We start from the raw sequence: 57,671 nt of genomic DNA on the forward strand, positions 1-57,671 counted from the left end.
GCTTTTTTGATCGCTTGTTCTTTTGTGACGATTTATTTTTTCATCCATGAGAGAAAAATTCAAAAAGAGGCGAAGAAAAATACTCAAAAAGTGAAAGAAAACATAACCCTTATCATCGTTCTTTTTATCACTACTTTTGTGATACAATTTGGTACTTTTGGAGTGATGCCGATTTTAAGTATTTATGTTGAGCAAATTCATCAAGGTGGAAATTTGGCTCTTTGGGCGGGTATAGTAGTGGCTGCAAGTGGGATTAGTAATCTTTTTTTCGCGCCAAAACTTGGAAAAATCGCCGATAAGATAGGGCCTAGTAAGATTATTTTTGGAGCTTTGATATTTTGTGGAATTTGCTTTTACTTGCAGGCTGTAGCAAGTAATGTTTATACGCTTATTTTCGTGCGTTTGCTTATAGGTGTAGGACTTGGAGGGCTTTTGCCTTGTGTGAATGCCTTGCTTAAAAAAAGTGTGAGTACTAAAAATTTAAGTGTGATTTTTGGTTTTAATCAAACTTGTCAATTTTTGGGAAATTTTTGCGGTGCTTTTGGTGGAGGGTTTATGGCTTCTCATTTTAGCGTGGAATTTGTTTTTACTTTTGTGTGTTTGATTTTTATCATTAATGCTTTTATTTTCTTAGCGTTTGAGAAAAAATATATCTTTTCGAATCAAGGTTTATAAATTTAGAAAGGTTTAAAATGGAAATGATTTTATTTGTTTTAGTGATGATTTTACTTGTGCTTTTGTTTGTAGTGCTTTTTAGGCAGTATAAAAGCCCTAAAATAGAAGAAAAAAGCACGCAAAGTTTTAGCGATATCATGCAGCTTAAATCCATAGGAGAATTAAGTGTTTTTCAAGTTTTTAGTAAAGAGATTGTCACTAAAAAAGATAGCGCTTTTAATGGAATTTGGAAAAATCTTTTAGGATGGTCTTTGAGTGAAAGACAGATTGCTTTGATTTTTGAATTTGAGATCACTTTCTTGTATGATTTAAGGGATAAAAACTTTGATATTTTGCCTTTAGGGGACGATGCTTATAAGATCATCATGCCAGAGTGTAGATATAAACACAGCATCATAGATATGAAATTTTATGATGAAAAAAATGCTAAATTTTTACCTTTTTTGCTGCCTGATTCTATCAATAGCACAGGGATTAGTTTTAGCGAAAGTGATAAAAACAAACTCATAAAAGAGGCCAAAGATGAGGTTAAAGACTTGTCTTTAAATCTTATCCAAAATTTAGAAAGCAAAATTCATAAAAGTGCTAAGGATACTTTAGAAGCTATTGCTAAAGGTTTTGGAGCTAAGAGAGTGGAATTTGAATTTAAGGATAACACACAAAAGCTAGATGTAAACTAGCTTTTTTCTTTTCTTACTTGGGTAATGCTTTTTCCACCTAGTCCGTAATTATCCGTATCAATTTCATCGATAATTACCACAGTCGAGCTTTTATTTTTGTTTAAAACCTTAGCAAGCAAATCCGTTACTCCCGCGATAAGCTCTTGTTTTTGTTCTGTTGTAGGTTCTCCGTTTTCTTTGGTGATGCGTATATTTACAAAAGGCATTTTTAACTCCTTAAAATTTTATAATTATTCTAAAATCTAAAAAATTAAAATATTCTTTTATTTTGTAAATTTTTTGATTATTTCATAGTTTTGTAAAAGCTGTTCAAAAGAAAAATTTAAATTTGCAGGAGAAGTTGAGGGTAGAGCTATGGCTTCTAAGTGAGGGTGGAATTTAACAAAAAATCTATAAGCACTTTGTCCTGTAGTAAAAATGGCTTGGATTTTGGCTTGAGAAAGGATTAGGTTTAAATCATTGACTTTTGCATAACTTATTGTTTTATCATCTGAATTTTTTATCTTGCAACTTTGAAGTACATCCCAAAGAGCGATATATTTTTTTCTTAAAAAGGCTTGTTGTTCTGTGATATTTTCCAATTTTACATCAAAAAGTGTTTCTAGTATAGGCCAAAAACGATTTCTTGGGTGTTGATAATAAAAGCCGTCTTGTCTTGATTTAATAGAAGGAAAAGATCCTAAAATTAAGATTTTAGAATCTTTGTCAAAAAAAGGTTCAAAAGGATGAGTTAGAAATTCACTCACTCACACAAATCCACAGAAATTTTTCCGTTTTTAATTTCGCTAATTTTAACTTTTAAGCTTTGGTTTTCGCTTAAATTAAGATGCTTGCTTTTTGAACTATGCAATAAACCATCAACACCATTTTTAAGTTCCACAAAGGCTCCAAAAGGAGCGATTTTTTTAACAATACCTTGAAATTCTTGCCCAAGTTCAAAGCCTGATATATCTTTGTCTTTAGAGCCTTTTTTAGTTCCTTTTTGAGAGCTTGTGATGTTTATGATGTAGTCTTTTGCGGCTTTGATTTGCTCGTTTTGACTACCTGCTATTTTTACTTCACCTTTTTCGCGATCTAAGTCTATAGAAACGCCAAATTTTTCTATGATTTCTTTGATGGTTTTTCCAGCTTGTCCTATGATATCAACGATTTTTGAAGGATCAACGCTAAAAAGCTCAAGTTTAGGTAAAACTTCTTCATTGACTATGATTTCTTTCGCAGCTTCTTCCATAATATTTAGGATGTGAATTCTTCCTTCTTTGGCTTGGTATAAAGCTTGTTTTAGTGTTTCTTGATCGATTCCGCCTAGTTTTATATCCATTTGAAGAGCAGTAACGCCGTCTTTGCTACCGGCTACTTTAAAATCCATATCCCCATCATGATCTTCAAGTCCCATGATATCTGTTAAAACAGCATACTTGTTATCTTCAAAGATAAGCCCCATAGCTACTCCTGCAACAAGTTTTAAGCTTGGCACTCCTGCTGCTTTTAAGGCTAAAGATCCGCCACAAACCGTTGCCATAGAACTTGAGCCATTGCTTTCTAAAATTTCACTGACTAAGCGGATTACATAAGGATAGTTTTCATCCACACTTGGATAAAGTGCTCTTTTGGCTAAATTTCCATGTCCTAGCTCTCTTCTTCCTGGAGCTTTGATAGGACTTGCCTCGCCTACTGAAAAACCTGGAAAATTATAATTTACCATAAAGCGTTCGCTTATAGGATTTTTTTCTGTAAGCAAGTCTATCATTTGAGCATCGTTTTCTCCGCCTAAGGTTACAACAACTAGAGCTTGAGTTTGTCCACGAGTGAAAAGACAAGAGCCGTGAGCGTTTGGCAAGATATTGGTTTCTATACTGATAGGACGAACCTCGTTTAAACTTCTACCATCAGCTCTTTTGCCTTCATTTAAAATTTGCTCACGAATAAGTTTGCGTTTGACTTTAGCTAAGGTATTTAAGACACTTTCTTCGCTCCAGTCTTTAGCGATTTCAAGATTTAAAATTTCTTTAGCGATTTTATTTAATTCGCTCGCTCTTTCGCTTTTTGCCATTTGGTTGATGGCTTCTTTGATTTGTTTTTGGAAATTATTTTCTATAAAAGCTAAAATTTCAGGATGTTCAATCTCATTTTTTAGTTCGATTTGAGAATTTTTTTTGTGTTTGCTAAAGGCTTCTTCATAAGCATTTGAGCCATTTAATATAGCTTTTTGAGCTAAATTTAGAGCTTCTAAAATTTCATCTTCGCTAAGTTCATTCATATTTTGTGAAGTGGTTTGAGTTAAAACATCGGCATAAGGAGCTTCGATAAAGATTTCATTTTCTTTTTGATCAGGTAAGGCTCTCATTTCTATCATCAAAAGCTCATCTTTTACACCTGCTACATAGAGATCTAGGGTGCTATTTTGAAGTTCTTCATTGTTTGGATTGAGTATGAAATTTCCATCTATCTTTCCTATACGCACACCACATACTGGAGCTTTCATAGGTATATCACTAAGATAAAGTGCCACGCTTGCGGCATTTAAGCTCATTACTTGCAAATCTACTTTAGGATCAGCTGAGAGAACCATCACAACGATTTGAGTCGGATAAGCATAGCCTTTTGGAAAAAGAGGGCGTAAGCTTCTATCAATAATGCGTGCTGTTAAGGTTTCTGCATCGCTTGGTTTGGTTTCTCTTTTGACATAACCACCAGGGATTTTTCCTGCGGCATAAGCTTTTTCGATGTATTGGACGGTTAGAGGTAAAAAATCTTCTTCAACTTGTTTTTCTTCTCTTGCAACTGTAGCTAGAACAACGCTTTTGCCTTGTCTCATTAAAACAGCACCGGCAGCTTGTTTGGCGACTTTGTCTATATCAAATATTTCTGTATTTTTGTTAATTTCTATGCTGTATTGCATTATTTTTCCTTTTTTACCAGATAATAAATTCGTAAAATTTTTTAAAATATTTAGCAAATTTCATCCTTTTTAAATTTTGTTTTCACTTTCTGCTAAAGAGAAATCGTATTTTACTCCTCCTAAAGGATAGAAGTTGAAAATAAAATAAACTCCGCTTTGATTTTTAGCTGTGATGCCACCACTTGTGAGTTGTGGATCGATTCTTTCTCTATACATTAAAGAATAGTTCCAACATTTTCTTTGGTAGGTATAGCCAAGTTCCCACATGTTTGCATGAGCTCTTTGAGTATCAAACCAAATTCCACCAAATAAATTATAATTAGGCGTGGCAATATAATTTGCTCTTGTACCAATAAAGCTATATTTTCCATACTCATCGTTTTGATAAGCATGAGAAAACATCCAATTAAATTTTGAATTTGTATTGACTTCTATTTGGCTGATGACATTGGTAAAGCGACTTTGCTCATAAGAGTAAAGCACTTCGCTGTTGAGATTGATGTTTTCATTAAAATAATAAGTTAAAAGATTTTCAAGTTCATAGAATTCATTTTGTTTATTGAGATAGTCAAGTGAAATTCTGTGTTTGAGTTTTTTTTGTCCTTCGTTGTTATAGAAATATTGTACAGCATAAAGACTTGTATGCTCGTTTTCTTTGTCGTATTCTTCAAGATAATCTTGCGTGATTTTACCTGATTTTGCACCTGGTAAAATGTAATTCACCCCTAAATTTAAAGTATGAAAGAAATTTTCATAAGCTTTTGAAAGATCGGTGTAGAGATTAAAATCATGAGTGTTTCTGAAATAATGCTCATGGTTTCTTTCAGGATCGTTGCTATAATTTACAAAAGAAGTATAAAATCTTTCTGTAAAAGTAAAGTGTAAAAAGTCTCCAAAAAAAGCGTTGTGATACGAGATAGGCAAGTCTAAATTTAGCTCATTTGCATAAGAACCAGCAGGTCGGTAAAAATTATGAAATGAAGCATCAAATGAATAACGCAAGCGTTCATCAAAAAGGTTATTTAAAAATCTATGATATTGAAAGCTTGGATATTCTTGTAAGGTTGTATTGTTGCTAAGTTTAGATGTGTCGATATAATATCTTGCATAAGCTCCGTAAAAATTGTTTTCATCGGCTAAAAAATAATTGATTTTGGAGGTTACAAGCGAGTTAAGATCTCGATAATCCCTACTTCCTAAATTTAAATAATCCACATCGTTGAGATAGGTTGCATCTATCCATAGACCTTCTTGAAAATTATCACTGAGTAAAGATTTGATTAAATCATCTCTTGAATATTTTAGTTCTATTCCATAGTGGGTTTGATTTTTCAAATTTTCATCGTAAAAATAGGAGCTATTTTCCCTAAAAGCACCAAAATTTAATTCTCCTGTTGAATATGGAGAATCAAGAAATCTTAAAGTAGAATAAAGTCCAAAACCACGGTTTGTTCGAATTTGCGGATCAAGTTCTAAATCCCAATTTTCTTGAGTGGCTATATAAATAGGTTGTTCATAGTATAAGCCTTCGCTACTTTTTAAAACGATTTTTGGGATTAAAAGCCCGCTTTGTCTATGAGTATCAGCGCTAAATCCAAAATAAGGTAGATAAAAAACTGGGGTATTTTTAACATATAATCTTGCATTGTAAAGATGAACAAAATTGGTTTCCCGGTTAAGCCAGCCTTTTGAAAAACGAATTTCCCAATCAGGATCTTCAACATTGCAGCTTGAAACTGCTGAAATTTTGCTTTCAAAGACTTTATCATTTAGATGGCTTGTTTTGCTTTGAAACCATACTTCAAGATTGTTATTGGAAAAGAAAAAATTACTAAAATCGGCTTGATTGGAATTTAGGTTGATTTTAGCATAATCAGAATGCGATCTTTCGTTTTGACCTCTTAGAATATTAACATCGCCAAAAAGCTCAACATCTCCGGTTTTTTCATTGTAAATTGCTTTATTGGCAGTGATGAAATAAAAATCAGAAAAAATAATAACATCATTGTTTGCAGTAAGAATATCACCTTCTTTTTTTGCATCAAGAGCGTAAATATCAACTTGTGCTGCATTTAAAGCTATGCTAGTTCCTAGCAATAGGGAAAATTTACGCCACATCGACTACTATTGTCCTTGCTAGATAATCCTCCCAAGCTTTGCGTAAATCATTACTTAAAGCCCAAGCAAACCCAAGCATAAACGCCATAGCACTAACTTGTCTTATCGCAGATCTGATGCAACTTTGGATGAGATTGGGTTTGTCAAGAAGATTTTCATCCAAGATGATAATTTTACATAATATTTTTCCCAAACTTGCCCCATAAAGATAAGTAAAAATTACTTGATAACTAAAATGAAGCAAGATGAAGCCAAGATAAAAATTTCCTATAATTTGAGTCGTTTCAAATAAATCTTTTGCTTGGATTAGACGATCATAAAAAATGATAAACACAATCAAAGAAATAACCATATCATCGATTAAAAAAGCTAGAACTCTTTTTCCAAAACTTGCTATTTTTAGATTTTCACGCTCTAAGCGGTCTTGTAAATTTTCTTTCATTTAAGAACCTGATGAGCGATGTCTTTTCTGTATTGTTTTCCTTTGAAATTTACATTATCACAAAGTTTATAAGCATTTTTTTGCGCTTCTTCTATACTTTTTCCTGTGCCAACGCAAACTAAAACTCTTCCACCATCAGCCATTAATTTGCCATCTTCTAGGCTTACTCCAGCATAAGAAATATGAGAGTTTTCAGGAATGTTATTTACAGTAATTTCACTTTTTGGTGAACTTTTGTAAGGATAGTTTTCACTCGCGCATACAACCCCTACTGCAAATTCTTTTTTGATTTTGATTTTTGCGTGTCTTAAGCGTCTTTGAGTAGCAGCTAAAATAAGCTCTAAAGGATCTTCGATTAAAGGCATTAAAACTTCACATTCAGGATCGCCAAAGCGAACATTAAATTCTAATACATAAGGTTTATTTCCAACGATCATAGCGCCTATAAATAAAACGCCACAAAATTCCGCTCCTTCTTTTTTCATACCTGCTAAAGTCGGTAAAATAATATCTTTTTGAACTTTTCTAAGCAAACTTTCATTCGCCAAAGAGCTAGGAGCGTAAGCACCCATTCCGCCAGTATTTGGCCCTTGATCATTATCGAGTAATTTTTTGTGATCTTGTGCTACAGGAAGTAAAACAAAATCATTGCCATCACATACTGCAAAAATGCTTAATTCATAACCATCTAAAAATTCTTCAATTACAACGAGTTTTCCAGCATCTCCAAAGCTTTCTCCGCTCAGCATTTTAGCTGTTTCTTCTATGGCTTCTTCATGAGTCTTAGCTATGATAACACCTTTTCCTGCACAAAGTCCATCGGCTTTTACTACTATAGGAGGGGTTAAACTATATATAAAATTTTTTGCTTTTTCAATGTCATTTGTGTTTAAAAATTTGGCTGTTTTGATACGGTATTTTTTAAGAAAGCTTTTCATAAAAGATTTTGAGGTTTCAAGCATTGCAGCAGCTTTGCTTGGCCCAAAAATAGCAAGTCCTTGTTGTTTAAAAATATCTACAACCCCTTCAGCTAAAAAACTTTCACTTCCTACTATACAAAGATCAAAACCTTTTTCTTTTGCATAGGTTGCTAAAACTACTGGATCTTTTAGGTTTAAATTTGTTCCAAGACTTTCGGTAGCGCCATTTCCAGGAGCAAAATAAAACTCTAAATTTTTGTCTACTCTTCTTAAGGCTAAAGCAATAGAGTATTCTCTTGCACCACTACCCAAAATCATTATTTTCATTTATATCTCCTTTTAAACCCAAACAGCCGTTTAACAAAGATTGACCCCAAAAAGTCAAAGAAAACCGCTAGGTAATTTTTAAAGGCTGCAACTTCTCGCTTTTTTCAAAGCTCAAACGATGCCACAGAACACGGTAAATCACACAATCGCAGTTAATAAAAATGTGTTGGATCACTTTAAATACCACAAACTGTTTAGGCAAGGAAATTATAACTTAATTTAGCTTAAATTTCTATGTCTTAAATCAGTTTAAATTTGGTTTTTCCTGATTTGTCAAAATGCTTTCCTTGTAAAATAATATCGGCAACATTTTCCCAAACATGTTTTTCATCAATATAGACTATATCAAAGGTGTTATCACGCATTAAAGACTGATAATTCACTTTTTTAGGTGCGTATTTTACTAAATAATACGGATTTTGTGAAAAGTTTTCAATTTTTAATTTGCATAATAAATCTAAATCCGATGTGACAACTAAAAATTTTTTTCTTTGTTCTTTTGTGATTTTTTGAATATACACTAAAAGTTTTTGATCAAAAGGATTTAGAGCGGATTTATTTAAGCGGCTTAAGTAATGTTCTGCAAAAGAAAGAGAACAGAAAGAATTTTCTATATTACTCATAGTAAAATAAGAATTTTTAACCCCTGATGATTTTAAAGATAAGTGCCAAATTTTAACATCCATTATGGTTGCGCATAGATTTAAACCTGTGACAATTTTTTTAAAGAGCTTTTCTCGTGAAAGTTTAAAAGCATTTTCGAAAATATTGTAATTTTTCTTATAAAAATCTTCCCTTATAGCATCAAGTCTTTTTAGTGTTGTTCTGTAGTATTCTGCTTCTTTTTGTAGTTTAGCTAATCTTTCTTGCCTTGCTTTAAGTTTTTCAGGGTCTGCATTGGCCGCATTGCTTTTAAGATTTATTTCAGATTGTAAAGTTTTCATTTGTGCTTCAAGCGAGGCTAGACGATTTTTTCTTGTATCTATGGTGGCTACTAAAGCTTGATAATGACACTGCAAAGATAAAAAAGTTTCGTTAAAAATTTTAGTGATATTTGGTTTTTGATCAGCTATCATTTGCTTGTATGAATTCTCTAAATGCATCATGATGCTTTTTAATGCGCTAAATTGGGTTTGGTCTATGCTATTATCCATAAAAATTAAAGTATCATAAGCTTTAAATAAAAATCTTTTAAGTATAAGATAATCAAGTATGCAAGGAATTTCCTTTTCATCTTGTAGATTGGCTTGAAGCGTTTCTACGGATAAAATTTCATGAGCAAAATATTTTTGTATAGCTTGAGGTATAGTAAAAGAAAGAGGAATTTTTTCTATAGTGTCAAAGTCTGTCGTTCTATAAAGTTCTGTTATATAAGCACTTCTTCTTGAGTTTTGTAAGTCTTCTAATTCATCATCATTATCAGTTTTCCAAAAATCATGCTCAGTGATAAAATCCCCTTCTTTAAATTCTTGAAATTTTGAAGGTTTTATACCTGTTATGGTTTTGCTTGTTTGAACGGGCTTGCCGTCTTCTGCTTTTTTTTCGCTAGAAAGAGTTCTAAATTCCACAAGCATACCAACACTTGGCATACTTTTTTTATCATTCCAAATTTGGCGATTGAAGTCAAAAAAGGTATTTGCTGAGTTTGTAACGGTTCCACGTCCTGTAGAATCCATATAAATAGCTATTTTTCCATGCATATTTCTTCCTTGAAATTTCTTGAATAAATTCTAGCCTTATTTTTATAAAAATTTTATAATAAAAATAAGAGCTAGAAAAAATGGATCATTCCCATTCTATGGTTGCAGGTGGTTTGCTTGAGATATCATAAACAACGCGGTTTATACCTTCTACTTCATTGATGATACGGCGACTTATGTTTTCTAAAACTTCGTAAGGTAAATGTGAAAAGGTAGCCGTCATACCATCACTTGCATCTACAACGCGTATACAAACTGCATTATCATAAGTGCGGTTATCCCCCATAACCCCAACGCTTTTAACATTTAAAAGCACGCAAAATGCTTGCCAAGTTTTATCATACCAACCTGTACTTTTAAGTTCTTCGAGTAAAATTACATCAGCCTTGCGCAATAGTTCTAAGCTAGGGCGATTTACTTCTCCCATAATGCGTATAGCAAGCCCTGGCCCAGGGAAAGGATGGCGATAAACCACTTCTTTGCTAAGTCCAAGCTCAAGCCCTAAAGCACGCACTTCATCTTTAAAAATTTCTTTTAAAGGCTCTATGAGTTTAAGATTCATTTTTTCAGGTAAGCCCCCTACATTATGATGGCTTTTAATGGTTTTGCTTGCACCTACAACAGAACTTTCTATGATATCAGTATAAAGTGTGCCTTGAGCGAGATATTTTACATCTTTATGTTTTTTTGCTTCTTCTTCAAAAACTTCTATAAAGGTATTTCCTATGATTTTTCTTTTTTGCTCAGGATCTCTAACATTAGCCAAGCGACTTAGGAAAATTTCACTTGCATCAATGCTGATAAGATCGATACCTAAGGTATTTTTAAACATAAATTCAACTTGTTCTTTTTCTCCGCTTCTTAAAAGTCCATTATCTACAAAAACTACTATAACTTGTTCTTTTATAGCACTAGCTAAAAGTGCAGCAACTACACTACTATCTACTCCGCCACTTACTGCACAAAGCACTTTATCATTGCCTACTTCTTCACGGATTTTTTCTGCTTGAGTTTTTGCAAAAGAACCCATATTCCAAACGCTTTCACAATTACAAGCGTATTTAGCAAAATTTTTTAAGATATTTTTGCCAAATTCACTGTGTTGCACTTCTGGGTGAAATTGCAGAGCAAAAAATTTCTTATCTTCGTTGCCAAAAACACAAAAAGGGCTATTTTCACTTGTGGCTAAAACTTCAAAACCTTGAGGTAAATTTTCTACCTTATCAGAATGACTCATCCAAACAGTTTGTTTTTTTGGAAGATTTTTAAATAAAGCGCTATCTTTTTTAACTTCTATGTTTGCTTTGCCGTATTCTTTATGTCCTGCAGGTGCTACTGTAGCTTTGTAATGATGTGCCATAAGCTGCATACCATAACAAATTCCAAGAATAGGTAAACCTAAGTCAAATATACCTTTATCGCAAAAATACGCATCAGTTGCATATACGCTTGCTGGACCTCCGCTTAAAATAATACCTTTTGGTTCTTTCGCCTTAATATCAGCTAAGCTCACATTAAAAGGTAAAATTTCTGCATAAACCCCTTGTTCCCTTAAGCGTCTTGCTATAAGCTGAGTGTATTGAGAGCCAAAGTCCAAAACTAAAATATCTGCTTTTTTCATTATTTACCACCTATGTAATTGTTCGTATTTTTTAATGGTTTTTACCGAACCATTTTGTTCATAGCTTGTGTATTGAGGGTTGCCTTTATATCCGCAAGCACAGAAGAAAATTAAGAAAAGAAATGCTAAAATCATCTTATGGGAAAAAGAAATAATATTAAGATGACTAAAAACGCTAGTGCTGTTATTAATGAATTGATGGATAAACCTCATTATAAGCCTTTAAAAACCTTATTTTTTTGCAAAGATTTTTTAAGTTCTTTTCCGCCTGCTAAGCAACGTTTGATTGCTAAAATTTATGTAAAAAATCATATTTTAAATATAATAACCTTACATCCAGCAGCTTATCAAGAATTAAATCATGATGATAGCAAAATTTATATTAAATTTCTCATAAAAGCGTATGGACAAAAATATCCTTTAAGTGGATTTGTTGATATAAAAGATATAAAAATCTTTTCTCAAAAATACACTTATGCAGTAAATAAAAACAAAAATGATGAAAAACTCTCTAAAAATTCTTATTTGGAGCTTTCTAAGGGTGAATTTAAAAATTGCTTTGAAGATGAAAAATTATTTAAGAAATTTGAAGATTTAAGAGAGCTTATAAAAAAAAGGTTCTAATCTTGACTAAAGAGAATTTAGAAAATGAGTTAAAAACTCTTCCTAATAGTGCTGGAGTGTATCAATACTTCAATCAAGAAGGAAAGCTTTTATATGTAGGCAAGGCTAAAAATCTTAAAAATCGTGTCAAATCTTATTTCGCTTTTACTCCAAATTTACATGCAAACCCAAGAAATTCTTTAAGAATTCAAAAAATGATTGAAGAAACAGTGCATTTGGAATTTATCACTACTAATTCAGAAGCCGATGCTTTGATTTTAGAAAATTCTTTTATCAAACAACTGCATCCAAAATATAATATTTTACTAAGAGATGATAAAACTTATCCTTATATTTATGTGGATTTTGAAGAAGAATTTCCACGCTTTGAGATCACTAGAAAATTAGTAAAAAAAAGCAAAATTAAATATTTTGGTCCTTTTTTTAAAGGCGCTAGAGAGCTTTTAGATGCGCTTTATTTATACTATCCTTTAAAGCAAAAAGCAAGTTGTAAATCCCCTTGTATTTTTTATCAAATTTCTCGTTGTCTTGCACCTTGTGATAAACGCATCAGCAGGGAAAAATACCTTGAAATTTTAGATGAGGCTATGCACGCGCTTTTAAATCCTAGTATTTTGCTTAAAAACTTAGAAAAACAAATGCTTATTTTAGCGCAAAATGAAAATTACGAAGAAGCAGCTAAAGTAAGAGATCAGATTGCAACGATTAAGGATTTAGAAGTTAAGGTTGAAATAGATATTGCAAAATTAGAAGATTTTGAAGTATTTGCTTTAGCTTTTGAAAATTCCATGCTTTCAACCTTGCGTTTTGTAGTGCAAAATGGAAAAATTATCAGTGTAAATTCTAAGATTACTCCTATAAAAAATGATATACAATGGGATAAAAATGAAATTTATAAGCAACTGATTTTAGAAAATTTTAGCATGGATATTCCTTTGCTTGCAAATGTTATTTATGTTTATGAAGAATTTGAAGATAGAATGCTTTTAGAAGAAATTTTAAGCCAAAGGTTTGATAAAAAAATCAGTATTAAAATCCCTAAAATAGGAGAAAAAAGAAGAATTTGTGATTTGGCTTTTCAAAATGCCCTTTTAAATATAGAAAAAGAGCAAAAAAATCATGATTTTACTATACAAAAAGAATTAAAGTCTTATTTTGAGCTTGAAAATTTACCAAATGATATAGAAATTTTTGATAATTCTCATTTGCAAGGCGTGGCAAATGTTGGAGCTATGGTAACTTATAGTGCAAATTCTTGGGATAAGTCAAAATATCGCAAATTTCATTTAAAACATAAAAATGATTATGATCAAATGCGTGAAGTTTTAATGCGTAGGGCTTTGGACTTTGATAAAATACCCCCTCCTGATTTATGGCTTATAGATGGAGGCAAGGCTTTGCTTGATTTGGCTAAAGAAATCATTGTAAGTAGTGGGGCAAATGTCGATATTTTAGCTATTTCAAAAGAAAAAATCGATGCAAAAGCACATAGGGCTAAAGGAGGTGCTAGAGATAAAATTCATTCCTTAAAAGGAGAATTTAGCCTAAGTATTAACGATAAAAAACTACAATTCTTACAGAAATTAAGAGATGAAGCGCATCGTTTTGCTATCAGCTTTCATCAAAATACTAAGAAAAAACAGGACTTGAATAGTTCTAAGCTTGTAAATTTAGGACTTAGTTCAGGGGTTATACAAAAACTTTTAGCGTATTATGGAAATTTTGAATCTATATATAAGGCTGATTTTAAAGATCTTGCAATGCTTGTAGGCAAGAAAGTGGCACAAAAGATAAAGGAAAATTGATTTGATATTAGCAGGGATAATTTTTATTTTTAATCTAATTTTAGCGTATTTAAGTATTGATATCTCAAAGCTTGATAGTGTTGCTGAACAACTGAAAATAGGTATGTTTTCTAGCATTTTTGTTTTATCTTTAACACTTTTTATTTTTGCTTTTAGACAAAATAGAAATATAAACAAAATATATCAAAAAATTTTTTACATGCAAAATGATTTTTTAAATTTTCAAAAAAAGATTGATGTTGATAGCGTGCTTGATTTGTTAAAGGAAAAATTTGAAACTACGGGTCAAAATTTAACTAAAACATCCCATGAAAAAGATAGATATTTGCATTTATTGGAGGAAAATTTATATCAGCTTGGAAATATATCCAATGCAATGCGTTGCTTAAATGAAGGGTATAATAAAGAAATTAATTCTTTGATTTTAAATGCCTTAAATTCTCAAAAAGATCAAATTAGATTAGAATTAAATGAGGCTTTAGAGCATCATAAAAGCATTATAGGGACATCTCATGGAAAGGTTTTGCAATTTGAAGCAAGTGTGGCTATAGTTAATAATGATGAGCTTGAGAATTTTTTACTTGCAAATTTACTTTCGTATTTTGGCATAGAAAGCACTTGTTTTAAAAATTTAAGTTTTGATGTTAATGACTTTCATTTGATTTTTATTAAGGATAAAATTTTAAATGAAAATGTAAAGAAAAACTATGATTTTATAGTGATGGGTCGCCATAAAAATACACATTATGAGTATTTTTTAACTTTACCTTTTGAAAAAAAAGATCTTGAAAATATTTTGCAAAACAAGCTTGATAAGGTTTGCACTTTAAAATTTAAAACCCCTTATCAAAATAATGTATTGCTTTTTAAACAAAATGATTTTGATGCAACCTTATTTTTTAATATAATAGAAAAACAATGCGATAAAAATGTATGTATAAATTCTTTTAGTCAATTAAAACAAGAATTAAGCAAGGAGACTTATCGTTTGATTTTGCTTGATTATGAATTAATTAAATTTGATCTTGAACAAATGAGAAATTTGTTAAGTGCTTATAAAAAACAGCATCCACAAAGCCATATCATCTTTTTTTCAAAGGAAAAAGTTAGGGATTTTGATTGTGTAAGTGAAGTTTTAAGTGATGTAAGTAGAAATGATCTTATAACTTTACTTAGAAAGTATTTACCAAAGGCCTAAGCTTTATAAAATTTAACTCCAGCTAAATCGAGAATTTTTACCTTTTTTTCTTTGATAAGTTGATTTAAGAGAGTTTTGGATTGTTCATCAAATTTCACTTCAATGTCTATTTCGCTTTGTGAGCGCAAATGAAGCATTTTTAATAATTCTTCTTCATTGAAGCTTAGTTTTTCACCTTCATAATGTCTTTTGGCTAAGAGTACAGGAGTAGAATCTATAAGTTTAGAAAGTTCTAAAAGTTTTTCTTCGCTTACTTTTTTAACGGCATAAGCAGGAGGTCTATCTATGGTGCTTAGATCAACCCTTAAAGGCATGATTTTTTTTAAAGCTTGATTAAGTGCTTCAAATTCTTCTTCGTTGTCGTTAAGATCTTTAACAACTAGAATTTCCATAATCAAATCTCCGTTAAATCTAGCTCTAAAATCTGCCATTTTTTCTATCATTTTTTCTAAATCTATGTTTTTTAAAGCTCTATCAATACGATAAAAAGTTTTAGCAACTGCACTATCTAGGCTAAATTTGACCACATCTAGTTTTAGCAAAGCATTAAATTTGTCTTCGTCTAATACAGCTGTGCCATTGCTTAAAATAAGCAATTTTTTATCTTTAGCAATGCTGCGTAAAGATAAAATAAGCTCATTTAAATGAGGATAAAGACTAGGCTCTCCGTTGGCAGTAAGGGTAAGAAAATCAAATTCAACATTTTTTTCAAGCATAGCTTTAACTTCAGAGATAATTTTATCTATGCTGATAATTTCATCTTGTTTTTCTTGGGCTTTTTTTGGATCAAGCTCGCAGTAAACACAATCAAAATTGCATTGTTTTTTACTAGGGCTTAAATCTATACCCAAAGATCTTCCAAAACGCCTAGAGCTAACAGGACCAAAGAGTATTTTCATTTAGCTGAACTTTCTTGTACAAGCTTGATAAAATATTTTGCATTTTCAACAGGAATATCAGGCAAGATCCCATGTCCTAAGTTGAAAATATGAGCTTTATTTTGCATGGTTTTTAGTATTTTTTCCACTCCTTCTTTGATGGCATTTTTATCATAAAGTCTGCAAGGCTCCATGTTGCCTTGAAGAGTGTATTTGTGTGATAGTTTATCACGTGCTAAATCAAGCGGGGTGCTCCAATCAACCCCAAAAACATCAAAATTACCATCGATTCTATCCAAATAACCGCTAATGCCTTTAGGGAATAAAATTACAGGTATATTTGGGTATTTGTTTTTAATAAAATTTGAAATTTCAAGCATATAATTAAAAGAGAATTCAAAAAACTTATCATATTCTAAAGCACTTGCCCAGCTATCAAAAATTTGTATAGCATTAGCACCTGCTTTAATTTGCTCTTCTAAATAAAGTTTTAAAACTTGAGTTAGTTTATTTAGAATTTTATGTAAAAGTTCTGGGTTTTGATAAAGCATTTTTTTACACTTTGCATAATTTTTACTTCCACTTCCTTCTATCATATAGGTAGCTATAGTCCAAGGGCTTCCGCAAAATCCTATTAAAGCCTTGTTTTGAGATAATTTTTCTCTTGTAAGCTTTAAGGCATCATAGACATAATTTAATTTTTTATGTGCATTTTGATCGTCAAGTTTTTCTAAGTCTTCTAGGGTTGAAATAGAATTATCAAAAATAGGCCCTTCTCCTTTTTCAAAACGTAAATTCATACCCATTTCAAGAGGAACAACTAAGATATCTGAAAAAATGATTGCTGCATCTACATCTAAAATATCAATAGGCTGTAAAGAAACTTCAGAAGCTTTTTTATAGTCTTTGCATAAAGAGAGAAAATCACCCGCTTGTTTTCTTGCTTCCATATATTCTGGCAAATATCTTCCTGCTTGACGCATCATCCAAATAGGGGTGTAGGGTGTAGGTTTTTTAAAGCAAGCATCAATAAAAATCATTATTTTCCTTTGTTTTTAGCAAAATTATAACAGAATTTGATAAATTAAATTGGTCAATTTTTCTATATTTTCTTCATATGGAGGAAATAATAAATTTTTTCATTTTATCCAGAGTTATGAGAAATTTTACGAGAATTATTGGAATTCTCGTTTGTGTAGTTTGAGTTTTGATTTGTATATTAAGCCTTTGTATTGTTTGTGACATTTCCTGCGTCAATTGTAGCAAAAAGCTTATTTAGCAAAGTCTCCTCATTTTTTTTGTATTGATCTTCTCTCATTTTTTGCCAAGCATAAGATCTAAAATCTTCTCTAACAGCACCAAGATCAATGTCCTCATTAGTAAATTTGCTTGAGCTTGTTTTTTCTTCTTCCTTTTCTTCTTTGTTTTTTACTTCATTTAATGTGGCTTGAAATTCATCTGCTGAAGTATTTTTCTCTTTAACCTTTGTTGTGGTGCTAAAAATAGCATTTGATGTTTTTTGAGTATTATCTACTACCATTTTCTCCCCCTTTATTTAACTTTACATTAAACAAACAAGCAATTTCTATTCCAATTTATATCTTTTTTAAACTTTTTCTTTGAAATTTTTTATAATTTAATTTATCTTTGGCAAAAAGTAAGGCAAAAATCAAAGCAGGGCTTACAAAAAGTGCCGAAAATAAAGCATTAAATTCTATACCCAATCCTGCTAAAACAATCCCACCTAAAAAACTTGCTAAGGCTATGCCTACATTAAAAGCTGCTTCATTCACACTTACTGTGCTGTCTATGACTTTATAAGTATGGCGTTTAGCTTTAGCAATGCTAAGCATTTTTAGCGCCGGTATAGTGGAAAAGGCAAAAAATCCTATCAAAGCTACGCTAAAAATGATTAAAATTTTAGAATGCATGGTGAGAAATACGCTTAAAAATACTAGAACTTGTATGCTTAAAATAAGACGCAAGGAAAAAATAGCACCTTTTTTATCTACTATTTTTCCGCCCCATAAATTCCCACAAATTGCACAAATTCCATATAAAAGCAAGATATAAGCTGTATCTTGGACTTTAAAACCGCTTATTTCTACAAGTAATTTTTGCAAATAAGTGTAAAGAACGAATTGAGCCCCACAACTACAAATGGTTATAGTATAAGTTTTTAACAAATTTTGATGCGAAAAAGCAGGGATTAGATTTTTAAGACTGGTTGGACTAGGATGTAAATTTTTGGGCATCATATGCCATACCCCAAAAAATGCTAGGCTTGTAATGATAAAAATAAGTAAAAAGATAAATTTAAAGCCAAAATAATGTCCTATAAAAGTTCCAAGTGGTGCTCCAGTAACTAAGGCTACGGTAAGTCCTGTGACCATTATAGCTAGAGCACTTGATTTTTTATCATTAGGTACTATAGCACTTACAGCTAAGGTAGCAATGACAAAAAACACCCCATGCTGTGTTCCTGCTACAAAACGTGCAAACGCTGTAAGATAGAAATTTTGGCTAAAAAAGATAATGAAATTTGCTAAAGCAAAAATTCCAAGATTGATTAAAAGTTGTGTATGTCTGTGAAAACGACTTAAAGGTATAGTAATAAGAGGAGCGCCTATAACAACACCTATAGCATATAAGGTTGTAAGATAGCCCGCAGTTTTTGCATCTACGCTAAAATACGCTTCAACATCAACCAAAACTCCTGCCATGACAAATTCGGTTACACCCATACAAAAAGCACTAAGAGCTAGTGCAAAAAGAGCTTTTTTGTAATTTTGCATTTTAATTTCCTTATAAAAATAAAAACGCATTATAATAAAATAAAGGCTTAATTTCCTTAAAAAAATCAAAATATTTTTGTTAAAATAAAATAAAAATTTTAAAGGTAAATAATGAAAAAAATTATTTTATTGCTCGGTTTAAGTTTGGTGAGTTTAGGGGCTTTGAGTTTTGATGAGCTTATTTATAAAGATGAGGTAAAACCTAGTTTTGATTGTTCTAAGGTGAAAGATGATGGTAAAAGTGATGATGAGCTTATGATATGCAATGAAATTGGCGTGCGTAATGAATTTGAGAATAAAAAACTTGCTTTAGTAGATAACATTTATAGTAGTTTGTATCAAAATATTTCAAAAAAAGCAGATAAAAAGACAAAAAAAGATTTTAAAGCTATTTCAAAAAAGATGATTAAAGAAAGAAAAATTTGTATAAAAAATATGCAAAACACAAAAGCAGGGGAAAATCCTATTTTACCTTTACTCAATGCAAGTGATTGCATGCAAGAAGCTTATGCTAAAGCTTTATTAGAGCTTACGCAAAGAGCAAAAAAAGATATAAAGACTAAAGAAGTTTTAGAGCAAATTTTTAAAAATAAAGTTGATAAATATGAAAATTTACTCACTCAAAGTTTAAATACCAATAAAGATTTGCAAGATTTTATAGACAGCTTGGCTAAAGAAGATTTGATTGATTCTAGGGGTAAATTTAAGCTTTGGAATTTAAATTGATTGCAAAATTAGCCGCTTCAAAATAACTTTTAGTGTTGATTTTAGCATTTTTATAGGCCTTATCAAAGGCCGTGCCATGATCAACGCTAACGCGTATGATGGGTAAATTTAAACTCACATTGATGCTTTTATCAAAATACAAGGCCTTTAAAGGAGCAAGAGCAAGATCGTGATACATAGCCACTAAACGATTGCAGTTTTTTAAACCAGCCTTAGTAAAAGCAGTATCAGCTACTAAAGGATAGGGTAGATAAACACCCTTGCCTTTAAAATTTAAAAGCAATTCTTTTTGCAAATTTTCATCTTTTAAGGCTTTTTTGAAAAATTTTTCATCTTTTTTAGAGTGTAAAAAGGCATTAACAAAGGCTATAGCTTTTTCCATGATCTTTTCTTCTTCTCCACCTATAACTCCATAATCTCCAGCGTGAGGATTAAACCCCAAAAGTCCCATTTTTTTAAAATGCGTTTCTTTGTAAAAATCTTTTAAAAAGATACTTAAATTTCTAAAAGTGATTTTTTTACTCACCTTAGCTAAAGGTATATGTTCGCTAAAAAGCCCTACAAAAAGTTCTTTGCAACCTAACATCATAATGGCATTTTTTTTAAAAAAATCCCTTAAAGCATCGGTGTGTCCTTTGTATTTAAGTCCTACATCTTCCCAAGCTTTTTTGTGTATAGGCAGAGTAAGCAAGGCATGGGCGTGTTTTTCATAGACAAAATAACTTGCCGCCTTAAAGCTTAAAAAACTATAAAGTCCACTTTTTGCATCTATTTCTCCGGCTTGGATTTCAAAATTTTCATCCACTTTAAAGCCTAAAGGAAGGCAAAAAGAGTAAATTTCAAGAGAATTTTCTTTTTTTATAAAATTAAACTCATAGTCTTTGTCATCTTTAAAAGCTACAATTTTTGCATTAAAAAGTTTTAAATTTAAAAGTTTTGAAGCTTTATCAAGCAAGTTTTCGTGGATAAAATAAAAAGGTGTGCAGATTTTGCTTAGTTCTTCATGAGAACGCACTAAAATTTCAAGTCCTATGCCGTTTATATCGCCTATGCTAATGGCTAGTTTTTTCATCTTTTAATAAGTTCTTTCATTTCTAAAATAGCGTTTTGAAGTCCTGTAAATACAGATCTTGCTACAATGCTTTGTCCTATATTTAGCTCACAAATTTCTTTAATTTTTACTATGGATTTTACATTTTTGTAATTTAAACCATGTCCCGCAGCCACTTTTAAACCAAGTTCTACGCCTTTTTTGGCACAGAGTTTTAAATTTTGTAATTCTTTTTCAAATTGAGTTTGCAGGGTTTTTTTATCTTGATCAAGTTCTTTTAAAGCAAAAGCAGTATGAGAGATATTGCTAAAAAGTGCATTGTGTAAATTTGCATAATGTCCTGTATGAAGCTCTATAAATTGGGCTTTTAAATTTTTTGATTTTTCTATATCTTCTAAACTAGGATTGATAAAAAGTGAAACTTCAATGTTTGCATTTTGAAGTTTTTCTATGCTTTGTTTTAATTTAGCATGATTTAAACAAAGTCCCCCTTCTGTAGTAAGCTCTTCTCTTTTTTCAGGCACTAAAGTAACGCGGTGGGGTTTGAGTTTAAGAGCTAAATTTAAAATTTCATCATTTAAAGCACATTCTAAATTGATAGGGCTTTTGCAAAATTTTATGATATTTTCCAAGTCAAAATCCTGAGCATGACGGCGATCTTCTCTTACATGCAAAGTGATTTGATCTGCGTATTTAGCTGCTATAAAAGCAGCCTCTAAAAGATCAGGATCATTTACCATTCTAGCTTGTCTTAACACTGCGATATGATCGATATTTACACCTAAAAGCATATTTTTCCTTTAGAACTTTTTTGCTATTATACTATAAAATCAAACAAGGAAAGTCATGTTAGGTATAGATCTTGGTTCGAATACTTTAAGAGCAGTACAAATGGATGAAAAATTAAATAAATTAAAAGAATATGAATTTGTTATTGGGGCAGCGAAAAATCTAAATCAAAGTGGAGAAATTTCGAAAGAAGCCATACAAAGATTAAAAAATGCTTTGAGTATTTTAGCTAAAGAGCAAGATTTAAGCAAAGCAAGAGCTGTAGCGACTGCAGCTTTTAGAAAGGCAAGTAATACAAATGAAATTTTTGCTCATTTAAAAGAAGAATTTGGGATTGATTTTAAGCTTATAGATGCCAAAAGTGAAGCTAAGATTAGTGTTTTAGGTATGCAATCAGGTTTAAGAAGGCTTAAAATTTGGGGAGAGTTTGCGTATTGTGATTTAGGAGGGGCTTCTTGTGAGCTTTCTTTTAGAAAAAGTTTTAAAAGTTTTGATTTTGGTATTATTAGTTTTTATGAAAAAAATTGCCATTCTTATTATAAATCTTGTATTTCTTATAAAAAATTGATAAAAAAATATCCTAAATTTATCATCAATATTAAAGATAAAAAACTTAAAATTCATTTTTTAATTGCAAATCCCTATTTAAAGCATTTAGCTTTTATGGCTTTTGATGAGGTGGCTATGATTAAAAAGGAACTTCGTTCTTTAGGGGCTAAAACGGTGGTTTTAAATTCCGGAGTTCCTACTACACTTAGCGCATTAAAACAAAATATAAGCTATGAAAAGTATGAAACAACTAGAGTAAATGGTAAAAAACTTTGCCATAAGGATTTTTTAAATTATGCTATTAAACTTTTTCATATGGAAGAAAAAAAGGCTATAAAAGAAGTAGGTATGATGAGAAAAAATTATTTGAGTGCAGGTTGTTTATTGTTTTATGCTTTGTTTGATAAACATAAACTTCTAGTCATTGATGAGGGTTTAAGAGAGGGGGTTTGTTTAGCGAGTATGAAAAATATAAAATTTTAGTTTTTTTGAAATTCGAAAAAATGAAATTTTTCATCAAAATTAAAAAATAAAATTTTAGCTTGAGATAAAAAACTTTCATAGGTTTTAATGTTTTTATTTTTTGTGTATTCTAATAAATCTTCAAAACCAAAATCCATTAAAGCAAGACTTTGTTTTTTAAAAGCTAAAGGTTTAAAATCATATTCTTTGATGAGTTTTTGAAGATGAGTAAAATTGACATTATAAGTTAGATCGCTTTTGCCGAAAAAATCTTTTAAAGATACTTCAAAAGGGCTAAAAACTTCGTGCTTTTGATAGATTCTTAAGCTAAAATTTTGTGGATTCAAAGTTCCATAGTCAAATCCCGCAAATATAAATCTCTCGCAAGCTTGATCTAAATCTTTAAAAAAATTTTCAAGCTCTAAACTGAGTTCGCCTTTTTTAAGATTTAAAGTTTTGCATTTTGTGATCAAATTTTCATCCATATTTTTAAAAATAAGTTTAAAATTTTCTACAAATGCCATTTTATCATGATCTATAAGTTCACAAGTAAAACTATCAAAAAGTTCATTGCAAAAGAAAAAAGCGTTCTTAAAATGGCATTCTTTAAGACTATTTTTGTGAGTAAATTCCACTCCTTCTAAAGTCTTTTTTTGTAATGTTCTTAATTTTTCATGTGGTTCTATGATGAAAAAAGAAATTTGAGAAAAAATTTCAGGTCTTAATTCAAGCAAAGCGGCTAAAAAATCACGACTTAAATAGCCTTCATTAGCGCCTATTTCTACAAGTTCTAGTGGAGGTTTGAGAATTTTTTCATCTATTAAATTTAAAAAATGCTTGGCTAAAAGTGTGCCAAAAAGATTTCCTACACTCACAGCAGTAAAAAAATCTCCGTTTTTTCCTATACTTACAGCATTTTTATAATAGCTTTCATGTAGCCAAGCATGGAAAAAGTCACTAAATTTCATTGAAAAATAGCATTAAATTTAGATACAAAATCCAAAGGATCGACTTGTTTGCCTCCAGCTAAAATTCCAAAATGCAAATGCGGCCCACTTACCCTACCACTAGCTCCGCTAAGTCCTATAAGCTCACCTTTTTTTATCTTTTGTCCTACTTTAACATCGATTTTAGAAAGATGATAGTATTGTGAATAAATTCCAAAACCATGATCAATGACTACCGAATTTCCTGCAAAATAACGATCTTTTGCGATTTTTACTATACCTGAATTGGCTGCATAAATAGGTGTTCCTGTAGCGGCTCTAAAGTCCGTTCCGCTATGATAACTTGCTACTTTTTCATTAAAAGTTCTTGCTTTGCCAAAATCACTTGTGATAAAAGAATTTAAAGGTATATTAAAAGCACCGTTAAATAAAGCTTTTGGAGTATAAGAGCTATAAATCGCATTGGCTTCTTTTAATTCTTTAGCGATGCGTTCTTTTACGGTTTTTGGCGGAAAAATCTTTTTGTTTTCAACTTGCAATTTTTCACTTTTATAATTACCTTCTAAAGTTTTTATGAAAATTTCTTCTTTTTTATCTTTATAAAATGCGATAAGTTTGGTGTTTTGCGGGGGATTTTTGTAAGGTAAGGAAAAAATAGCTAGAATTTTTTCTTGATTTTTAGGATGTGCAAAGGTGGGAATATTTTTATCATTATTTTTTAAAGATAAAAAATCTTTCTTATCTAGTTCCAAAAATAAAGCTTGACCTTTGATGAGTTCTAAATTTTGAGCTCCAAAAAGCCAAAGAGTAAGGCTTAAAAGAATCCATAAGGCTTTCATAAGCTTAACTCTTTAAGATCGGCAATTTTTAAAAACTCCGCATAAATTTCATAAACCAAAGCTTGGCGATTGTTTTTAAGTTTTTCATCTTCAGCATTAATCATCACTTGATTAAAAAACTCATCGATAAAAGGCTTGAGCGCAAAAAGATTTTCAAGTTTTTCTTGTAAAGAGTTGGCTTTAGTTTTTTCTTGAAAAGCTTTGTAAAGTTTGCTTTCTGCTTCTTGAACAAAAAGACTTTCATCAACTTTATGAGGATTTTTAGTGGCGATATTGGCTAGTCTTTTAAAGGTTGCAAAATTTTCATTAAAATTATCTTTTTTGCTAAGTTTTATAAGAGCATTTACGCTTTGATTGATATGGATAAGATCTGTATTTTGTGAGCTTAAAACCGCTTTTACAAAAGAAGCATTGACCGTATAAAAAGTATAAAGTCTTTCAAAAATAAAATCTTTTAAAATTTGCATATCAAAGCTTTTATAATGACTTGAAAGTTTTTCTAATAAAATTTGGATATCAAATTCTTTATTTAAATTTAAAGCGATTTTAATGATCCCATTGGCAGCTCTTCTTAAGGCATAAGGATCCTTTGTTCCGCTTGGAATTTTTCCTATGCTAAAAAGTCCTATAAGGGTATCAAGCTTGTTTGCAAGGGCTACTATGCTTGAAAATTCCGTGCTTGGAAGTGGAGCTTGTTCTGAATTAGGAAGATATTGTTCTTTTATAGCTAGGCAAATTTCATAATCTAAACCCATTTTTTGCGCATAATAACTTCCCATAATGCCTTGTAAATCAGTAAATTCATAAACCATTTGTGTGGCTAAGTCTGCTTTGGCGTATTTTAGTGCTGTGCTGATATTTTCGATTTTATCATTATGAAGCATTTGACATAAAATTTCAGCAATTTTAATCTCTCTTAAACTTTTATCTTGCATTGTGCCTAAACCTTCAAGATAGGTCATTTTCGCAAGTTTTTCAGGTTTTAAGCCACTTTGTAAATCATTTTGATAAAAAAACATTGCATCGCTAAGTCTTGCACGCAAAACTCTTTCATTTCCATGTATGATTTTTGAATAATCTTTACATACTGCATTGCTTACTACTATAAAATGATTACTTAAGCCTTTATCATTAAAAACTGCAAAATAGCGTTGATTTTCTCTCATTGAAGTGATGATGACTTCGCTAGGAATTTCTAAAAATTCTTCTTCAAAGCTTCCTAAAAGTGCATTAGGATATTCTGTGATAGCAACTACTTCAGCTAAAAGTTCTTCATCCTCTCCAATTTGTATATTTTTTTGACTTTCTATGAGTTTAAATTGCTCAAGTATTTTTTCTTTTCTTTTGATTGGATCAAGGATGATATAGTTTTTTTCTAGTAGTTCAAAATATTCTTTTGCATTGTTAAAATCTTGCAAATCATAACTTACACTTCTGTGAATGAAAGTTTTTTTAGCACTTTTCACCCCATAACTTTGAAAATTAACAAGTTCATCATTTAAAATGCAAGCTATAGAACGGATCGCACGGATGAATTCAAAAGAATTTGCGCCCCAGCGCATACTTTTACCAAAACTAAGACTTTTTAGAAATTTTTCTACCATTTCTCCTAAAATTTCTTGACTTTGCAAACCTTTAATAGCTTTTTGATGGTATAAAACTTCTTTGCCTTTGATTTCTTTAAAAGCGAGTTCATTTTCACTGATCCCTGCTTTTTGTAGAAAGCTTTGTCCCGCAGGAGTTAAAACTCCATCTTTATAGGCGACATTTTTAGGTGCTCCTATAAATTCAGCAAAGCTATCTTCTTGTTTGTCTGCAAAATTTTCATGAAAAAAAACTAAACGACGCGGAGTATAATAAAATTTAAAATCACTTACCAAGCAGTATTCTTCTAAAACATTTTTCCATTTTTTTTCTATATTAGCTAATTCTTTTAGCAAAGGAATAGCAGGTAATTCTTCTGTGCCAATTTCTATTAATAATTCACTCATAATTTACTCTTTTTAAAATTTATTTCTAATTTTAACTAAAATTTCATTAAAAAACTTATAAATACTTTTGCAAAAAGCCTTTAAGCTCACTAGCGTTGCTAAATTCATTTTCTTTTAAATCTTTTTGATACCATTTGGCATGAAAATAAGGCAAATTAGCATTTTTAGCACATTCTTTATCTTTTTGACTATCCCCTATAAAAACGCTTGTTTTATATGGAGCCTCGCTTTTTAAAAGCTCTAGCATCATAGGATGAGGTTTGGGTTCCATGCCTAAACTTACGCCTAAAATTTTATCAAAATAAGGAATGATTTGATGTTTTTTAAGTATGATTGAAAGTGAGCTTTGCGGGGCGTTAGTAGCAATAGCTAAAAAACAATTTTTGCTTTTTAAAAATTCTAAAAGTTCTTTCACCCCTTCAAAAAGTACCACGCTTTGTTCATAGTGTTTGACAAAATATTTTTCATAGCCTTCTTTAAAACTAGAATGATGGAAATTTTCTATATTATAAAGTTCTTTTGCCCAGTCAATATTGGGAGTATTGATGGTTTGCATAATGATTTCTCTTGAAAGTGGGGTTAGGTTTAAATCCCGCCTTATTTCATTAACTGCACAAGAAATGGCATTTGCACTATCGATTAAAGTTCCATCCATATCAAAAAATACATTAATCATTCATAATCCTTTAAATAGTTTTTGTGTTTTTCTTTTTTCTCACCTTGTTTTTTTTGCTTATCTAAAGCATTGGCAAGATTTAAAAGTTCGCTTTTTTCTTTGGAAAAATCTAAACAAGCATTGACAAAAAATTCAAGATTTTTTGCGTAAGTTGAGTTAAGATTTACCGTGGGATTTTTTTCAAAAAATTTAGCATTTTTTAACATTCTTTCTTCAAATTTAGTTTTATCAAAATCTTCTTTTTTAAGTGCAGATATAGCGCCATTGAAAAATTTTTCAAGATTTCTTAGGTATTTTACGCGTAAGGCTTTTTCTTCATTTTTTGTCAAAATTCTTTTCCTTAGGTATTTTTATGAATGCGGCATTCTAGTGCTTCTTGAACTAAATTTCTAGCGATTACTTTTTCAGAGCGAATGATGCGTATATTTTCATCTATGCTAGAAAAAAGCATCTTTTTCAAAGTTCCATTTACATGAATGATAGTATCTATAGGTTTTGGATAATTAGCTAGCACTTGACATAAAATTTCAAGTTTAGCTTCATTTGTAACTGTGATAATAGCTACGGCACATTCTTCTATATTGGCAATTTTTAAGGTTTCTTCTTGAGCAGCATTGGCAAAAACGACATTTTCACCCCGACTAACTCCAAGTTCTACTAAATTTAAATCACTTTCTAAAACAAGATAAGGTACGCCTGTGTTTTTGATTTTTTGTACGACTTCTTGACCTAAACGTCCGTAGCCAAAAACAACAAGATGATTTTTAAGCTTGATATTGCTGTCAATATTTTGCACAGCGTTGGTATTAAGTGCTATATCTTCTACAACATTGGTAATTTTTCTTATATTGTTTAAAATAAAAGGCGTGATAATCATGGTTAAAATAGAAACAACAATTAAAATTTGTGAAGTTTTGATATCAAGCATATTTTTTGCTTGTAAAAGAGAAAAAATTGCTAGGGCGAATTCGCCAATTTGCGCTATGGCAAAAGCTGTTTTAAGCGCTACTCTTTTTTTGGTGTAAAGAAATAAAAAGCCAAAAACTATGCCAAATTTTAAAGCCATTACAAGAAGGGTTAAAACTATGATTAAAAACCAATTTTGCGCCACTACATCAAGTTGAATTTGCATGCCTACAGTTATGAAAAAAAGCCCTAAAAGCAAATCTCTAAATGGGATCAAGTCTGCTTCTATTTTGTGTTTATATTTTGTTTCTGCTATCAAAGCACCTGCTATAAAAGCACCCAAGGAATAAGAAAATCCAAAATAATTTGCTAAAAAACTTGCTCCAATAACCATAAATAAAACAGTACTAATAAAAATTTCCTGAGAAGAAGTGTGGATAATGAGTCTAAAAATTCTATCCACTAGATATTTACCTATGAAAAATAATAAAGTGATTAAAATAAGTGCTGAAATTAAAGTGGTAAAAAGGAGTTTTTCTATGTTTTGATTGTTGGATGAAAAAATATCTACAAGCAAAAGCAAAGGAATAACGGCTATATCTTGAAAAAGCAAAATTCCCAATGCTTTTCTGCCATATTGCTCATTTATATCGCCATTATCATTTAAAATTTTAAGCACCACTGCGGTTGAAGAAAGTGCTAGTGCAAAGCCTGCTATGGTAGCGCTTTTATCTCCAAGTCCTAAAATTCCTATAGCAAGTAGCATAAAAACAAAGCCACAAGTAAGCATCTGCAAAGAGCCGTTTAAAAAAACTTCTTGTTTCATTGCCATTAAATGCTTAAAAGAAAATTCAAGCCCTATGGTAAACATTAAAAACACTATACCAAATTCGGCTATATGGGTGATTTCGCCTTTGCCACTTAAATGATAAATTTCAGAAATGATTTCTCCAGCAGCTATATATCCAATAATAGTTGGAATTTCAAATTTTTTAAATATGACATTTAAAACTATAGCTATAGCAACGGTGATTAAAAAAATTTCTAAAAAATTATCCATTATTTTTATTTTTTCTCATAAAAAATCAAATCAAAGCTATTTTTATGCTTGACAACGGCTTTACTAGCCGCTTCTTTGTCTTGTTGTTTGCTTAATTCTAAGCGTAGTTCATCAATTAAATTTTCAAATTCGTGAAGTTGGTTTTTCAATTTTAAGATAACATCTACTCCAGCAAGATTGATTCCCATGTCTCTTGTTAAACGCAATATAAGTTTAATACGGTCAATATCCCTTTGAGAATAAAGTCTTATTTTGCCATCGGTTCTACTTGGCTCTATCAATCCTTCTCTTTCGTATTGCCTTAAGGTTTGTGGATGTATGCTTAAAACTTTAGCCACAACACTGATTAAATATACAGGTTCATCATAATGGTGTTCCATATTTTATTCCTTTCTTTAAGGTAATTTTTCTTTTAAGAGTTCTATAAATTTTTCATCAAGAGTATCTAAATTTGGCAAAACAACATTTAAAATCAAATACATATCCCCATAAATATCACTTTTTCTATTTTGCACTCCATAACCTTTTAAACGAATTTTTTGGTTATTTTTTGAATTAGGCGTTATGTTAATTGTCGCTTCCTCCTTGCCTTCTTTGAGTGTTTTTATATTTATTTTTCCACCAAAAAGTGCAGTTTTTAAAGAAATATCAACTTTTTGATATAAATCATCATCTTCTCTTGTGTAAATAGGACTTTCTTCTATTTTTACAATAATGATTAAATCCCCGCGTGTTCCATTGCGTCCTTGCTTTCCTTTGGAGCGAATTCTAAGTTTTTCTCCTTCTTTGATACCGTGTGGAATTTTAAATTTAATGGTTTCGCCTTGAAAATTAAAACTATGTTCCCCGCCTTTAACAGCTTTTTCGAAAGGAATGTGAAGCTCTAGATTGCTGTCTAAATTTTCTTCTTCAAAACCTCCAAATCCTCCAAAACCACTGCTAAAGCCTTTTGAAGAAAAGCCGTTAAAACCCCCTCTTGAGCGTCCACCAAAGCCTCCTCCAAAGAGATCTTTTAAAATATCGTCTAAATTTACCCCACCAGTATTTCTTGAAAAATCATGAAAACTTTGTCCACCAAACATAGAGTCGCCGTATTGGTCATACTGAGCTCGTTTTTTTTCGTCACTTAAAATTTCATAAGCAGCATTAATTTCTTTAAATTTTTCTTCCGCGCCTTTTTCTTTGTTGATATCAGGATGATATTTTCTAGCTAGGCGACGGTAAGCTTTTTTTATTTCATCTGCACTAGCATTTTTGCTAACTCCAAGAGTTTCGTATAAACTATTCATGTTATATTTCCTTAAAAATTTTTACTTGATTATATAAAGGATTAAATTATAACATAAACTTTAGCCTAAGTCAATCAAGTTTTATAAATTTTTATCACTCAAGGTTTTATTTACAATTTTGTAAATTTTCGGTTTTATACTATGAAGACAGTAAAATATTTTACGAGATAATTTATCTTTAAGAACAAAAGGAAATGAAATGAAAAAGATTTTTTTATCATTAAGTTTAGCAAGTGCTTTATTTGCTGCAAGTATTAATTTTAACGAATCGACTACAACGGCTAATCGTGTGAATCCTGCTGCTGGAAATGCAGTGCTTTCTTATCATGATTCTATTAAAGATGCAAAAAAATCAGTGGTTAATATTTCCACCTCAAAAACTATTACAAGAGCAAATCGTCCAAGCCCTTTGGATGATTTTTTTAATGATCCTTATTTTAAACAATTTTTTGATTTTGATTTTCCTCAAAGAAAAGGAAAAAATGATAAAGAAGTGGTGAGTTCTTTGGGATCAGGGGTGATTATTTCAAAAGATGGTTATATAGTGACAAATAATCACGTTGTAGATGATGCTGATACGATTACAGTGAATTTACCAGGAAGCGATACAGAATATAAAGCAAAACTTATAGGTAAAGATCCAAAAACAGATTTGGCTGTTATAAAAATAGAGGCCAATAATCTTTCAGCTATTACTTTTACAAATTCTGATGATTTAATGGAAGGAGATGTTGTTTTTGCACTTGGAAATCCTTTTGGAGTCGGTTTTAGTGTTACAAGTGGGATAATATCTGCTTTAAACAAAGACAATATAGGTTTAAATCAATATGAAAATTTTATACAAACAGATGCTTCTATCAATCCAGGAAATTCAGGTGGAGCTTTGGTGGATAGTCGTGGATATTTGGTAGGTATTAATTCAGCTATTCTTTCTCGTGGCGGTGGAAATAACGGCATAGGTTTTGCTATACCTTCAAATATGGTTAAAGATATAGCTAAAAAACTTATTGAAAAAGGCAAGATTGATAGAGGATTTTTAGGTGTGACTATTTCAGCTTTGCAAGGTGATACTAAAAAAGCTTACAAAAATCAAGAAGGAGCTTTAATTACTGATGTTCAAAAAGGTTCAAGTGCTGATGAAGCAGGGCTTAAGCGCGGAGATTTAGTTACTAAAGTTAATGATAAGATTATAAAAAGTCCTATTGATCTTAAAAATTATATAGGAACTTTAGAGATTGGTCAAAAAATTTCATTAAGTTACGAAAGAGATGGAGAAAATAAGCAAGCAAGTTTTACTCTTAAAGGTGAAAAAGAAAATCCTAAAGGCGTACAAAGTGATTTGATTGATGGTTTGAGTTTGAGAAATTTAGATCCAAGACTTAAGGATCGTTTGCAAATTCCAAAAGATGTTAATGGCGTTTTGGTTGATAGTGTTAAAGAAAAGAGCAAAGGAAAAAATTCTGGTTTCCAAGAGGGTGATATTATCATAGGTGTTGGACAAAGTGAAATTAAAAATTTAAAAGATTTAGAACAAGCTTTAAAACAAATTAATAAAAAAGAATTTACCAAAGTTTGGGTATATCGCAATGGTTTTGCGACTTTACTTGTGCTTAAATAAAAATAACGGAAGGATTTTCCTTTCGTTATAAATTTTAGTTTAAAATTAAAGTTAAGTTTAAAATAAAGGAAAACTATGACAAATATTCTTATGATAGAAGATGATTTAGAATTAGCAGAAATTACAGCTGAATATTTGGAAAAATTTGATATGAAAGTTGATATAGCTCATGAGCCTTATATAGGTCTTTCTAAGCTTGCATTAAAAGAATATCAGCTTATCATTTTAGACCTTTCTTTGCCAGGGCTTGATGGGCTTGAAGTGTGTGAAGAGATTCGTAAAAAATATGATACGCCTATTATTATTTCAAGTGCAAGACATGATATTACAGATAAGGTTAATGCTTTAGAGCTTGGAGCAGATGATTACCTACCAAAACCTTATAATCCAAAAGAATTACAAGCACGTATTAAAAGTCATTTAAGACGTATTTCAAATACAAAAAGTGCTATAGCAAAAAGTGTAAAAGATCTTGTTTATGATCAATATAAGCATATTATTACCATGAAAGGACAAGAGCTTACTTTAACTAATGCTGAATTTGATATTTTAAGCTATTTGATTAAAAAAGAGGGTGGAGTGGTAAGTCGTGAAGAGCTTGTTTATAATTGTTCTTCTATTAGCGAGGATTCTAGCAATAAAAGTATAGATGTTATTATCAGTAGAATTCGTCAAAAGATGGGAGATGATCCAAAAACTCCAAAATATATTCACTCTATACGTGGAATAGGTTATAAGCTTACTCAATGAATAAATCTTCGATTTTTTATACTATAACTTTTATTTTTATTTTTGCTGGGGTTAGTGTTATACTTGGCTTTTTGTGGCTTATAGAATACGATCAGCAAAATTATACTAGAGAATTAAACACCAAATATTCTTTGATAGCTAATGCAAGGCTCTTAAATTTTGCAGGAGTTATCAGTGAAAAAGAATTTGAAGAGCAGACAAAAAATTATAACAAAATGGATGAGATAACAGAAGCAAAGCAGATCCGTAAAATTCTTTTTAGAGGTGATGTTTTAGCTAGGGTTGAGGTTAATAATGGCTTAATCGAGATTATTTCTTATAATAGACAAGTATATTTAAATATTATTTATGATGGAAAGGTTTATCTTTATAAGGATCAAGACTATCAAACTTATAGGTATTTTATTATCAAAGCTATAGCTGTAGCTGTGATTTGTATTCTTGTATTGCTTTATATTTATATATTTAAAAAATTAAAACCACTTAAAAGACTTAAAAAACAAATTGATAAATTTGCCCAAGGAAAGCTTAATGATATAGAAGATGTAAGCACTGGGGTGGATGAAATTTCACAAGTAAGTGAAGCTTTTTATCAAGCCATTGTTCAAATTCGAAAGTTAAACCAATCTCGTCAGTTTTTTTTAAGAAATATTATGCATGAACTCAAAACTCCTATTACTAAAGGGCTCTTAACGTTAGAAATGATAGAAGATAATAAATATAAAGAGCGCTTAAATGGGGTTTTTACTAGACTTGAAATTTTAATTAATGAATTTGCTGCTATTGAGCAAATTACTTCAGGGGCTGCTTTTATAAATAGAAAAAAATACAATATTTTAGATGTTTTAGATGAAGCTAAAGAAATTGCAATGCGAGATGATAGCAATATACGTATTTTTATGGAAGAAAGTTTTTTTGTAAATGTGGATTTTAAACTTTTTACTACAGCGATTAAAAATATGATAGATAATGGTATTAAACATTCTGAAGATGGGTTTGTGCAAATTGATATTATAGATGATTATATTTGTTTTAAAAATCGTGGTCCTGAGCTTAACAATACTTTAGAATACTATACTCAAGCTTTTACTCAAGGATCAAAACAAAAATCAAGTTTTGGATTAGGGCTTTATATTGTAAATACTATTTTAGAAACACATGGAATGAAGCTTGATTATTTATATGAAGATGGGGTAAATTTGTTTTATTTTAGAAATTTAAAAAGTGTTATTGTTAAGGAGTAAATTAATTTTTTACATAAAAAATGCATTTTTGTGTAAAAACCCTTGACAAAGTTTTTTAATTTCACTATAATCACATTTTACTTTTAAATATTCCGGATTAGCTCAGCGGTAGAGTAGTCGGCTGTTAACCGATTGGTCGTAGGTTCGAATCCTACATCCGGAGCCACTTTTTTAACTCCATTTTAATATTCATAAATGTATTTTAATATAAAAAATTAATAAGTCTTTATCACAAAAAATTGTGATAAAGTTTTTATTTTGTTTGTTTAAGATTTTTGACAATTTTATCTATTTTTTTACTTGCCTTTTGATAATCCCCATCTTTAAGTTCTTCTAGGGCATTAACAGCAAAAGAAAAATCTTCAACCTCATTAAGATAAGCCTCTATGGCTTCTTTTACTATGGCTGATTTTGGTTTAGAAAGATTTTTACTTAAATTATCCAAACGCTCCTTAAGCTCTAAAGGCATTCTAAAAGAATAAGTTTTTACATTGCGTTTCATTTTATCCTCCTTAAGAATGTTTTTTGTAAAATTTTATAGCTTGTTTACAAGTTTTACAAGTAAATTTATGACCTTGCAATTCTATTTTTTGATGAATACTATAAGGAACATCGTGAATTTTACCAGGACAATTACAGGTATAAAGATAAAATTGTGGATGCTCATTATCTTCATCTTCTGCTGCTTCAAAACTAACATCGCCACCATCATCTGTAGACAAAGAAGAACTTCTCCATTTTTCAACTTTCATGTCTTCATATAGTATGTGTTCTAAAAGCCACTTTTTAGCCACTATATAAAGTTTTTCTTTAAGATCATTGGTTGATTTGATATCTTTGATTAAGTTAATCATGGTTTGGATGATTTCTTTATGTATTTTTCGATGTTCTTCTAAATTTGGATAGCCTATTAGCTGCATGTATTTTTCTTCATCATTAAAGTGATCTTTCATATAATTAAAAAATTCAGCCAAAAGTTCTTTGACTTCATTTTTACTTACAGATCTATCTGATACAACTTCAACTTTTGCAGCAAGTTCAAAAAGCTTTTTATGTTGCTCATCAATTTTAGCATTGTGCACACTATAGCTGTTATCCCATTTTGGAAGCATTTTAACTCCTTAAGGAAAAATTTATTTGTATAAAAGGATTATAGATAAAAATAAATTAAATAAAAATGAAATTTTATTAAATAATTGATAAGAATTTTGATACAATGATATATATTTAAGAGATTTGAAATTGGAAAGATTTAAATTATGGCTGCTAAAATTTTACTTTTAGAAGATGATTTGAGTTTAAGTGAGATCATTGAAGAGTTTTTAAACGATGAAGGATATGAAGTATTTTTATGCGATAATGCACAAGAAGCTTTAGATATGGCTTATGAAAGATATTTTGATCTTTGGATTTTAGATGTAAAAGTTCCTTTAGGAGATGGATTTTCATTACTTAAAGAATTAAGAAAAAGCGGAAAGCAAACTCCAGCAATTTTCATGACTTCTTTAAACACAACAAACGATTTAAAACAAGGCTTTGACGCAGGTTGTGATGATTATATAAAAAAACCTTTTGAACTTGCCGAGTTATCTATCAGGGTTAAAGCTTTGCTTAAAAGAGCTTTTTCACATAAAAATGAAGATTTTGAAGATTTAGGAGATGGATTTAGATTTGAATTTACTACACAAATTCTTTACCATAATAATAAAGCCTTGACTTTACCGAGTAAAGAAATTAAGCTTTTGTCTTTATTACTTAAAAATAAAAACAACTTTTTAAGCACAGAGAGAATTTTTGAAGAACTCTGGGATTATGATGAGGAGCCTAGTAAGCTAAGTTTAAGGGCTTATGTGAAAAATTTACGTAAAATTTTAGGAAAAGAAAAAATTATAAATCAAAGAGGTAGGGGATATTGCTATGGCTAAAAAAGTCATTAGGCAAATTTTATTAATCTACCTAACAACTACAGGTATTTTTTTAACTATTTTTTTTGCATTATGGTATCAAAAATTATATGAAGAATTAGTTGTTTTAAAGGGTGCCACTTTGAGAGAAAATCATAGAAATATTGTTATAAGCATCTTAAATTCTCGTTTTACCCCTATAGATATAAGTGCAAAAAATATTGCTCAAAGCACAGCGCTAAAATTTGCTATATTTGATGCTAAAAAGATTGTTTTTAGTAATATAGATTTTGATTTAAGAAAGGCAAAGATAGAGCTTAAAGGTAGAGGTATTTGTGATAATAAGGTTTTTTTCCTTGCTCCTATGAGTGCAGATCATTATTTTTTAAGACATGCTAGCAATGAAGAAGTAAATACTAACGATGGTTTGCAAATTTTAATACAGGGTGAAGATGTTGGCAAAGATCTTTTTTGGATTAGAACGAAAGTTTTTGGTTTTGCTATTATGGCTTTTTGCATATTGGGTTTAATATCTTATATTTTAGTAAAAATTGCTCTAAAGCCTTTGGAGGATAAAATCAGCACACTAAATCGTTTTATTAAAGATTCAACTCATGAACTCAATACCCCATTAAGTGTTATTTTGATGAGTATAGAACAACTTGAGCATCAAAATTTAGGAGATAATGCTAAATTTACAAGGATTAAGCTTGCTGCAAAAAGTTTGTCTCAAGTGTATTCTGATCTTGTTTTTTATAATTTCCCTAATACTTTAGAAATAGAAAAACAAAAATTTGATTTAAGAATACTACTTGAAGAAAGATTAGAATATTTTAAAGTATTTTTTGAGCAAAAAAAAATTACACTAAAGCTTGATTTAAATCAAGCAAATATTTTTGCTCCTAAAAGTCAAATTTCTAAATTGATTGATAATCTTATAAGCAATGCCATTAAATACAATAAAAAAGGTGGAGTAATTTCTATAATTTTAAAAGCCAATTTTTTAAGTATTGCGGATACAGGTTGTGGAATTTCAAAGTCAAATTTAAATCATATTTTTGATAGATATACAAGATTTAATACCGATCAGGGAGGATTTGGTATAGGGCTTTCTTTGGTAAAAAAAGTTTGTGATGATAATGATATTAAGATTATTTGCGAATCTGTAGAAAATCAAGGGAGTGTTTTTAAATTAAATTGGTAATCAGCAAGGAAAATCCTTGCTGATAAGAGGTTAGAGCAGATATTACATCATTCCGCCCATGCCACCCATTCCTCCCATACCGCTCATATCTGGCATAGCAGGTTTATCTTCTTTAATTTCACTAATTGTTGCTTCTGTGGTTAAAAGCATACTAGCTACAGAAACTGCATTGAGTAAAGCTACTCTTTCTACTTTAACAGGATCGATAATTCCACTTTCAAGCATATTAACATATTCACCTTTTGCAGCATCAAAGCCTGTATTTTCATCTTTAGCATTTTCTACGCTATTTACAACCACACCTGCATCAAAGCCTGCATTTTCAGCAATTTGTCTTAAAGGTGCTCTTAAAGCTCTTTCAACGATAGCTGCACCGATTGCTTCATCGCCTTGTAGATCAAGTTTGATTTTAGCTTTTGCTTTGATAAGCGCTGCACCACCACCAATTACTATACCTTCTTCAACTGCTGCTTTAGTAGCACTTAAAGCATCATCAACGCGATCTTTTTTCTCTTTCATTTCAGTTTCAGTTGCTGCACCTACTTTAATAACTGCAACACCGCCACTTAATTTTGCAAGTCTTTCTTGTAATTTTTCTCTATCATAATCTGAAGTTGTTTCAGCAATTTGTGCTTTGATTTGGTTTACTCTTGCATCGATATTTGCTTTTTCACCTGCGCCATTTACTATGGTTGTATTGTCTTTATCGATGATTACGCTAGAAGCTTGTCCAAGATCTTGTATGGTCGCACTTTCAAGAGTTCTTCCAAGTTCTTCAGAAATCACTTCTCCGCCTGTTAAAATCGCTATATCTTCAAGCATAGCTTTTCTTCTATCGCCAAAACCTGGAGCTTTTACGGCTGAAATATTAAGAACACCGCGAAGTTTATTTACAACCAAAGTTGCAAGTGCTTCACCTTCAATATCTTCAGCGATAATTAAAAGTGGTTTGCCTGTTTTTTGAATTTGTTCTAAAACCGGTAATAAATCTTTTAAATTTGCAATTTTTTTATCAAAAAGCAAGATATAAGGGCTTGAAAGCTCTACTGTCATTTTTTCTGCATTAGTGATAAAATAAGGGCTTAAATAACCTCTATCAAATTGCATACCTTCAACTACATTTAATTCATCATTGATTGATTTTGCCTCTTCAACAGTGATAACACCATCTTTGCCCACTTTTTCCATAGCATCAGCGATTAAATTTCCGATTTTTTCATCAGAATTGGCTGAGATTGTAGCAACTTGTGCGATTTCTTTTTTATCTTTTACTTCGCGAGAAAGTTTTTTAAGTTCGCCTACTATAGCTTCGCAAGCTTTATCCATGCCACGTTTTACTTCAATAGGATTTGCACCTGCTGTGATATTTCTTAAACCTTCTTTAAAAATCGCATGAGCTAAAACCGTTGCAGTAGTTGTTCCATCGCCTGCTTGATCAGCTGTTTTGCTTGCTACTTCTCTTACAAGTGAAGCGCCCATATTTTCAAGACTATCTTTAAGCTCTACTTCTTTAGCAACACTTACGCCATCTTTAGTAATGCTTGGAGCACCAAAGCTTTTTTGGATTAAAACATTGCGTCCTCTTGGTCCCATAGTTACTTTTACCGCGTCATTAAGTTTTTTAACGCCCTCATAAAGTTTATTTCTTGCTTCATCTGAAAAAATAATTTCTTTTGCCATTTTTTATCCTTTTTTATAAATTATTTTAAAATTCCTAAGATATCATCTAAATTTAAAACTAAATATTCACTATTATCAAGTTTAATTTCTGTTCCACCATATTTAGCAAATATGATTTTATCGCCATTTGCAATATCAGTGATTTCTTTACTTACTGCTACTACTTCGCCCATTAAAGGCTTTTCTTTAGCATTATCTGGTATAATTATGCCTGAGGCTGTTGTTTTAGTTTCTTCTACGCGTTTAACTAGAACACGCTTTCCTAAAGGTTGAAAATTCATTTTTGTCCATCCTTAAAAATATTGATTTTAGCACTCTTTTATTTAGAGTGATAATATCATACTATAAAAAATGAATTTTGTCAATACTTTAAATTAAAATATTTATAAAAGTTTAGTTTTATAGACTAAAGTTATTTTATAAAATAAACTAAAGGATAAAAATGAAAAAGATTTTTTATGGAGTTATAGCTTTTGTTGTTGTGCTTTTAATTGCTATTTATACCATACTTTTCACAAGTTTTGGTAATAATATAGTGGCAAATATAGCGCAAAAAAAGATCAAAGAAAGTGCGGGATTAGATGTAAATATCACGCATTTTAATTTACGTTTTTCAAGTCTTGAATTGCAAGCAAATATCGCAAATATGGCAGATTTTAATCTTAAGGGAGCTTTGAGTCCTTTTAAGCTTGGATTTGATCTTGACTATCTTATTTCTTTAAAGCAAAATTATGCTAAAAATTTAGGTTTAAATTTAAATCAAAACCTTTCTTTTGGCGGTAAAATTCAAGGTAAAGCAAGTGATTTTACTTTAGATGGAAAGGGTTATTTGTTAGGTTCAAATGTGCTTTTAAATGCAAGAATGTATAATTACAGCCCTATTGCTTTAAATTTAGATGCGCAAAATCTTAAGATAGAAGAAATACTTCATCTTTTATCTTACCCTAGTTATGCTAAAGGTTTTTTAAATGCTCAAGCAAAAATTTCAGCACAGAATTTAAAACCTGATGGAAATATCATCATAAAACTTGATACAAGTTATATAAACTATGAGGCGATAAAAAAAGATTTTTCTTTAGACTTGCCTTTAAATTCTAATCCTAAAGCAGAAATTTTGGCCAATGTTAAAGAAGATAAGATTTATGCTGTAAGTAAAATTTACAATGATTATCTTAACTTACAAACTCAAAAAACCCTTTATGATATTAGCAAGAATGCTTTAAGTACTGATTTTAATTTAAGTATTCCTTCTCTTGTAAGGCTTGAAAAACTTACAAAAACTAGACTAAATGGTAATTTGGGTGTGATAGGTCAAACAAGTGTTGTAAATAATGCCTTATCAAGTTTAAATGCTCAAGTTATCGGACTTGGTGGAGAGGTAAAGGCAAGTTTGAAAAATAATAAAATTTTTGCAGATATTAATGAAGCAAGTTTGGAAAAATTATTAGCTCTTGCAGGATATGGAGCTTTGGTTTCTGGAAATTTAAATGCTAAACTTCTAAATGCAGATTTGGATTTTTCTAATTTTGATCTTGAAGCAAAAATAAACAATGCAAAGATTAACACCAATGAGCTTAAAAAAATAGCTAAAATAGAGCTTCCAAATACAATTTTTAGTTTTGATGCTAAAGCAAATGCAAAAAATAGCAATATTGCTTACAATGCTTTGCTTGCTTCAAATTTGCTTAATATCAAAAAACTTCAAGGAACTTATAATTTAAAAAATAGTGAGTTAAATACAGATTTAAATGCTTTTATTGATGACTTATCCCAGTTTAGTGCTATAACAGGACAAAAATTACAAGGTAAGGCAGATCTTACTGCAAAAGCTCATATTATAGGCACTCAAATACAAAATTTAAATGCAAATGCAAATTTGGCAGATGGTGTAATCAAGGCTGATTCAAATGGTAAAAAACTTGATTTAAACATTGATAAACTTGATTTATCTAAACTTTTTGTTATAGCAGGTATGCCAAATTATGCCAGTGGGATTGTTAATGCAAAAATTAATTTAGATAATATCGATTTTAACAACCTTAATGGTAAAGCAAATTTAGAAGCTAAAGGTATTTTAAATGCTACAACTTTAAGTAAAATTTTAAATAAAAATTTTCCAAACAATACAAGTTATGATTTAAATACCAAAATTAATTTTAAAAACAATATCGCTCAATTTGATTCTGTTTTAAATTCGTCTTTAGCTGATCTTACAAAGCTACAAGGAAGTTTTGATATAAGCAAAATGCTTTTAAATTCGGATTTTAATCTAAAGATAAATGATTTTTCAAAACTAGGCTTTTTGTTGGATAGAAAACTTAAAGGTAAGGCAGAATTTAATGGAAAGGTAGGTTTTGATAAGAATTTAAATTTTGTTGTAAATAGTCCAAATTTATTTGAAGGGAGGCTTCAAAGCACACTTAAAGATAACCTTTTGCTTGCTGATTTAAATGGAGTGGATTTAAGTAGTCTAGCTCAAGGTTTAGATTTTATGGATGTTTATCAAGGTAAGGCAGATGTGAAGGCAAATTACAATCTTTTAAGCGAAGAAGGAGAGGTTAATTTGGATATGAAAGAGGGTAAATTAAAACCAAATCTTATTACCAATGCTTTAAAAATTTTAACACTAAAAGATATTACCAATGATGTTTATCGCACTGCTAATGCTAAAGCTTTGATTAAAAAAGAAAATATCAAACTTGATCTTAATATGCAAGCAGATCGTTCTTATATTTTAGTACAATCAGGAGCTTTAAATTCTAAAAGCGGAGCTTTAAATTTGCCTTTTGATATTAAACTCGATAGAGCCAATTTTAAAGGAAGTATTACAGGAACTACGGAAAATCCTAAAGTGAATTTAAATGCAGGAAGTGTGTTAAATTCTATTAAAAATGTAGTAGGTGGCGGTGTGAGTGATGGTGCTAAAAGTACGGGCGATAAAGTTGATAAAGCGGTGAATAAATTATTAAATAAGATTTTTTAAGGTAAAAAATGTTTAATGGACTCATAAGAGAAATTGCTAAAGTTCAATCTTATCAAAACAATACTTTAAGCTTAAAAGCAAAATATCGCCCAAATCTTGGCGATAGTATAGCGGTAAATGGAGCTTGTTTAAGTGTGACAAAACTTTATGAAGGGGGTTTTGAAGTGGAACTTTCTCGTGAAAGTCGCACTCATATAGCCATAGAAAATTTAAAAGATAAGGTTCATATAGAACCTGCTTTAAGGTATGGCGATAGAATCGATGGACATCTCATGCAAGGACATATTGATTTTATTGGCATACTTGAAAAAATTCAAAAAGATGAAAATGGAGTGGATTTTCATATATCTTTGCCTAAAGAAGCTATGAAATTTATGGCAGAAAAAGGAAGTATAGGCGTTGATGGAGTAAGTCTTACTATCAATGAAATTTTAAAAAATGGTATTAGGCTTACTATTATTCCTATTACTTTTAAAGAAACGCTTTTTAAAGACTATCAAGTAGGTAGAAAAATCAACATAGAAAGCGATTTACTTGCTCGTTATATTTATGCACAATTGCAAGGTAAAAACAAAGGATTATCATGGGAAGAAGTCGAAAGAATTTCTTATCTTTATTAGAAAATAATAAAGTCGGTATTTTTTGTGCTTTTGATAAGGATTATAATGTTTTTAGGGCTAAAATTCATAATGAGAATTTATTTTCTCATTTTGGTTTTGAAGATATTGAAAAATGTGTTTTTATGGATCAAATTCACTCTCATAAAGTTATCATTTATGATGAAAATTTAAAAAATCTCAGTTGTGATGGGCTTATAAGCAAGGAAAAAAATACCGCTCTTTGTGTTTTAAGTGCGGATTGTTTGCCTTTGATCTTATATCATGAAAGTGGCATTATAGCAGCTTTACATTCAGGTAGAAAAGGAAGCTTTGAAAATATCCTAAAAGAATGTGTTGATCAAATTACTATGCAAAATTCACATTTAGATAAGAATAAATTTCATCTTTTTATTTTGCCTGGAATTTGTGCTAAAAATTATAAAATAGATGGAGAAATTTTAAAATTTGCCAAAAAAGAATTTAAAAAATTTGTTCAAGATGATAAACTTGATTTAAAAGCTTTAGTAAAATTTCAAGCTCAAAATTTAGGCATTGAAAATATTAAAGATTGTGGAATTTGTAGTTTTGACGATGAGAGTTTTTTTTCTTATCGTCGTGATAAAACGCCTAAGCGTTTTGTGAGTGTGGTTTATTTAAAGGATTAAAATGTATGAAAGAAAAGATTTAAGAGTGTTAAAAATCATTCAAAAAGCTAGAGAATTTGGCGATGGAGATTTATTAAATGAAGCTTTGGTGAAACAATTGATTGATGCAGATTTTTGTGAAATTAATGAAAAAGAAAAAGAAGAGCTTGCAACTCTTCTAAATTCTTTAATCAATGCAAAAGATAAAGCGTTGTTGAGTAATTAAAATTCTATATAGTTTTCAAAATCTTCTTCTTTTGGAGGATTAGGTTGATTCGAGGCTAGGGCTTCTTTAACAACCTGCTCGTATCCAGCTATGATATGTTTAAAATTCTCTTTCGCTTTTCCACTAAGTTCTGATTTGGCGATTTTTACAACAGATGCAGGATTTATAGCTTTATTATTTAAATATACTCCAAAATGCAAATGAGGACCTGTGCTCATACCTGTTGAACCAACATATGCAATTACTTGTCCTTGATTTACCTTTTGTCCGTTTTTAATTTTTGCAAAACGACTAAGATGAGCATATAAAGTCATATAACCTGAGTCATGCTTGATTTGAATTACATTTCCATAACCACCTTTTGTGCCTATAAAGGTTACTACTCCTTTGCCAGCACTTTTTACAGGAGTTCCAGTAGGTGCAGCATAGTCTATACCAAGATGAGCACGATAGCGTTTTAATATAGGATGATATCTTGCTGTTGTAAAAGGAGAGGAAATTCTAGTGTAGTTCACAGGTTTTGTAAGTAAAAAAGATTCTAATTCTTTGCCATCGCGATCATAGAATATATCATTATAAGAAAAGACTTCTCTAGCGCTTTTATTGATTTCTACCATTGCCATTTTTATATTTATATCACCCCAAAGTTTACCCATGCGTCTTTTTTGTTCATAATATAGGGTTACTTCATCACCTTTTTGGATATTGCGAAAATTTATACTTCCTCGAAAAGCACGAACCATAGCACGAGCTAAAGTACTGCTACCACTTTCCTCATAGACATCTTGATAGGCAGAACTTTTAATGGTTAAATGTAAAATTCTATCTTCTTTTTGATAAGATACAGGAGTAAAAGCAAGAGTGTATTGTCCATCTTTATCTTTATAGATATGAATTTGTAAATCATCACTAATTGGAATTAAAACTTGTTCTATGTTGTTGTTTTCATCTTTTAAAACTTGATATTTTATTTTATAGGCTATATCAGAAGCAAGTTCTTGATCTTCTCTATCAAGTCCATAATAAAGTGACATAGGTATGGAATTTCTTTGTAAGAATTTAAGCAAGGTATCTCCATTATCCCAAGTTAGCTCTTCAACACTTAAAGCTGCAAAACTTTGAACAACAAAAATAAATAAAAGCAATAATTTTTTCATGAGATAACCTTAATTTTTAAAAGAATTTTGAAATTTGAAAGCTATATTTTACTTTATTTTTCTTACAATTGCTTAACAAAAAAGGATTATAATTCTATAAATTTTTATTTAAGGAGCAAATTTGTTTAAAACTATAGTGTGTTTTTTAGCTTTAAACCTTAGCCTCTTTGCGGTTGGATTTGATTTAAAACCTATAAAAAGTGAACTTGTAAAAGTTGATGATATTTATGGTTATATTAAAGATAGTGATGATATAAAACTTTATTCAAGTGGCGTAGTAGTGCAACATTTTAGCAATTCGCAAAGTATCATCGCTAGAGCAAGTGTTATAGATAAAAAAAATGGTTTGGCAAAATTAGAATTTAGTGTTTTTTCAGCTCTTAAGCAAGATGCTTTGCCTTTACCAAATGTTTTACCTAAAGTAGGTGATGAGGTTGTTTTAAATTTTCTTTATGATAGAGGATTGGTAATTGCTCCTGATGAACAAACTTATAATGAACTTGTTAGAGAATTTCCGCAGATATATTTTACCCATATTGACATTTTTGGAGCACAATTAATTAGAACGGCCACTCTTTCTCCTAAGCGTTCAGATTTTAGGCAATTTTGTGATGATAATGCGGTTGGCATTTTGGTTGTGGCTTTGGAAAATCAAGCAGAAGTTGTAGATTGTCAAGATTTTAATAAGCTTTATGAAGTGCCTATAAGCAAGCCAACTAGCGTTCAGGTTCCTTTTTATTCTCGTATAGGTGGATATAAAAGTAATTTTTTTGATTTTAACTCTCAAGAAATAGGAAATTATTATAGGTATTATGATGCTTTGATTAATCTTCCTAAGGTGCAATAAACATGAAAAAAGAATTTGAACAATATTTTAAACGTTTTTTAGGAGAAGAAAACGCTTATTTTGATGAAATTCACAAAAGAGCTTATAGCTATGATGCGACAAAAAAACATTATTTACCCGATGGGGTTCTTTTTCCAAGAAATGAAGAAGATATTGCTCAAATTTTAAAATTTTGCAATGAAAATAATATCATAGTCATACCACGAGGCTCAGGATCTGGTTTTACAGGAGGAGCTTTAGCTGTTAATGGCGGGGTGGTGCTTGCTTTTGAAAAGCATATGAATAAAATTTTGGAAATTGATCTTGAAAATTTAGTGGCTGTTGTGCAACCTGGGGTTATTAATATACATTTACAAAAAGAAGTGGCTAAATACGGACTTTTTTACCCGCCTGACCCTGCTAGCATGGAGTATTCTAGCTTAGGGGGTAATGTAAGCGAAAATGCTGGGGGAATGAGAGCTGCAAAATATGGCATTACAAAAGATTATGTGATGGCTTTAAGGGCTGTTTTGCCTAGCGGAGAAATCATTCGTGCAGGAAAACGCACTATTAAAGATGTGGCAGGTTATAATTTGGCAGGAATTTTAATCGCTAGTGAAGGTTCTTTGGCAGTTTTAAGTGAGCTTACTTTAAAATTAATACCTTTACCTAAATTCAAAAAAACTGCTTTTGCTATTTTTCCAAGTGTAAAAAGTGCTATGAATGCGGTTTATAAAAGCCTTGCTAGCGGTGTAAGTCCTGTATCTATGGAATTTTTAGACAATCTTAGCATTAGAGCGGTTGAGAGTAAATTTAATAAAGGTTTGCCTATAGAAGCTGGAGCTATTTTGATTGCTGATGTGGATGGTAATGTTAAAGAGGCTATTGATGAGGATTTAAGAAATTTAGAACATTATTTTTTAGAAGCTGGAGCTAGTGAATTTAAAATAGCAAAAGACGAACAAGAAGCCGCAGATATTTGGTTTGCTAGAAGAAATTGTTCTCAAAGCATTGCCATGTATGGAACTTTAAAACTTAATGAAGATATTACAGTTCCGCGTTCTAAACTACCTGCTTTGCTTGAAGGTATAGATGAGATTTCTAAAAAATATGGTTTTAAAATTCCTTGTTTTGGACATACAGGGGATGGAAATGTGCATACTAATGTTATGGTTCCTGATAAAAATGATAAAGAGCAGGTGAAAAAAGGCTATGAAGCTGTGGAAGAGATTTTTAAATTAACAGTGAAACTTGGAGGAACTTTAAGCGGAGAGCATGGTATCGGACTCTCTAAAGCACCTTTTATGAATTTAGCTTTTTCTGAAGCCGAAATGAATTTAATGAGAAATATTAAAAAAGCTTTTGATCCAAATAATATACTAAATCCTTTTAAAATGGGACTTTAGAAGGTGAAAAATTTTTTTACTATTTTGCTAAATTTGCGTGATAAGGAAATTTTAAATTATGCAGCAGCGCTTAGTTTTTATACTGTATTATCTTTAATACCTATTTTATTTGTATGTTTTTCTGTTTTTACGCAAATTTCTAGTTTTAAAGCTTATTATGAAAAAGCAAAGCAAGTAATTTTTGCTTTTTTAATACCAACGCAACAAGATGTTGTTGCTACTTACATCGATACTTTTTTAAAAAATAGTGTAAATTTGGGTATTGTAGGTCTTATTGCTATGGCATTTACTTCTTTAGCTTTTTTTTCAGGCTATGATTTTGTAATCAATCGTATTACTAAAAATGAACCTAAAGGACTTTGGCAAAGCATTAGTTCTTATTGGACTCTTTTAACTCTTGTTCCTTTGGGGCTTGGGCTTAGTTTTTATATTTCAGGTTTTATCCAACAAACTTTGGATGATTATAAAATAGGGTTTAATTTTTTTGAAATTTTACCCTTTGTAATTATTTGGGGTTTATTTTTTATATCTTATTCAAGTTCTGTTCATAAGGGAACTCTTAAAAGTTTAGCTTTAGTATCTTTTGGAGCGGGTGCTATTTGGTATATAGGAAAAAATTTATTTGTATATTATGTGGTATATAATAAAACATACGCTAGTGTTTATGGATCTTTTTCTACTATTTTATTCTTTTTTATTTGGATTTATATTTCTTGGATTATTTATCTTTTTGGGCTTAAACTCTATTATTTTCTAAATCACAATCATAATGAAGGGAATAAAATTCGCAAAAATACAAAGAAAAGCTAGATATTTAAATCGTACAGAGATTAAAGAAGCAATAAGATAACTTATAAAAATCCAAAATGGGATATGGATATTAGTTCCATAAATTTTAAATTTAAAAAATTCATCCAAGATAAAATTGAACAAATCTCCATAGTTTATAAGATGTAAAAATAATACTAAAGGATAAAATATTACAAAAATTCCACTCAAAATAATACCTAAAATTTGTTGGTAGCTTATAAGTGGAAAAAAATAAAGCACAGGTAAAACCATAGCAAAAAAAGTCCAAATATTAAGCAAAATAATATTTATAAGATTATTAAATTTATTTGCAAAATGATGCATATATAAAAAAATATAAAAAACACCTAAAATAGAAAATAAAAATCCAATACTAAATAAAAGTCTAGGGTAAAGAGAAATGCACAATAAAATACTACAAAAAAGCGTAAAGAAATTAATAATTTTTATATTTTTACACAATAGATAAAAAACCCAAAAAGCCATAATCAAGGAGCGCACAAAAGAAGGGACAAATCCTATTAAACAAGCATAAGCTAAAAGTAGTGTAAAAATTAAAATACTTAAATCTAAACGTAAATTTCTATAAGGAAAATATCTTTTTTGGAAAAAACTATAAATTGGAGCTAAAATAAAGAAAATTAAACTAAAAAGCAAGCCTATGTGATAACCGCTAATTGCTATAAGGTGTGCTATGCCGTAGTAATTTACATCGTTTCTAAGCTCTAAAGATATGGGCAGTGCAAAAAATAAAGCACTATAAAATTCTTTAATTTTTTCATTTGTATGTTGATTTAAGAAGTAAGATATAATGGGATTGTATTCTTTTTCTTTTAATTTTTCAAAATCGTAAGAAGGTGCATAAAAACTTTTGCTCAGATAGTCTTTAAAGTTAATATTATGGGTGATAATTCTAAGGCTTAAAAGTTGATTCTTGCTTAAATTTAAATCCTTAAAACTTGTAGTATAAAAAGTGAAGTTTTCAGTTTGTAACTTTAAAACCCAGTATTTTTTATTTTTTTTATTATATTTTGTATATTGGTGCGTTAATAGAGCGTTATTTATAAAGTAATGTTTTTGGTTTTTAAATTTTAAAAAATTATTATATTCTAAAAGGATATTAAAAATAAAAATAATAACAACAGATAAAAATAAATAATGAAATTCTTTAAAAGAGTAAGAAAAAGAATTCCATAGAGACATTATTTTTTGGAAAATTTACTTAAATAAAGCCAAATTATTCCAGCTAAAAATAATAAAAATAAAGGAGCGGCATAAGGATATAAACTCAGTTTATCAAAAATTGCTTCAATAACATACCCAAAAGTATAAGCAGCAAAACCTAGAACAATAGCCCATGCCAAACTAGCTAGAGTATTGATAATAAAAAATTTAATAAAATTATATTTTGCCATACCTGCAGCTATGGGAATGAAAGTTTTTAAACCATAAATAAATTTTTGAGTTACAAGTAAAATAATTCCGTGTTGTTTTGTTTTCATCATAGCAAGGGCTAGCTTGCGTCGGTGTTTTTTAAAATAAGGCATAATATCTTTTTTATAATATTTTCCAAGTATAAAAAGCAAAGTTGAACCTATGGTATTAGCAATAAAAGCAAGAGCAATGCAAAAACTAAGATCCATTTTTCCTTGAGAACTTAAAACTCCTGCAGCTAAAATTCCAACCATTCCGCCTCCTAAAGAGTAAAAGAATAAAACAATATAACCATATTTTATTAAAGTATCAATCATATCTTGCATAATAAACCTTATTTAGCGTATTCTACAGCTCTAAGTTCACGTATAACATTGACTTTAATTTCACCAGGATATTGCATTTTTTCTTGAATTTCAGCTGCTATTTCCTTAGCCAAAAGTACACTTTCATCATCATTAACAAGCTGAGCATTGGCTATGACGCGAATTTCTCTTCCGGCATTGATTGCATAGGCATTTTTAATTCCTTCTTTACTTTTAGCGATATCTTCTAACTCACTGACTCTTTTTAAGAAAGCTTCTAATACTTCTCTTCTAGCTCCAGGTCGTGCAGCACTTAAAGTATCTGCTGCACAAACAGCTGCTGATTCTATGCTTGTAGCTTCTTCGTGTCCATGATGTGCGTAAATAGCATTGATTACTACAGGATGCTCTTTATAGCGTTTGCAAAGTTCTGCACCTAAATCCACATGAGATCCTTCAAAATCGTGGGTTAATGCTTTTCCTATATCATGTAAAATTCCCGCACGACGTGCTAAATTCTCATCCCCACCACACTCAGCAGCAATGATTCCTGCAAGGTGAGCCACTTCCAAAGAATGTGCTAAAGCGTTTTGTCCATAGCTTGCTCGGTATTTGAGTTTTCCTATGAGTTTTACAATTTCAGGGTGTATTTTATTTAAACCTAGATCCATAACTATGGTTTCGCCTTCTTCTAGAATAGCACTATCAAATTCTTTACACACTTTTTCGTGAATTTCTTCTATGCGCGCGGGTTGAATTCTACCATCTTCAACTAAAAGTTCTATAACTTTTGTAGCAATAGCACGGCGATAAAGATTAAAACAACTTACTATAATAGCACCTGGTGTATCATCGATGATAATATCAACACCTAAAACCATTTCTAAGGTTTTAACATTGCGCCCTTCTTTACCAATGATGCGTCCTTTAAGTTCATCGTTTTTAATGTTAATAACATTGATAAGTCTTTCAGCTGCAAATTCACCTGCAAAACGAGAAGTAGCTTGAGCAATAATGAAATTAGCTTTTCTTTTGGCTTCATTTTTTGCTTCTTCTTCATATTTTCTTACTATATGTGCAATTTGCTCGCGAGAATTTTCTTCTACTTTTTTAAGAATGATTTCTTTGGCTTCATTTTGTGTAAGTCCTGTAGAATGTTCTAAAATTTTTAAAACATCGTCAAGTTTTTCTTGATATTTATTTTTTAATTTATCAACATCAGATTGTAAGTCTTGAATGTGTTTTTGTGACTTGCAAAGGTATTCTTTATCTTCTTTTAGTTTTTCTTCTTCTTGCTGAAGTTTTTGTTCTTTTTTAGAAAGATCATCAAATTTTTGATTAAAATCTTTTTGAATTTTGTGAGTTTTTTCTTCGTATTTTTTTTTAACTTCTAATTCTGCATTAAGAATTGAATTTTTTGCATCTTTTAAAATAAGCTCCGCTTCGTATTCTATAGCTTTGGCTTTAGCTTTGGCTTGTTCTACGAAAATTTCATATTTGCCATCATTGATTTTTTTTGCAACTAAATATCCTATACCGAGTCCGACTATAGCGGCTATAAGTGCGATAAGTGATTCTATCATTTTTTCTTTCTTTCTTGTAATATTTTTTATAAGGGTTTATGTATAATTTTCCTGAAATATCATGCTTTTGTGTTAGATTATTTTGACTTAAAGCATCTATACTTTGGACAAATATTATATGAGGTTTGTAATTTAAATTTTCAAAAAATCTATCATAAAAACCTTGCCCATGTCCTATTCTTTTTAAATTTTTATCGACACCAATTACAGGCACAATAGCTAAATCAATTTTTGCTTTAAAAAAAGAATCTATAGGCTCTAAAACCCCAAACCTTTTTTTAATAAAAGGCAATCTTAATTTTACAATTTTTAAACTTTTATCTTGCATAAATGGAACAAAAAGTTTGTAATTTTTATTAAGAATATGGCGAAATTTTATTAAGTTTGGTTCATAATGCAAAGGAATAAAAATTAAAATATTTTTAGCTTTAAATAGTTTTATTATTTTAAGACATTCTTTAAATATTTTATAATCTTGTTTGAAATTTAGCTTTGAATATTTGAAAAGGCGTATTTTTTGCAATGCCCTAAAATCTGTTTTTTCCATTAATATGCCTTTAAAAAAATATTATCTTATGTATGTTATAATTTTAGCATTTTTATAAAGAAGAATAAAGGATTGATAAATAATGAAGATTAAAAAAATACTTTTACTAGTGGCAATATCTTGTTTGTTTGTTGCTTGTAGCAATGATAAAGAAAAGCAGCAAAATGATGTAAATTTAAGCACCGAGGCAAGTATCAATCAAAGTGATGATATGAATTTTAAACTTAATTTGATTGATGGAGGATCAATTTCAATTAAAAAAGAAAATGCCGTTTTAAATTTCAACGATGAAGATAAGGCAACTTTGTTTGTATTTTTTACCACTTGGTGTACCCCTTGCATTGCTGAAATCCCTCATCTTAATAAATTACAAGAAAAGTATAATAATGATTTTAATATAGTTGGGGTTTTATTAGAAGATAAATCTAACGATGAGATTCAAAAATTTATAGAACAGCATAAAATATCTTATAAAGTCGCTAATGGTGAAAATAACTATCTTTTAGCTAAAGCTTTAGGTGGGGTAAATGGAATTCCTACCATGTTTCTTTACAACAAGCATTCTAAATTGATTAATCAGTATTTAGGGCTTATTCCTGAAGAAATGCTAGAAATTGATATACAAAAGGCTATACTTTAATGTTTAATTTTTTTAAAAAAGGACTTGCAAAAACTCTTGAAAATATTGTTGGAGTTAAAGGAGAGAATAAAAAGATAACCAAAGATTTGCTTGAAGAAATTTTGCTTGAAGCAGATGTAAGTTATGAAATAGTTGAAGAGATAATTTATTATTTACCACCTCAAAATGAAGTAAAAAAAGAAGATTTAAAGCGTGTTATGGGTTCTTATTTTCTTTATGAAAAAAAAGAAACCAATCAAGAAAAACCTTTTGTAGAGCTTATTTTAGGAGTAAATGGAGCAGGAAAAACAACAAGTATTGCCAAGCTTGCTTATTTATACAAAAACCAAAATCAAAAAGTGATTTTAGGAGCGTGTGATACTTTTAGAGCAGGTGCGATTGAGCAATTAAAACTTTGGGCGCAAAAAGTGGATGTAGATATAGTTTTAACTGCACAAGGGCATGATCCTTCAGCGGTTGCTTTTGATGCCATTTCTAAAGCAAAAGCAAAGGATTTTGATAGAGTAATTATCGATACAGCAGGCCGTTTGCAAAATCAAAAAAATTTAGCTCATGAGCTTGAAAAAATTGTAAGAATTTCAAACAAAGCTTTAGAAGGCGCACCCCATAGAAAAATTTTAGTTTTAGATGGAACACAGGGAAATGCTGGAATTTTACAAGCTAAAGCTTTTAATGAGCTTGTAAAACTTGATGGTGTGATTATTACAAAGCTTGATGGGACAGCTAAAGGGGGTGCACTTTTTAGTATAGCAAGAGAGCTTGAGCTTCCTATTTTTTATGTAGGCGTGGGTGAGCAAATGACGGATTTGCAAGAATTTAATGCAAGTGCTTACTTAGATACTTTATTAGATCCTATTTTTGAATAATGGCAAAAAATAAAGCACTTTTTGAATGTCAAGCTTGTGGAAATCAACAAAGCAAATGGCTTGGAAAATGTCCTGATTGTGGAGCTTGGGATAGTTTTGTAGAATTAAAAGCTGAGCAAATTAAAGTTTTAAAAGAGCTTGCGCAAGTTAGTATGAAAACAAGTGAGGCTGTTTGTATTGAAGATGTGGAGTTAGAACATTTTACAAGATACAGCACAGATGATAATGAGCTTGATTTGGTTTTAGGCGGAGGGCTTGTTGAAGGTTCTTTAGTGCTTATAGGCGGAAGTCCAGGTGTGGGAAAATCTACGCTTTTGTTAAAAATTGCTTCAAATTTAGCTAAACAGGGTAAAAAAGTGCTTTATGTCAGTGGCGAAGAAAGTAAAGCCCAGATTAAATTAAGAGCTGATCGTCTTGAGGCTAATACTCCGAATTTATTTTTACTTACTGAACTTTGCCTTGAAAATATTTTAGAAGAATTGCACAAAAAAGATTATAGCATTCTTATCGTTGATTCTATACAAACTCTATATTCAAATAAAATCACTTCAGCAGCAGGAAGCATCACTCAGGTGCGTGAGATTACTTTTGAACTTATGCGTGTTAGCAAGGCTTATAATATCAGTACTTTTATCATAGGGCATATTACTAAAGAAGGTGCTATAGCAGGGCCTAGGGTTCTTGAGCATATGGTAGATGTGGTGCTTTATTTTGAAGGAGATGCCACTAAAGAAATCAGACTTTTAAGAGGCTTTAAAAATCGTTTTGGTGGAACGAATGAAGTAGGTATTTTTGAGATGACTGCTAAGGGTTTGATTAGCGCAAAAGATTTAGCAAATCGTTTTTTTACTCGTGGAAAGGCTATTTCAGGAAGTGCTTTAGGTGTTGTGATGGAAGGATCTCGTGCCTTGGTTTTAGAAGTTCAAGCTTTAGTGTGTGAAAGTTCTTATCCAAAACGCAGCGCTACAGGATATGAAAAAAATCGCTTAGATATGCTTTTGGCTTTGCTTGAAAGAAAACTTGAAATTCCTTTAGGGCATTATGATGTATTTGTAAATATTAGCGGCGGAGTAAAAGTAAGTGAAACTGCTGCGGATTTGGCTGTGGTTGCAGCTATTATTTCAAGTTTTAAAAATCGCCCTTTGAGCAAAGATAGTATTTTTATAGGGGAGCTTAGTTTAAATGGAGAAATTAGAGAGGTTTTTAGCCTTGATACGCGTTTAAAAGAAGCTAAAATGCAAAAATTTAAAAATGCCATTGTTCCTTCTAAGCCTTTGGAAGATATAAGGATTAAGTGTTTTGTTGCTAAAGATCTTTCGCAAGTTTTAGAATGGATGTAAATTTTCATTAAAATATAAGTAAGATTTTGCTAAAATTCCGAGTTTAGAATAAAATTTTTGAGGAAACCATGAAAGATTTATTTTTATTTAGCTCTTTGCTTGATGCAAGTCATACTTTTTCTTATTTTTTTCACATAGGTTTGGTAGCTTTAATTGCTGTTATAGTGGCTATGATGGCTACTCGTTCTATGCAACTTGTTCCACGCGGTATGCAAAATTTAGGTGAGGCTTTTTTAGAGGGAGTTTTATCTATGGGTAGAGATACCATGGGAAGTGAAAAAGGTGCAAGAAAATATCTTCCTTTGGTTGCAACTTTGGGGATTATAGTGTTTTTTAGTAATATTATAGGCATAATACCTGGTTTTCACTCTCCAACTGCAAGTTTAAATTTGACTTTGTCCTTGGCTATTGTAGTTTTTGTATATTATCATTTTGAGGGTATTAGGGCACAAGGTTTTGTAAAGTATTTTGCTCATTTCATGGGACCTATTAAACTTTTAGCTCCTTTGATGTTTCCTATAGAGATAGTTTCTCATCTTTCTCGTGTGGTTTCTTTGTCCTTCCGTTTGTTTGGAAATATTAAAGGTGACGATTTATTTTTGATGGTAATTTTAGCTTTAGTTCCTTATATAGCTCCACTTCCCGCTTATGTGCTTTTAACTTTTATGGCATTTTTACAAGCTTTTATTTTTATGATTTTAACTTATGTATATTTAGCGGGTGCAACTGTTGTTGAGGAAGGTCATTGATCTATATTTTAGAATTTTTCAAAGGTGCATCTTTAGCTTTAATGCTTTTTGGTGCACTTTTCTTCTTTTTTAAATATAATTCTTTTTTCTATCTTTGTTTGGGTGTTATACCAGGTTTGCTTTTATCTTTAATTTTTGTTTTACTTATAGAAAACCATAAGCTAAAAAATGAAAATAAGTTAAGATAAAAGCAAAAAATAGTTTATTTTCTAAGCATGAAGCTCTTCTTTAAGCAAATGCTTTACAGCTTCATAAATTTTAATAGCCGCTTTGGATTTATTCATAGTATAAAGATGAATTCCATCTACGCCACTTGTGATTAAATCGACAATTTGATCGCAAGCATACGCGATACCTGCATCTTCTAAAGCCAAAGTATTATTTTCATATTTTTCTAAAATTTTAACAAATTTAGGAGGGATTTTAGCTCCGCAAAGTTGAGAAATTTTTAAAACCTGTCTTTTGTTAGTAATAGGCATAATACCTGCGTAAATAGGTATGTCAATACCTGCTAAAGCACAATTTTGTTTAAAAGTATAAAAATCTTCATTATCGTAAAAAAGTTGAGTAATGAGCTTGTCTGTTCCTGCATTTACCTTAGTTTTAAGATGGTGTATATCCTCGATGAAATTTTTAGATTCATTATGTTTTTCAGGATAGCATGCGGCATAAATTTCAAAATATTCTTGTTTTTTTATAAAAGAAATTAAATCACTAGCATAAGAAAAATCTTTGCTTTTTTCTAAATTCTCACATATGTCGCCTCTTAGAGCAAGAATTTGATTAAGATTTTTTTCTTTGCATTTTTGAAGTATCTGAGTGATTTTTTCTTTACTAGAATGGATGCAAGGTAAATGTACTATACTAGGAATTTGATATTCTTTCTGGATTAAGCTTGCAATTTCTAAAGTGTTTTGTGAGTTAATAGAGCCTCCAGCTCCAAAGGTTACGCTGATAAAATTAGGGCTTAATTGTCCTAAATCATCTAAGATAGCATGAAGATTTTTGATATTTTCATCCTTTCTTGGTGGAAAAACTTCAAAAGAAAAATTACACATAAAAACTCCTTATAATTGTTTTCGTATTTTTTGCGTAGCCGTAACTAAATTTTTAAGAGAGGCTATAACTTCTTCATAAGCTCTTGTCTTAAGTCCGCAGTCTGGATTGATCCAAATTTGCTCCTTAGGTAATTTGTTTAAAATTTTTTCTATGGTTAAGTTTAGCTCTTCTATGCTTGGAACTCTAGGGCTATGTATATCATAAACTCCTGGTCCCACCTCAGTTTTAAAATGAATAGCTTTTAGGGTATCTAAAAGACTTAAGTTTGATCTTGAAGCTTCAAAAGAAATCACATCAGCATCCATAGCGTCAATTTCTTTTAAGATATCGCTAAATTCGCTATAGCACATATGAGTGTGAATTTGAGTTTTAGCTTTTACCCCACTATGCACAAGATTAAAAGCAGGAATAGCCCAATCTAAATACTCACTATGCCAATCACTTTTTCTTAAAGGCAGTTTTTCACGTAAGGCCGCTTCATCAATTTGTATGATTTTTATACCTGCATTTTCAAGATCTAACACTTCATCTCTTATAGCTAAGGCAATTTGCTCAGTACTTTCTTTTAGACTGATGTCTTCTCTTGGAAAGGACCAATTAAGTATGGTTACAGGTCCAGTTAGCATACCTTTTATGATTTTTTGACTTAAACTTTGTGCAAATTTAGACCAAGCTAAGGTGATAGGCTTTGTGCGTGATACATCACCCCAAATTACAGGAGGCTTAACGCACCTTGTGCCATAGCTTTGAACCCAGCCATTTTGAGTAAATAAAAAGCCCTTTAAATTCTCTCCAAAATACTCCACCATATCATTTCTTTCAAATTCTCCATGCACTAAAACATCAAGTCCTATTTCTTCTTGAATTTGTATGCATTCTTTGATTTTTTGTTGGTTAAATTCAGTGTAGTTTTGAGCTGAAATTTTTTCTTGCTTAAAGGCAAGGCGATTAGATCTTACATCGGCACTTTGAGGAAAGGAACCTATGGTTGTGGTTGGTAAAAGAGGGAGTTTTAAAAATTCTTTTTGGATTAAGGCGCGTTCTTTAAAACTAGGCGTTCTGGTAAAATCTTCTTTTTTTAAAGCCTTAAGCCTTGCTTTGACTTTTTCATCTAAACGCTCTGGGATATTTTTAAAAAGCTCTTGATTGGCTCTAAAGAGCGGATTTTCTTCGCTAGAATTTAGAATTTCTTTTAAATCTTTAAGTTCTTGAAGTTTTTCTTTAGCAAAGGCAAAAAGTTTAAGATAGCTTGGATCCAATTTGCTTTCAAATTCAGTGCTATAAGGCACATGTAAAAGTGAGCAAGAAGTGTTTAAGATGATATTTTGTGTATATTTTTGAAGCTCTTTAATAAGCTTTAGGCTTTTAGCATAATCATTAGCATAGATATTTTTGCCGTTAATAAGACCTGCAAAAAGGATTTTATCTTTAGCAAAGCCGTATTTTTGAACTAAGGCTAAGCTTTGTTTACCTTCGATAAAATCAAGCCCCAAAGCATCAAATTTGCTTTCTAAAAGTTTAGGATAAATATCTCTTAAGTCTCCAAAATAGCTTTGAAGTAAAATTTTAAGATTTTTTTTGTGATTTAAAAGTTCTTGGTAAAATTCTTCGAACAAAGCGATATCTTCCTTGCTTAAATCATAAACCAAATAAGGCTCATCAAGTTCAAGCCATGTCACTTTAAGTTCATTTAGTTTATCAAAAAGCTCTATGTAAGCGTTTAAAAGCTTTTCTTTGGCGAGTTTTTGAGTTTTTTCATCTTTAAAGGCAATGAGTTTAAAAAGTGTGAAAATGCCTATTAAAACAGGCTTGCTTTCTATGCCAAGCTCTTTAGCTTCGAGATATTCTTTAAAAATTTTATCCCCTGTTAAAGCTATAATATCAGCATTATCGCACTCAGGCACCAAATAATGATAATTTGTATTGAACCATTTTTTCATTGCTAAGGCTGTAACATCTCCATTTTCTCCTTGATAACCTCGACTTTGAGCAAAGTATTCATCTAAAGCATCTAAATTTAAATTTTTATACTTTGTATGAACAATGTTAAAAAGCACAGCCGCATCTAAGACATTATCATAAAGTGAAAAATCATTACTAGGGATAAAATCAATGCCAGCTTTTTGA

Annotated in this window: 56 protein-coding genes, 1 tRNA gene and 1 pseudogene (2 of these 58 cut by a window edge); 25 read left to right on the top strand and 33 right to left on the bottom strand. The window is 30.6% G+C overall.

Annotated elements, in window-relative coordinates; translation table 11 throughout:
• Positions 1–675: the 3' portion of an MFS transporter gene (locus tag ELQ04_RS00305; protein ID WP_044778040.1), read on the top strand. It extends 510 nt beyond the left edge of the window; the window shows 675 of its 1,185 coding nt (coding positions 511–1,185); its start codon lies beyond the left edge, outside the window; the stop codon is at positions 673–675.
• Positions 676–692: 17 nt separating this feature from the next.
• On the top strand, positions 693–1,355 hold the full coding sequence (locus tag ELQ04_RS00310; RefSeq protein ID WP_002853958.1) for a DUF4230 domain-containing protein: 663 nt from the start codon (positions 693–695) through the stop codon (positions 1,353–1,355).
• Here ELQ04_RS00310 and ELQ04_RS00315 read toward each other — a convergent pair.
• From ELQ04_RS00315 to guaA, 8 genes are all read right to left on the bottom strand, one after another.
• Positions 1,352–1,561: a 4-oxalocrotonate tautomerase family protein gene (locus ELQ04_RS00315; RefSeq protein ID WP_002856364.1), complete on the bottom strand. Its 210-nt coding sequence runs from the start codon at positions 1,559–1,561 to the stop codon at positions 1,352–1,354. The genes ELQ04_RS00310 and ELQ04_RS00315 overlap by 4 nt on opposite strands.
• A gap of 57 nt (positions 1,562–1,618) precedes the next feature.
• On the bottom strand, positions 1,619–2,101 hold the full coding sequence (locus tag ELQ04_RS00320; protein WP_044778039.1) for a DNA-deoxyinosine glycosylase: 483 nt from the start codon (positions 2,099–2,101) through the stop codon (positions 1,619–1,621).
• A complete protein-coding gene (locus ELQ04_RS00325; RefSeq protein WP_044778060.1) occupies positions 2,098–4,257 on the bottom strand; it encodes a polyribonucleotide nucleotidyltransferase in 2,160 nt (719 codons plus the stop codon). Before ELQ04_RS00325 ends, ELQ04_RS00320 begins: the two co-directional genes overlap by 4 nt.
• A gap of 69 nt (positions 4,258–4,326) precedes the next feature.
• Positions 4,327–6,375 carry an LPS-assembly protein LptD gene (locus tag ELQ04_RS00330; RefSeq protein ID WP_044778038.1) on the bottom strand — a complete coding sequence of 683 codons (2,049 nt, stop codon included), beginning with the start codon at positions 6,373–6,375 and terminating at the stop codon, positions 4,327–4,329.
• Positions 6,365–6,817: an RDD family protein gene (locus ELQ04_RS00335; protein ID WP_002937780.1), complete on the bottom strand. Its 453-nt coding sequence runs from the start codon at positions 6,815–6,817 to the stop codon at positions 6,365–6,367. The genes ELQ04_RS00330 and ELQ04_RS00335 overlap by 11 nt, the downstream gene beginning before the upstream one ends.
• The gene (gene purD, locus ELQ04_RS00340; protein WP_002937781.1) at positions 6,814–8,064 is read right to left on the bottom strand and encodes a phosphoribosylamine--glycine ligase; all 1,251 of its coding nucleotides are present in this window, start codon (positions 8,062–8,064) and stop codon (positions 6,814–6,816) included. The genes ELQ04_RS00335 and purD overlap by 4 nt, the downstream gene beginning before the upstream one ends.
• Positions 8,065–8,303: 239 nt before the next feature.
• Positions 8,304–9,764, bottom strand: coding sequence for a hypothetical protein (locus tag ELQ04_RS00345; protein ID WP_002933663.1), 1,461 nt, complete (start codon positions 9,762–9,764; stop codon positions 8,304–8,306).
• A gap of 85 nt (positions 9,765–9,849) precedes the next feature.
• A complete protein-coding gene (gene guaA / locus ELQ04_RS00350; RefSeq protein WP_002937788.1) occupies positions 9,850–11,385 on the bottom strand; it encodes a glutamine-hydrolyzing GMP synthase in 1,536 nt (511 codons plus the stop codon).
• A gap of 138 nt (positions 11,386–11,523) precedes the next feature.
• Between guaA and ELQ04_RS00355 the strand changes: the two are divergent.
• From ELQ04_RS00355 to ELQ04_RS00365, 3 genes and pseudogenes are all read left to right on the top strand, one after another.
• Positions 11,524–12,019, top strand: a pseudogene (locus tag ELQ04_RS00355) (hypothetical protein).
• Entirely contained in the window at positions 12,012–13,814 is a 1,803-nt protein-coding gene (gene uvrC, locus ELQ04_RS00360) for an excinuclease ABC subunit UvrC (protein ID WP_002937791.1), read from the top strand. Before ELQ04_RS00355 ends, uvrC begins: the two are co-directional and overlap by 8 nt.
• A gap of 1 nt (position 13,815) precedes the next feature.
• A complete protein-coding gene (locus ELQ04_RS00365) occupies positions 13,816–15,012 on the top strand; it encodes a hypothetical protein (protein ID WP_002937792.1) in 1,197 nt (398 codons plus the stop codon).
• Here ELQ04_RS00365 and ELQ04_RS00370 read toward each other — a convergent pair.
• The 4 genes from ELQ04_RS00370 to ELQ04_RS00385 all read right to left on the bottom strand — a co-directional run bounded on the left by ELQ04_RS00370 (position 15,009) and on the right by ELQ04_RS00385 (position 18,685).
• Positions 15,009–15,911, bottom strand: a complete 903-nt coding sequence (locus tag ELQ04_RS00370) for a radical SAM protein (RefSeq protein WP_002894886.1) — start codon at positions 15,909–15,911, stop codon at positions 15,009–15,011. The two genes, ELQ04_RS00365 and ELQ04_RS00370, sit on opposite strands and share 4 nt — an antisense overlap.
• Entirely contained in the window at positions 15,908–16,930 is a 1,023-nt protein-coding gene (hemE, locus tag ELQ04_RS00375; RefSeq protein ID WP_134224409.1) for a uroporphyrinogen decarboxylase, read from the bottom strand. The genes ELQ04_RS00370 and hemE overlap by 4 nt, the downstream gene beginning before the upstream one ends.
• 179 nt (positions 16,931–17,109) lie before the next feature.
• Positions 17,110–17,430, bottom strand: a complete 321-nt coding sequence (gene ciaC, locus ELQ04_RS00380; RefSeq protein ID WP_134224410.1) for an invasion antigen CiaC — start codon at positions 17,428–17,430, stop codon at positions 17,110–17,112.
• A 55-nt stretch (positions 17,431–17,485) separates the two neighbouring features.
• Positions 17,486–18,685 carry an MFS transporter gene (locus tag ELQ04_RS00385; protein WP_044778036.1) on the bottom strand — a complete coding sequence of 400 codons (1,200 nt, stop codon included), beginning with the start codon at positions 18,683–18,685 and terminating at the stop codon, positions 17,486–17,488.
• A gap of 111 nt (positions 18,686–18,796) precedes the next feature.
• On the opposite strand from ELQ04_RS00385, the gene ELQ04_RS00390 reads away from it, so the two are divergent.
• Positions 18,797–19,411 carry a hypothetical protein gene (locus ELQ04_RS00390; RefSeq protein ID WP_002937795.1) on the top strand — a complete coding sequence of 205 codons (615 nt, stop codon included), beginning with the start codon at positions 18,797–18,799 and terminating at the stop codon, positions 19,409–19,411.
• Here the strand turns inward: ELQ04_RS00390 and pdxA are convergent.
• Together pdxA and ELQ04_RS00400 are read right to left on the bottom strand one after the other, a co-directional pair.
• Positions 19,389–20,483, bottom strand: a complete 1,095-nt coding sequence (gene pdxA / locus ELQ04_RS00395; protein WP_134224411.1) for a 4-hydroxythreonine-4-phosphate dehydrogenase — start codon at positions 20,481–20,483, stop codon at positions 19,389–19,391. The two genes, ELQ04_RS00390 and pdxA, sit on opposite strands and share 23 nt — an antisense overlap.
• Complete coding sequence (locus ELQ04_RS00400; protein ID WP_002937797.1) at positions 20,480–21,253, bottom strand: pyridoxine 5'-phosphate synthase; 774 nt, start codon at positions 21,251–21,253, stop codon at positions 20,480–20,482. Before ELQ04_RS00400 ends, pdxA begins: the two co-directional genes overlap by 4 nt.
• 55 nt (positions 21,254–21,308) lie before the next feature.
• Here ELQ04_RS00400 and ELQ04_RS00405 point away from each other — a divergent pair, with 55 nt between their 5' ends.
• Positions 21,309–22,283 (top strand): exopolyphosphatase, encoded by a 975-nt coding sequence (locus ELQ04_RS00405; RefSeq protein ID WP_002903909.1) that lies wholly within the window; start codon positions 21,309–21,311, stop codon positions 22,281–22,283.
• On the opposite strand, the gene ELQ04_RS00410 is transcribed toward ELQ04_RS00405, so the two are convergent.
• From ELQ04_RS00410 to ELQ04_RS00445, 8 genes are read right to left on the bottom strand one after another with little or no spacing between them, the layout of a single operon-like run.
• Positions 22,280–23,230, bottom strand: coding sequence for an SAM-dependent methyltransferase (locus tag ELQ04_RS00410; protein ID WP_002937799.1), 951 nt, complete (start codon positions 23,228–23,230; stop codon positions 22,280–22,282). The two genes, ELQ04_RS00405 and ELQ04_RS00410, sit on opposite strands and share 4 nt — an antisense overlap.
• Positions 23,227–24,048 (bottom strand): M23 family metallopeptidase, encoded by an 822-nt coding sequence (locus tag ELQ04_RS00415; RefSeq protein ID WP_002894881.1) that lies wholly within the window; start codon positions 24,046–24,048, stop codon positions 23,227–23,229. Before ELQ04_RS00415 ends, ELQ04_RS00410 begins: the two co-directional genes overlap by 4 nt.
• The gene (gene glyS / locus ELQ04_RS00420) at positions 24,045–26,039 is read right to left on the bottom strand and encodes a glycine--tRNA ligase subunit beta (RefSeq protein WP_002937804.1); all 1,995 of its coding nucleotides are present in this window, start codon (positions 26,037–26,039) and stop codon (positions 24,045–24,047) included. Before glyS ends, ELQ04_RS00415 begins: the two co-directional genes overlap by 4 nt.
• 55 nt (positions 26,040–26,094) lie before the next feature.
• Positions 26,095–26,715 carry an HAD family hydrolase gene (locus ELQ04_RS00425; RefSeq protein ID WP_002937805.1) on the bottom strand — a complete coding sequence of 207 codons (621 nt, stop codon included), beginning with the start codon at positions 26,713–26,715 and terminating at the stop codon, positions 26,095–26,097.
• The gene (locus tag ELQ04_RS00430; RefSeq protein WP_038814897.1) at positions 26,712–27,044 is read right to left on the bottom strand and encodes a hypothetical protein; all 333 of its coding nucleotides are present in this window, start codon (positions 27,042–27,044) and stop codon (positions 26,712–26,714) included. The genes ELQ04_RS00425 and ELQ04_RS00430 overlap by 4 nt, the downstream gene beginning before the upstream one ends.
• 11 nt (positions 27,045–27,055) lie before the next feature.
• Positions 27,056–28,681, bottom strand: a complete 1,626-nt coding sequence (locus ELQ04_RS00435; RefSeq protein WP_002937807.1) for a cation:proton antiporter — start codon at positions 28,679–28,681, stop codon at positions 27,056–27,058.
• Between the two features lie 5 nt (positions 28,682–28,686).
• Positions 28,687–29,061, bottom strand: a complete 375-nt coding sequence (gene hspR, locus ELQ04_RS00440) for a heat shock transcriptional regulator HspR (RefSeq protein ID WP_002861924.1) — start codon at positions 29,059–29,061, stop codon at positions 28,687–28,689.
• 15 nt (positions 29,062–29,076) lie between these two features.
• Complete coding sequence (locus tag ELQ04_RS00445) at positions 29,077–29,970, bottom strand: DnaJ family protein (protein ID WP_002937808.1); 894 nt, start codon at positions 29,968–29,970, stop codon at positions 29,077–29,079.
• A gap of 199 nt (positions 29,971–30,169) precedes the next feature.
• Here ELQ04_RS00445 and htrA point away from each other — a divergent pair, with 199 nt between their 5' ends.
• The 4 genes from htrA (at position 30,170) to ELQ04_RS00465 (ending at position 33,748) form a co-directional block, all read left to right on the top strand.
• Positions 30,170–31,588, top strand: coding sequence for a serine protease HtrA (gene htrA / locus ELQ04_RS00450; RefSeq protein WP_002937811.1), 1,419 nt, complete (start codon positions 30,170–30,172; stop codon positions 31,586–31,588).
• Between the two features lie 75 nt (positions 31,589–31,663).
• The gene (locus tag ELQ04_RS00455; protein ID WP_002777451.1) at positions 31,664–32,338 is read left to right on the top strand and encodes a response regulator transcription factor; all 675 of its coding nucleotides are present in this window, start codon (positions 31,664–31,666) and stop codon (positions 32,336–32,338) included.
• Positions 32,335–33,582 carry an ArsS family sensor histidine kinase gene (locus ELQ04_RS00460; RefSeq protein ID WP_002853920.1) on the top strand — a complete coding sequence of 416 codons (1,248 nt, stop codon included), beginning with the start codon at positions 32,335–32,337 and terminating at the stop codon, positions 33,580–33,582. The genes ELQ04_RS00455 and ELQ04_RS00460 overlap by 4 nt, the downstream gene beginning before the upstream one ends.
• Before the next feature lie 91 nt (positions 33,583–33,673).
• A tRNA-Asn gene (locus tag ELQ04_RS00465) sits at positions 33,674–33,748 on the top strand.
• Between the two features lie 87 nt (positions 33,749–33,835).
• Here the strand turns inward: ELQ04_RS00465 and ELQ04_RS00470 are convergent.
• Together ELQ04_RS00470 and ELQ04_RS00475 are read right to left on the bottom strand one after the other, a co-directional pair.
• Positions 33,836–34,084 carry a ribbon-helix-helix domain-containing protein gene (locus ELQ04_RS00470; protein ID WP_002892742.1) on the bottom strand — a complete coding sequence of 83 codons (249 nt, stop codon included), beginning with the start codon at positions 34,082–34,084 and terminating at the stop codon, positions 33,836–33,838.
• Between the two features lie 10 nt (positions 34,085–34,094).
• Positions 34,095–34,694, bottom strand: a complete 600-nt coding sequence (locus ELQ04_RS00475; protein WP_002866222.1) for a bacteriohemerythrin — start codon at positions 34,692–34,694, stop codon at positions 34,095–34,097.
• A 147-nt stretch (positions 34,695–34,841) separates the two neighbouring features.
• Here ELQ04_RS00475 and dccR point away from each other — a divergent pair, with 147 nt between their 5' ends.
• Positions 34,842–35,507, top strand: coding sequence for a two-component system response regulator DccR (gene dccR, locus ELQ04_RS00480; RefSeq protein ID WP_002937815.1), 666 nt, complete (start codon positions 34,842–34,844; stop codon positions 35,505–35,507).
• Positions 35,500–36,690 carry a two-component system sensor histidine kinase DccS gene (gene dccS, locus ELQ04_RS00485; protein WP_002937817.1) on the top strand — a complete coding sequence of 397 codons (1,191 nt, stop codon included), beginning with the start codon at positions 35,500–35,502 and terminating at the stop codon, positions 36,688–36,690. The genes dccR and dccS overlap by 8 nt, the downstream gene beginning before the upstream one ends.
• A 42-nt stretch (positions 36,691–36,732) precedes the next feature.
• Here the strand turns inward: dccS and groL are convergent, their stop codons facing one another.
• Together groL and groES are read right to left on the bottom strand one after the other, a co-directional pair.
• On the bottom strand, positions 36,733–38,370 hold the full coding sequence (gene groL / locus ELQ04_RS00490; protein ID WP_002853460.1) for a chaperonin GroEL: 1,638 nt from the start codon (positions 38,368–38,370) through the stop codon (positions 36,733–36,735).
• A 20-nt stretch (positions 38,371–38,390) separates the two neighbouring features.
• Positions 38,391–38,651: a co-chaperone GroES gene (groES, locus tag ELQ04_RS00495; RefSeq protein ID WP_002937819.1), complete on the bottom strand. Its 261-nt coding sequence runs from the start codon at positions 38,649–38,651 to the stop codon at positions 38,391–38,393.
• 161 nt (positions 38,652–38,812) lie between these two features.
• Here groES and ELQ04_RS00500 point away from each other — a divergent pair, with 161 nt between their 5' ends.
• From ELQ04_RS00500 to ELQ04_RS00515, 4 genes are read left to right on the top strand one after another with little or no spacing between them, the layout of a single operon-like run.
• Positions 38,813–41,353 carry a hypothetical protein gene (locus ELQ04_RS00500; RefSeq protein WP_002937821.1) on the top strand — a complete coding sequence of 847 codons (2,541 nt, stop codon included), beginning with the start codon at positions 38,813–38,815 and terminating at the stop codon, positions 41,351–41,353.
• Positions 41,354–41,361: 8 nt separating this feature from the next.
• Positions 41,362–41,973: a riboflavin synthase gene (locus tag ELQ04_RS00505; protein ID WP_002937824.1), complete on the top strand. Its 612-nt coding sequence runs from the start codon at positions 41,362–41,364 to the stop codon at positions 41,971–41,973.
• Complete coding sequence (locus tag ELQ04_RS00510; protein WP_002937827.1) at positions 41,937–42,617, top strand: laccase domain-containing protein; 681 nt, start codon at positions 41,937–41,939, stop codon at positions 42,615–42,617. Before ELQ04_RS00505 ends, ELQ04_RS00510 begins: the two co-directional genes overlap by 37 nt.
• Position 42,618: 1 nt before the next feature.
• Positions 42,619–42,822, top strand: coding sequence for a hypothetical protein (locus tag ELQ04_RS00515; RefSeq protein ID WP_002853612.1), 204 nt, complete (start codon positions 42,619–42,621; stop codon positions 42,820–42,822).
• On the opposite strand, the gene ELQ04_RS00520 is transcribed toward ELQ04_RS00515, so the two are convergent.
• Positions 42,819–43,979, bottom strand: coding sequence for a M23 family metallopeptidase (locus ELQ04_RS00520; protein ID WP_002852845.1), 1,161 nt, complete (start codon positions 43,977–43,979; stop codon positions 42,819–42,821). The two genes, ELQ04_RS00515 and ELQ04_RS00520, sit on opposite strands and share 4 nt — an antisense overlap.
• Positions 43,980–44,100: 121 nt before the next feature.
• Here ELQ04_RS00520 and ELQ04_RS00525 point away from each other — a divergent pair, with 121 nt between their 5' ends.
• Genes ELQ04_RS00525 through ELQ04_RS00535 form a run of 3 tightly spaced genes read left to right on the top strand, consistent with a single transcriptional unit; the run spans position 44,101 to position 47,021 of the window.
• On the top strand, positions 44,101–44,826 hold the full coding sequence (locus ELQ04_RS00525; RefSeq protein WP_002853792.1) for a plasminogen-binding N-terminal domain-containing protein: 726 nt from the start codon (positions 44,101–44,103) through the stop codon (positions 44,824–44,826).
• 2 nt (positions 44,827–44,828) lie between these two features.
• The gene (locus ELQ04_RS00530) at positions 44,829–46,211 is read left to right on the top strand and encodes an FAD-linked oxidase C-terminal domain-containing protein (protein WP_002937828.1); all 1,383 of its coding nucleotides are present in this window, start codon (positions 44,829–44,831) and stop codon (positions 46,209–46,211) included.
• A gap of 3 nt (positions 46,212–46,214) precedes the next feature.
• Complete coding sequence (locus tag ELQ04_RS00535; protein ID WP_002933815.1) at positions 46,215–47,021, top strand: YihY/virulence factor BrkB family protein; 807 nt, start codon at positions 46,215–46,217, stop codon at positions 47,019–47,021.
• Here ELQ04_RS00535 and ELQ04_RS00540 read toward each other — a convergent pair.
• The 4 genes from ELQ04_RS00540 to ELQ04_RS00555 are packed head-to-tail and all read right to left on the bottom strand — an operon-like array spanning position 46,965 to position 50,890.
• The gene (locus tag ELQ04_RS00540; RefSeq protein ID WP_134224412.1) at positions 46,965–48,224 is read right to left on the bottom strand and encodes a ComEC/Rec2 family competence protein; all 1,260 of its coding nucleotides are present in this window, start codon (positions 48,222–48,224) and stop codon (positions 46,965–46,967) included. The genes ELQ04_RS00535 and ELQ04_RS00540 overlap by 57 nt on opposite strands.
• A complete protein-coding gene (locus ELQ04_RS00545; RefSeq protein ID WP_002866215.1) occupies positions 48,224–48,781 on the bottom strand; it encodes a DedA family protein in 558 nt (185 codons plus the stop codon). Before ELQ04_RS00545 ends, ELQ04_RS00540 begins: the two co-directional genes overlap by 1 nt.
• Before the next feature lie 8 nt (positions 48,782–48,789).
• The gene (rny, locus tag ELQ04_RS00550) at positions 48,790–50,343 is read right to left on the bottom strand and encodes a ribonuclease Y (protein ID WP_044778030.1); all 1,554 of its coding nucleotides are present in this window, start codon (positions 50,341–50,343) and stop codon (positions 48,790–48,792) included.
• Positions 50,264–50,890 carry a 5-formyltetrahydrofolate cyclo-ligase gene (locus ELQ04_RS00555; protein ID WP_002937832.1) on the bottom strand — a complete coding sequence of 209 codons (627 nt, stop codon included), beginning with the start codon at positions 50,888–50,890 and terminating at the stop codon, positions 50,264–50,266. The genes rny and ELQ04_RS00555 overlap by 80 nt, the downstream gene beginning before the upstream one ends.
• An 82-nt stretch (positions 50,891–50,972) precedes the next feature.
• Here ELQ04_RS00555 and ELQ04_RS00560 point away from each other — a divergent pair, with 82 nt between their 5' ends.
• The 5 genes from ELQ04_RS00560 to ELQ04_RS00580 all read left to right on the top strand — a co-directional run bounded on the left by ELQ04_RS00560 (position 50,973) and on the right by ELQ04_RS00580 (position 54,673).
• Positions 50,973–51,530 carry a TlpA disulfide reductase family protein gene (locus tag ELQ04_RS00560; RefSeq protein ID WP_002852864.1) on the top strand — a complete coding sequence of 186 codons (558 nt, stop codon included), beginning with the start codon at positions 50,973–50,975 and terminating at the stop codon, positions 51,528–51,530.
• Positions 51,530–52,396, top strand: a complete 867-nt coding sequence (ftsY, locus tag ELQ04_RS00565) for a signal recognition particle-docking protein FtsY (protein WP_002937833.1) — start codon at positions 51,530–51,532, stop codon at positions 52,394–52,396. The genes ELQ04_RS00560 and ftsY overlap by 1 nt, the downstream gene beginning before the upstream one ends.
• Entirely contained in the window at positions 52,396–53,736 is a 1,341-nt protein-coding gene (gene radA, locus ELQ04_RS00570; RefSeq protein WP_002937834.1) for a DNA repair protein RadA, read from the top strand. The genes ftsY and radA overlap by 1 nt, the downstream gene beginning before the upstream one ends.
• 68 nt (positions 53,737–53,804) lie before the next feature.
• Positions 53,805–54,485, top strand: a complete 681-nt coding sequence (locus ELQ04_RS00575) for a F0F1 ATP synthase subunit A (RefSeq protein ID WP_002937836.1) — start codon at positions 53,805–53,807, stop codon at positions 54,483–54,485.
• Positions 54,482–54,673 carry a membrane protein gene (locus tag ELQ04_RS00580; protein ID WP_002937839.1) on the top strand — a complete coding sequence of 64 codons (192 nt, stop codon included), beginning with the start codon at positions 54,482–54,484 and terminating at the stop codon, positions 54,671–54,673. The genes ELQ04_RS00575 and ELQ04_RS00580 overlap by 4 nt, the downstream gene beginning before the upstream one ends.
• Positions 54,674–54,694: 21 nt before the next feature.
• On the opposite strand, the gene metF is transcribed toward ELQ04_RS00580, so the two are convergent.
• Together metF and metE are read right to left on the bottom strand one after the other, a co-directional pair.
• Positions 54,695–55,543, bottom strand: coding sequence for a methylenetetrahydrofolate reductase [NAD(P)H] (gene metF / locus ELQ04_RS00585; RefSeq protein WP_002937847.1), 849 nt, complete (start codon positions 55,541–55,543; stop codon positions 54,695–54,697).
• Between the two features lie 9 nt (positions 55,544–55,552).
• Positions 55,553–57,671: the 3' portion of a 5-methyltetrahydropteroyltriglutamate--homocysteine S-methyltransferase gene (gene metE / locus ELQ04_RS00590; protein WP_002937850.1), read on the bottom strand. The gene runs 146 nt beyond the window's last position; only the last 2,119 of its 2,265 coding nucleotides appear in the window; its start codon lies beyond the right edge, outside the window; its stop codon occupies positions 55,553–55,555.

Source organism: Campylobacter sp. CH278 (genome assembly GCF_004378845.1).
GTDB classification, from domain to species: domain Bacteria; phylum Campylobacterota; class Campylobacteria; order Campylobacterales; family Campylobacteraceae; genus Campylobacter_D; species Campylobacter_D jejuni.

Bases quoted from the DNA above. Each gene is read 5' to 3' on its own strand.
- ELQ04_RS00310 (WP_002853958.1), top strand. From the start codon at position 693: ATGGAAATGATTTTATTTGTTTTAGTGATGATTTTACTTGTGCTTTTG.
- ELQ04_RS00315 (WP_002856364.1), bottom strand. From the start codon at position 1,561: ATGCCTTTTGTAAATATACGCATCACCAAAGAAAACGGAGAACCTACA.
- ELQ04_RS00325 (WP_044778060.1), bottom strand. From the start codon at position 4,257: ATGCAATACAGCATAGAAATTAACAAAAATACAGAAATATTTGATATA.
- ELQ04_RS00330 (WP_044778038.1), bottom strand. From the start codon at position 6,375: ATGTGGCGTAAATTTTCCCTATTGCTAGGAACTAGCATAGCTTTAAAT.
- ELQ04_RS00335 (WP_002937780.1), bottom strand. From the start codon at position 6,817: ATGAAAGAAAATTTACAAGACCGCTTAGAGCGTGAAAATCTAAAAATA.
- purD (WP_002937781.1), bottom strand. From the start codon at position 8,064: ATGAAAATAATGATTTTGGGTAGTGGTGCAAGAGAATACTCTATTGCT.
- ELQ04_RS00345 (WP_002933663.1), bottom strand. From the start codon at position 9,764: ATGCATGGAAAAATAGCTATTTATATGGATTCTACAGGACGTGGAACC.
- guaA (WP_002937788.1), bottom strand. From the start codon at position 11,385: ATGAAAAAAGCAGATATTTTAGTTTTGGACTTTGGCTCTCAATACACT.
- ELQ04_RS00370 (WP_002894886.1), bottom strand. From the start codon at position 15,911: ATGAAAATACTCTTTGGTCCTGTTAGCTCTAGGCGTTTTGGAAGATCT.
- hemE (WP_134224409.1), bottom strand. From the start codon at position 16,930: ATGATTTTTATTGATGCTTGCTTTAAAAAACCTACACCCTACACCCCT.
- ciaC (WP_134224410.1), bottom strand. From the start codon at position 17,430: ATGGTAGTAGATAATACTCAAAAAACATCAAATGCTATTTTTAGCACC.
- ELQ04_RS00385 (WP_044778036.1), bottom strand. From the start codon at position 18,685: ATGCAAAATTACAAAAAAGCTCTTTTTGCACTAGCTCTTAGTGCTTTT.
- ELQ04_RS00390 (WP_002937795.1), top strand. From the start codon at position 18,797: ATGAAAAAAATTATTTTATTGCTCGGTTTAAGTTTGGTGAGTTTAGGG.
- pdxA (WP_134224411.1), bottom strand. From the start codon at position 20,483: ATGAAAAAACTAGCCATTAGCATAGGCGATATAAACGGCATAGGACTT.
- ELQ04_RS00400 (WP_002937797.1), bottom strand. From the start codon at position 21,253: ATGCTTTTAGGTGTAAATATCGATCATATCGCAGTGTTAAGACAAGCT.
- ELQ04_RS00405 (WP_002903909.1), top strand. From the start codon at position 21,309: ATGTTAGGTATAGATCTTGGTTCGAATACTTTAAGAGCAGTACAAATG.
- ELQ04_RS00410 (WP_002937799.1), bottom strand. From the start codon at position 23,230: ATGAAATTTAGTGACTTTTTCCATGCTTGGCTACATGAAAGCTATTAT.
- ELQ04_RS00415 (WP_002894881.1), bottom strand. From the start codon at position 24,048: ATGAAAGCCTTATGGATTCTTTTAAGCCTTACTCTTTGGCTTTTTGGA.
- glyS (WP_002937804.1), bottom strand. From the start codon at position 26,039: ATGAGTGAATTATTAATAGAAATTGGCACAGAAGAATTACCTGCTATT.
- ELQ04_RS00425 (WP_002937805.1), bottom strand. From the start codon at position 26,715: ATGATTAATGTATTTTTTGATATGGATGGAACTTTAATCGATAGTGCA.
- ELQ04_RS00435 (WP_002937807.1), bottom strand. From the start codon at position 28,681: ATGGATAATTTTTTAGAAATTTTTTTAATCACCGTTGCTATAGCTATA.
- hspR (WP_002861924.1), bottom strand. From the start codon at position 29,061: ATGGAACACCATTATGATGAACCTGTATATTTAATCAGTGTTGTGGCT.
- ELQ04_RS00445 (WP_002937808.1), bottom strand. From the start codon at position 29,970: ATGAATAGTTTATACGAAACTCTTGGAGTTAGCAAAAATGCTAGTGCA.
- htrA (WP_002937811.1), top strand. From the start codon at position 30,170: ATGAAAAAGATTTTTTTATCATTAAGTTTAGCAAGTGCTTTATTTGCT.
- ELQ04_RS00455 (WP_002777451.1), top strand. From the start codon at position 31,664: ATGACAAATATTCTTATGATAGAAGATGATTTAGAATTAGCAGAAATT.
- ELQ04_RS00460 (WP_002853920.1), top strand. From the start codon at position 32,335: ATGAATAAATCTTCGATTTTTTATACTATAACTTTTATTTTTATTTTT.
- ELQ04_RS00470 (WP_002892742.1), bottom strand. From the start codon at position 34,084: ATGAAACGCAATGTAAAAACTTATTCTTTTAGAATGCCTTTAGAGCTT.
- ELQ04_RS00475 (WP_002866222.1), bottom strand. From the start codon at position 34,694: ATGCTTCCAAAATGGGATAACAGCTATAGTGTGCACAATGCTAAAATT.
- dccR (WP_002937815.1), top strand. From the start codon at position 34,842: ATGGCTGCTAAAATTTTACTTTTAGAAGATGATTTGAGTTTAAGTGAG.
- dccS (WP_002937817.1), top strand. From the start codon at position 35,500: ATGGCTAAAAAAGTCATTAGGCAAATTTTATTAATCTACCTAACAACT.
- groL (WP_002853460.1), bottom strand. From the start codon at position 38,370: ATGGCAAAAGAAATTATTTTTTCAGATGAAGCAAGAAATAAACTTTAT.
- groES (WP_002937819.1), bottom strand. From the start codon at position 38,651: ATGAATTTTCAACCTTTAGGAAAGCGTGTTCTAGTTAAACGCGTAGAA.
- ELQ04_RS00500 (WP_002937821.1), top strand. From the start codon at position 38,813: ATGAAAAAGATTTTTTATGGAGTTATAGCTTTTGTTGTTGTGCTTTTA.
- ELQ04_RS00505 (WP_002937824.1), top strand. From the start codon at position 41,362: ATGTTTAATGGACTCATAAGAGAAATTGCTAAAGTTCAATCTTATCAA.
- ELQ04_RS00510 (WP_002937827.1), top strand. From the start codon at position 41,937: ATGGGAAGAAGTCGAAAGAATTTCTTATCTTTATTAGAAAATAATAAA.
- ELQ04_RS00515 (WP_002853612.1), top strand. From the start codon at position 42,619: ATGTATGAAAGAAAAGATTTAAGAGTGTTAAAAATCATTCAAAAAGCT.
- ELQ04_RS00520 (WP_002852845.1), bottom strand. From the start codon at position 43,979: ATGAAAAAATTATTGCTTTTATTTATTTTTGTTGTTCAAAGTTTTGCA.
- ELQ04_RS00530 (WP_002937828.1), top strand. From the start codon at position 44,829: ATGAAAAAAGAATTTGAACAATATTTTAAACGTTTTTTAGGAGAAGAA.
- ELQ04_RS00540 (WP_134224412.1), bottom strand. From the start codon at position 48,224: ATGTCTCTATGGAATTCTTTTTCTTACTCTTTTAAAGAATTTCATTAT.
- ELQ04_RS00545 (WP_002866215.1), bottom strand. From the start codon at position 48,781: ATGCAAGATATGATTGATACTTTAATAAAATATGGTTATATTGTTTTA.
- rny (WP_044778030.1), bottom strand. From the start codon at position 50,343: ATGATAGAATCACTTATCGCACTTATAGCCGCTATAGTCGGACTCGGT.
- ELQ04_RS00555 (WP_002937832.1), bottom strand. From the start codon at position 50,890: ATGGAAAAAACAGATTTTAGGGCATTGCAAAAAATACGCCTTTTCAAA.
- ELQ04_RS00560 (WP_002852864.1), top strand. From the start codon at position 50,973: ATGAAGATTAAAAAAATACTTTTACTAGTGGCAATATCTTGTTTGTTT.
- ftsY (WP_002937833.1), top strand. From the start codon at position 51,530: ATGTTTAATTTTTTTAAAAAAGGACTTGCAAAAACTCTTGAAAATATT.
- radA (WP_002937834.1), top strand. From the start codon at position 52,396: ATGGCAAAAAATAAAGCACTTTTTGAATGTCAAGCTTGTGGAAATCAA.
- ELQ04_RS00575 (WP_002937836.1), top strand. From the start codon at position 53,805: ATGAAAGATTTATTTTTATTTAGCTCTTTGCTTGATGCAAGTCATACT.
- metF (WP_002937847.1), bottom strand. From the start codon at position 55,543: ATGTGTAATTTTTCTTTTGAAGTTTTTCCACCAAGAAAGGATGAAAAT.